We start from the raw sequence: 57,671 nt of genomic DNA, 5'->3' as shown, positions 1-57,671 counted from the left end.
AATTCCCTTCAAAGATAACACGCCAGTAATATTAAGGCTTCTCTGACTTAATAAATCGATATCAAAATTCTCAATTTCAACTGCGATCTCATTAAAGGACGAGATACGGTGAAGTGGTACAGTTATTTCAACTGGAATATAATGCTCCAGTCGTTGTGTACCTTCCTCTTCTCGCTCGCCTCTGTAAATCCCTGTTAGCAATAAGTGACCTCGGAGTAATGCTTGCTCCTCTTGGTTAATCACCTGGATATACGGTAACAGTTCAACCTCTTCAAGTTCAGAAATACCGACAACTTCTTCTGACAATTGAATGCGTTCGTAAACATCAAAGCGCAGACCGTAGGACTGATCAAACACAGGTAACGTCCTCCTTTTTAGCATATTCTAACCATGAGTAAACTCACGGCATGAGCCGATTATTTTTAACTCACTTTATCTATATGCATCAAATTAGAACGCATGCCTCTTTTTAGATCAATCCTCCCGCTTCATTTCGAAGATTCGTTCGTAACGCAATCATATCGTCAGGCCACGGATCTGCAATCTCCAAATATTCACCTGTCAGTGGATGTGTAAAGCAAAGTCTTTCCCCGTGAAGTGCTTGTCTTGCAAAAAGTTGATGACTTCCTCCATAAAGAATATCTCCTAACAAGGGATGCCCTGCATAACTTAAATGGACACGTATTTGGTGAGTACGGCCCGTTTCCAATTCCAGATAAATAAGGCTACTTCCTCGGTAGACCTCACCAACGCGTACGCGTGTACGTGCCTCTTGCCCCGTAGGTGATATACGTCGACGCTGAGCATGATGGCGATCTTTTCCTATAGGCAGATCGATCATCATAAGCGTTGGAGAAACCGTTCCTTCCACGAAGGCGATATACTTTCTCTCCATTTGTTTCAAACGCATGTCTTCATCTAACTTCAATTGTGCCCATTCATTCTTAGCATATAGGACCGGTCCAGACGTATCCTTATCCAATCGATGAATATGCCTAACAGCTACATCTTCACCTTTACTCTCATAGTGGAAAGCTACCAAGTGATCCAATGTCACCTCGTCAGGTCGCCCATCCGGATGTATAGTCATCCCAGCTGGCTTATGAACGACCAAACAGAAATCATCCTCATATAGGACATGAAGCTCCTGCCATTTGGATTCAATACCTAGAGCCCGAGATGGAAATATTGCTATTCTCAGCTTATCTCCATGCCATTGAATGCCCTTCTCATGCTGAAGACGGCGCAACAATTTCTCAGGCATGCCTACAACATTCAATAACCACTCTAGCGTTTGCATTTCACGATTGTCTGAGCGGGAGACATCCTTGCTCGCGTTAAGTTCCAACCACTCTCCACGGCGGCTCCAGTTACCGTTGTAACTCATAGACTTTTAAGTGCTTGATAATTAGCCTCAATACTATAATCAATGTCTTCCATTGTATGTGCAGCAGATACGAACATTCCCTCGTACTGTGACGGCGCTACACTCACACCCCGATGAAGCAATTCGCCGAAATACCGACGGAATAAATCGGAATCGCTACTCTTCGCTGTATCGAAATTGATCACCTGTTCACTCGTAAAGAATGGACATACCATGGAACCGACACGGTTGATCGTTACTGGAACTCCCAGCTCTTGAGCGTTACGCTCTAATCCCGCTTGCAGTCGTGCCGCACGTTCTTCTAGTTGGTTGTAGACTTGTGGAGTGAGCAACTTAAGTGTCGTGTATCCAGCTGCCATAGCCAATGGATTCCCACTTAATGTTCCTGCTTGATATATAGGTCCAGCAGGAGATACCTGCTCCATAATTTCACGTTTACCCCCATAGGCACCTACAGGAAGACCACCACCGATAATTTTACCTAGGCACGTTAGATCGGGTGTTATTCCGTATAATCCTTGCGCGCAGTTCAGATCTACGCGGAATCCCGTCATCACTTCATCAAAAATAAGTAAGCTTCCATATTGGTTCGTCACATCACGTAATCCTTGCAGAAACCCTGGGCATGGGGGAACAACACCCATATTTCCAGCGATAGGCTCAACAATGATACATGCAATCTCTTCCCCAAAACGTTCAAATGCTACCCTAACTGATTCAAGATCGTTGTATGGAACCGTAATTGTATTCATCGCAACAGCTTCAGGAACTCCAGGACTATCAGGCAGACCTAAAGTTGCGACACCAGAACCAGCTTTGATCAATAGGCTATCTGCATGCCCATGGTATGAACCTTCGAACTTCACAATTTTGGATCTACCTGTAACCCCACGTGCTAGACGAATAGCACTCATGGTTGCTTCTGTCCCAGAATTCACCATTCGTACAACATCTATGGATGGAACTCGCTCGCAGACCAACTTCGCCATCTCAGTCTCAATTAAAGTTGGTGCACCAAAACTCGTGCCATGCAAAGCTGTTTCTCGTATAGCTGATACTACCTCTGGATGGGCATGTCCCATAATCAATGGGCCCCACGAACATATATAATCAATAAATGAATTACCATCAATATCATACACACGAGATCCTTCTCCACGCTCAACATAAACCGGAGTTAATCCAACCCCTTTAAATGCACGGACTGGACTATTGACCCCACCAGGTAAATATTGTTTCGCTTCTTCAAAAGCAGATTTAGAAGCTTCTTCACTGCGTCTTCCTAAGAACTGAGTCATCCTTCAACACTCCTGTCGTTGTATTATTGTGCTAACCAACCTGCGATGTCCTTCGCAAAATAAGTAATGATAATATCTGCGCCTGCACGCTTCATTCCCGTAAGCATTTCTAGAACAATGACTTTCTCGTTAATCCATCCTTGTTGTGCAGCTGCTTTAACCATCGCATATTCACCACTAACGTTATATGCAACCAAAGGAAGATCGAATCGATCCTTCAACATACGTATAATATCTAAATAAGCTAATGCTGGTTTCACCATAAGCATGTCAGCACCTTCAAGAACATCTGCCTCCGCTTCTCTAAGCGCTTCACGTGCGTTTGCCGGATCCATTTGATATGTCTTGCGATCACCAAATTGAGGGGCAGAGTCTGCAGCTTCTCGGAATGGACCATAGAAAGCGGAAGCATACTTAACTGAATAGGACATAATAGGTATATTCTGAAATCCTGCCTCATCAAGACCTTGACGGATTGCACCTACAAACCCATCCATCATATTCGATGGTGCAATGATATCCGCACCTGCTTCAGCTTGAGATACTGCCGTCTGAACAAGCAAATCTAGTGATTCATCATTGAGAACATCGCCATGAATATGACCATCACGTTCAAAGGTATGTACCATCCCACAGTGCCCATGATCTGTAAACTCACATAAACAAGTATCTGCTACAACCAACAAGTCTGGATACCATTCTTTAATAAGACGTGTCGCCTCTTGAACGATGCCATCTTTTGCAAATCCTGATGATCCAATACTATCCTTTGTTTCTGGAATCCCAAATAATAACACTGCTGGTATCCCTAAGGTAGCAATCGTATCCACTTCATCCTTTAACATGTCTAATGAGAAATGATACACACCAGGCATCGAACTGATTTCTTGTTTAATCCCCACACCGTATGTAACAAAAATGGGTTGAATTAGATCTTCTACATGTAATACAGTCTCTCTTACCATACTGCGTATTCCCGCAGATTGACGTAACCGTCGATGCCTCACGATTGGAAAATTCATTGTTGTTGATAACCCTCCTAAAATTTTTTGAGCATAGACTTCATGAAAGTCTTCGAAAAAACTTACCTCGAAAGCATAGACTTCGTTTTGGGCATAGTCTTCATGAAAGTCTTCGAAAAAACTCACCTCGAAAGCATAGACTTCGTTTTGAGCATAGTCTTCCTTCACAAAAGAGTGAACTCAATCCTTCACTGCATTCCATTGGCAGAGCGATTGAACAAGACTGTCTATAGTCGCTTCTTCTGCAATCATACCCACACTTAACCCTTCAGATTTAGCGGTATTTGCTGTGATCTCTCCTATACAGAAGGTCTTAACACCTTTCAATTGTTTGATTGGGTCTTGAATCCCCATCCGTTTCACGATGGTTAAGAGATTGCTCACTGTTGATGAACTGGTGAATGTAATGGCATGAATGCGATCTTCTTCGAACATTCTTAACAATTCGATATCATCATCTTCTGTTATGACGGTATGATATGTAACGGTGTCAGTTACTTCAAGGCCTATTTCCGTTAACTTCTCAGGAAGCCACTTCCTACCTTTATCTCCCCGCGGTAACAGAACCTTCTGACCTGGTTGTAACTGATCTCCGAACATCTCCACCATTCCCTCAGCTTGGTACACTTCAGGCAAGTGTTCTGGTATGATGCCCCGGTGAATCAAAGCTTCTGCCGTAGCTGGACCAACAGCTACCACCTTTGCACCAAATAACGATCTTATATCTCGTCCTTGTTCTTTCAAATGTTGAAAGAAAAATTCCACGCCATTTACACTAGTGAAAAATACCCAGTCATATGCTTCCAATTCAGCGAACGATAACTGCAAATCATGTATTTCCTGAGGATCGGTTGGTTTCACCATGTTTATCACTGGGAATTCGTACGGTTCACCACCAAGTTCCTCAATTCTATTAGCCAACTCGCTAGATTGCGAACGTGCACGTGTCACTAAAATCCGCTTTCCAAAAAGAGGCATATCTTCAGCCCACATTAATGTTTCTCGTTGCGATACCACATCACCTACAACGATAACAGCTGGTGCTTGAAAATTCGCCTTTTTCACTTTGTCCGCAATATCGGCAAGTGTTCCTGTCAATGTCTCTTGCTCTGCACGTGTTCCCCAACGGACCAGAGCTACAGGTGTGCTTGGTAGTCGACCATGTATTATCAATTGTTCGCTAATATAACCAATTTTGGCAACACCCATCATGAAGATGAGTGTTCCCGTTGCATTCGCTAACTTATCCCATTGAATCACGAGATCCAGCTTATCAGGACTTTCATGTCCAGTAATAATGGATAAGGAAGAGGCTAGTTCTCGATGGGTGACCGGAATTCCTGCATATGCAGGTACACTGATAGCAGACGTAATCCCAGGAACAATCTCATATCGAATGCCATTGTCCCGTAACAACGCCGCCTCTTCACTCACACGGCCAAAAATAGTAGGGTCACCGCCCTTCAATCTAGTTACCGTTTTGCCTTCCAATGCAAGGTCTACTAATAGCTGATTAATGTCTTCTTGTTTCATGGTATGGCGATCTGGAAGTTTCCCAACGTATACCTTTGTAGCACCCGGTCTCATCGATTGTAGTAATCGTGGATTTGCCAAACGATCATATACAACGACGTCTGACTTTTTTATACATTGTAAGCCTTTGACCGTAATTAACCCGGCATCTCCCGGTCCAGCTCCTACTAAATATACTTTTCCAGCTGCGCTTGTCATACAATCATCCCCTTACTTGAGCCAATATATTCTCTGCGCCTTGTGCAATCAACTTGTTCGCTACTTCAAGGCCTAACTTGTTAGGGTCTTTACCAATACATGTTTCTTTTAGAATCACATCACCTTCAGGCGTACCAACCATACCCGTCAATTGTATAACTTTGGAATTAGGTTGAGAAGGATCTTCAATCCATATCGCATGAGCACCAATCGGTACCTGACACCCACCGTTCAATACACCTAGAAATTTACGCTCTGCCGCTACGGTCATTGATGTGTCTGTATCATTATATAAGTCTAGAAGTTCCCGAAGTTCCTTATCATTAACACGGCACTGAATGCCTAACGCTCCTTGACCAACAGCTGGTAGACAAAGTTCTACTGGGATATAAGATGTAATGCGATCTTCCCACGCCATACGTTCTAGTCCAGCAACCGCAAGAATAATGGCCTGAAATTCACCCGCTTCAAGCTTGCGAATTCTCGAATCAATATTTCCTCGTATCGGCTCCAACTGAAGATCAGGACGATATGCCTTGAGTTGACTTGAACGTCTCAAGCTACTTGTACCTACTTTCGCTCCTAAAGGCAATTCATCAATGCTCATCCCATTCAAGGAGATCAGACAGTCACGAGCATCGACACGTGTAGGTACAGCTCCATTCATTAATCCCTCCGGCAACTCTGAAGGCATGTCTTTCATACTATGCACAGCCATATCAATCTCTAAGTTGAGCATGGCTTCTTCAATTTCCTTTACGAATAAACCTTTACCACCTACTTTTGAAAGTGTAACGTCGAGAATACGATCCCCTTTGGTTATAATCTTCTTCACAGTGAATTCAAAATCAAACCCATGCTCATTATTAAGTTTCTGTAAAGCTTCAATAACTTGACCTGTTTGTGTTAAAGCGAGTGCGCTTTGTCTGCTACCCACCGTAATCGTCCGCATAGCTTATTCCTCCTCATTCTGACTAATCCATATCTGTATTTCCTCTTTGCTCCATTCGATATAAGTGCCCTGACGAATATCGTCAAGAATATGCAGTTCCGCTAATCTCTTCAACAATCTCCCCCGCCGTTCAAGGGATACAACACTATTCTTAATGGCAGAACGAATGCGATATATGACATCGAAATATGCCTCATATTCCACACCATATTGCGCAGCTAACGTATTACTTATACTAGTAGCCATACCTGGACTTGCTCCTAAAGTTGATACAGCTATCGTCAATCTTCCTCGCTTCACAACTGCTGGATGAATAAATGAACCCTGTTCTGCATCACTCACTAGATTAACGGGAATATCATTTTGGTGTGCTTCGTCTGCTATATTCTTATTAATAATTTCATTATTGGTAGCCGCATACACAATCCAATATCCTGAAGTATCACCTTCAACGAAATCTCTTTGCTCCCATTGAATTAACCCATCTTGATGCCAAGCCAATAACGCTTGCGTAAGCGAAGGGCTAATGATGGTTACATTTGCTTGCGCGTCAAGAAGTAGTCTAGCCTTCCTCTGTGCGATCGTACCGCCTCCAACAACGAGGCATTTGCGATCTTCACAAGCTAGTAGCATATGGATGAACCCTGACATAGTGAGCTCACACTCCTGACCACCAATGAAATTTAGACCATGAATTTAGCATTAGATTGATGAAGATCATAATATAACCAATCAATGCCCAAATGGAAATGACTGCACCTGAGTTTTTCTTAGAACTTCTTTTCATTAAATACAATATATAAATGCCAAATCCTATGAAGGTGGTCACCACTTTGAAATCTAAGAGCAGTTCCATCCTTCCTTTTGAGATAATGGAAAGAACAGCTACAATCATAGATATACACAGTAGTGGTAACCCCGATATTACACCGTAATAAGAGTACTTATCCATCATTTCAAGGCTCGGTAATCGTCTAACTGTATCATTCCACTTCTTGTCTTTTAATTTCTTATGCAAAAATAGATACATCGAAGCAAACACAGCCGCAACTGTAAAGGCGACGACACTTAGATTTGCCAATATGACATGGAATACTAACAATCGGTGTACACCTTGCCAATGCATCATGGGATCAGCACTTAGATCAAATAAGAAATAATTAAGGACAAGGATACAAAATCCGATCACACTTAACAATAACACTGCGAACTCAGACTTCTTCAATAAAGACAGGAGTAATGACGCAACCACCAGTATGAACCCTAACATCAATAAGAAATCATACAAGGTAAACACTGGAATCATACGTTCCTTCCACATTCGAATTCCTAGAAATGTGAATTGAACAATAAATACAACTACAAGAAGCCCCGTTCCTATCCATTTCGATCTAAGATTGCGTCGAATACAATCAGAGAACAGGAACAAAAGGCTCAGAGCATAAATATATAAACTAACATCATAGATCCCATTTAATAACATCATCATCTCTCACCCACCTTTATCGGCTAGCCGGCATCAAAGATACCTTAAGAGTTGATCTGTTCTCCGAAGATGAAGAACTGCCTGTCCCCTTTAAGGGATTCTTTGGCATAACCATCAAATCATCATCTGTTCGGTTATTCAGCTGATTCTCCAAACCAAAAATCTGTGTGAAAACGTCCAGGGATTCTTCTCCATTCTTCTCACCAGTCATTTCCTTTATTCTGTTGATAGGATCATGTAACATTTGATTTATGATACTTTTGGTATGGCGACGAATAACTTTTCTTTGATGTGCATCCAGGTCAGGTAATTTATTAAATAAACTTTCCATCGTTTCTTCATGGATGATATTGGACTTTTCCTGTAGTGCACGAATAACCGGTCTAACCCCAAGTGTTTTTAGCCATTGATTAAAAATCAACATTTCTTCCTCGATCATTATTTCAATCTTATCCGCCTCCACACGTCGCATCTCTAGATTACTTTGAACAATACCTTCTAAATCGTCGATATCATATAAAAAGACGTTATCAATATCACCTATGCTAGGGTCTATATCTCGTGGCACTGCAATATCAATAATAAATAATGGGCGAGATTGTCTTCGTTTCATACTATATTTCACTTGATTAGCATTTAATATATAATTCTCCGCCCCTGTAGAGCTAATTAGGATATCTACTTCATCCAATCGCTCGATCGCCGCTTGCAAGGTGCACGGTGTGCCGTTAAATCTCCGAGCTAGTTCCTCTGCACGTGCAAATGTTCGATTCGCAACGATCACTTCAGCTGCCCCGTTGGAATATAGATGTTTCACAGTTAGTTCGCTCATCTTACCCGCACCAAGAATTAACACCTTCTTATTAGTAAACAATCCAAATATCCGTTTGCCTAACTCAACAGCCGCATAGCTGATGGAAACAGCACTTTCACCGATATTCGTCTCTGAATGAACCCTTTTACCCAAGGTGACGGCCTGCTTGAAGAGCGTGTTGAACCACATACCTGTTGCCTGATTGCACTGTGACACTAGAAATGCATTGCGTACTTGACCTAGTATCTGCGTCTCTCCAAGAACCATGGAGTCTAGACTACACGTCACACGGAACAAATGAGCTAACGCCTGTTCATCTTCATAGATATATATATGTTGCGTGAACTCTTCACGAGGAATACCAAACCACTGTTCTATGAAACCACGAATGAAATAACCACACATATGTAGTCGATCGACGACCACATAGATCTCTGTGCGATTACAAGTTGCAACAATAACCCCTTCTAGCACGGTCTTGGTTCGTTTTAATTGATGCAAAGCATCCGGCAAATCCTGATCTGTAAATGCGAATTTCTCTCTCACCTCTACAGGCGCTGTTCGGTAATTTAACCCTACAACGACGATATGCATATATGAAGTCACCTACCTCAACTAATTTAGATATTCCCCAGATTTTATATAAATCAATACATGAATGAATTTTAATTTCGATAATGTTAATTATATCACATTCATTCAAGTCACTATTACGATAAATTGACATGTTTATGAACCTATCGTCATTGAAGATACTTACTTCGATAATAGCTCCAGCAATTGTTCATTTAGTTTGTTCAATTGTTTGCCTTGAACATCATCTATTTCATTCTTATTATTCACAAGTATACCAAATATGGGAACGACCTCACTGAATTTGGACGCAAATGTAAGTAAGATTTCACGTTCATCTTGACTGATTGGACGTTCTCCCCCAATTTGCCAACCTGTTATCATATTAACGAATTCAGAGATCGCTGACAATTCCTCTAAATTATCCTTACCGAAGGCGTTAACCAATCGTTCATGTCCAAATTTTGCTGAATAGGCAGTTAATTTCACGCGATCTAATTCTTTTGTATTATTTGCCTGGATTGCGTCACTTAATGAAGAGTTCATAATTTGAATTTGAAAATGAACAACCTCAAATAACATTTGTGAAGAATCACTTTTCGCAACATCAGGCTTAACCAATTGATAACTCTGATAGAACAGACTCCCCACTAATAATACCAACAAACAAGAGAATAATATATCCCTTTTCCCTTTTCCTCGCAATCACAACACCCCCCATATCACTTCAATAGCCTTGTATTATTGTATGGGATAAAGAAAAAACAAATAACCACGGAACACCGTGGTTATTTGTTAACAAGTATATGCTTATTCGGCTTCGTGTGACATCTCAACGATATCATCCTCAGTGGCTCTCATATTCGCTTTGATGATACCCCACAACTCGTCTTTTCCTAGTCCCGTCTCAGACGAGAATAATACGAGCGGATGATCAATTCTAAGACCTAAACATTGTTTCGTTTGTTTAATCTGCTTAGCCCAACGACTACGTGGAATCTTATCTGCTTTTGTTGCTACTACACATACAGGAATATCATAATGCGATACCCAATCATACATAATCATATCGTCTTTGGAAGGAGGATGTCGTAAATCTACGACGAGTAATAATAACTTTAACGTCTCTCTCTCCAACAAATAATTCTCGATCATATTTCCCCATGCTGATCGCTGCGTTTTAGATACTTTAGCAAACCCATATCCAGGAAAGTCCACTAAATACAAATCATCATTCACAACATAATAATTTAATTGCTGGGTCTTGCCAGGTGTTGAGCTTGTTCTAGCAAGATTCTTACGATTTATCATTTTGTTTATTAAAGATGACTTACCAACATTCGATCTTCCTGCCAGAGCAATCTCTGGCAAACCGTCCTCTGGATATTGAGCAGGTCCAACGGCACCAATCACAAACTCTGATTTGGTTACTTTCATAATTATAATCCCTCTCTAATGCACTCCCTAATGTTCCACAAGCGCATGTTGCAGAACCTGATCCATATGAGAAACAGGTACAAATTCCACTTCATTCTTTATGCTGTCCGGAATCTCACTTAAATCCCGTTCATTATCTTTTGGGAGCAAAATTTTCTTATAGCCTGCACGATGCGCAGCTAGTGACTTTTCTTTCAAACCTCCAATAGGAAGAACACGTCCACGCAGTGTAATCTCACCTGTCATCGCAATATCCTTGGAGACATACCTTTTAGTCAATGCCGAGATTAATGCCGTAGCAATTGTTATCCCTGCCGACGGGCCATCTTTGGGAATGGCACCTTCGGGAATATGGATATGAATATCATTCTTCTCATGAAAGTGTGCATCGATTCCTAAGACTTCGGATTGAGAGCGAGTGTAGCTAAAGGCCGCCTGTGCCGACTCCTTCATCACATCACCCAATTGACCTGTTAGTATTAGTTTACCTGAACCAGGCACAACTGTCACTTCAATCATTAATGTTTCTCCACCGACCTCCGTCCAAGCAAGCCCTGTCACTGTTCCTATTTGATCCTCAAGATCTGCAACACCGTAACGAAATTTAGCAACACCAAGATTCTCTTTAATATCATTAGGTGTTAACACAATATGTGATTGTTCATGCGCAACAATCCTTTTCGCCGCCTTACGACAAAGTGAAGCGATTTGTTGTTCTAGATTACGAACGCCTGACTCTCGCGTATATTCACGAATGATCTTTAGTAGGGCTTCGTGCTCTACCTGGAGTTGTTCTATCTCCAATCCATGCTCACGTTTTTGCTTCGGTAACAAATAACGATTAGCAATTTGAAGTTTCTCAAGTTCGGTATAACCTGGTATATGGAGTATTTCCATTCGATCCAACAGCGGTCTTGGAATATTATGAATAGCATTGGCTGTGGTCACAAACATAACTTTGGATAAGTCAAAAGGAACCTCGATGAAATGATCACTGAATGTATTATTTTGCTCTGGATCAAGTACCTCCAGTAATGCAGATGAGGGATCTCCCCTGAAATCAGATGCCATCTTGTCGATCTCATCTAATAGAAACACCGGATTCATCGATCCTGCTGTCTTCATTCCCTGAATGATGCGACCAGGCATTGCTCCTACATACGTACGGCGGTGTCCACGAATCTCCGCTTCATCGCGGACGCCACCAAGTGATATACGTACAAATTCCCTATCTAACGATCTAGCTATCGACCTTGCTAGTGATGTCTTACCAACACCGGGCGGACCAACAAGACATAGAATGGGTCCTTTCATTTGTTGTACAAGCTTCTGCACAGCCAAGTATTCCAACACACGTTCCTTGGGCTTCTCCAAGCCATAGTGATCTTCATTCAGAATATCTTCTGCTCTTTGGAGATCCAAATCGTATTCCGTCACATGATCCCATGGTAGACTTAATAACCATTCTACATAATTACGGATAACGCCACCCTCAGCTGAGCTTGTAGGCATCTTTTCAAGACGACTGATCTCTTTATCGATCTTTTCCTTTACCTGGTCAGGGAGATCTCTTCCCTCCATCTGCTCGCGAAGCTCATCAACTTCGTTAGCTCGACCTTCTTTCTCCCCTAATTCCTTTTGTATAGCCTTCATTTGTTCTCGAAGATAATATTCCTTTTGTGTTTTCTCCATTTGTTTCTTTACACGTTGACCTATCTTTCGTTCCAATTCAAGTACTTCACGTTCATTATTAAGGATATCAAGAAGTTTCTCCATCCGTTCTCGAACATCGATTGTTTCTAATATCTCTTGTTTATCTTTAATCTTCAAAGTCAGATGACTTGTAATCACATCGGTTAATCGTCCTGCTTCCTCAATATCGGAGACAGCCGCTAGTGTTTCTGGTGTAACTTTCTGCGACAAATTTATATAATTCTCAAATTGATTAAGAACGGTGCGCATTAAAGCATCCATGGAAGGATCATCAATCTCTACCTCAGGTAGCTCACGGGCATACACTTCGTAATACTCCTCATGATCTGTATATTCTAGAATTTCCGCACGTTCCATTCCTTCTACAAGAACACGGATAGTACCATTCGGCAATTTCAACATCTGTCTTATTTTAGCTACCGTCCCAACACGAAATATATCTTCTTGTGTTGGCTCCTCAATGTTCACTTCAGATTGAGAACAAAGGAGTATTAAATTATCTTCTATCATCGCTTTTTCCAGTGCTTTGACCGATTTCTCACGACCCACATCAAGATGTAGAACCATGCTTGGGTAGACAAGAAGCCCTCTTAACGGCAGCAAAGGAAAAAGACGACCTTTCGTTTTGATCGACCCCATCGCTTTCGCACCTCCAGTTGCTCTCTTTACACTTATACTTCTATATACTTTAACAAAAAAGGTTGTGAAACACCAATATGGACTCGCTACTAATAGTGGTTGGAATCAGTAATAGCGCTTGGTGTCACTGAATTTGCTTGTAGGAGTGAACTTGATAAACCTGGGAATACATCCGTCACCTCGGATACCATCGTTTCATACAAATGATTCGCTATTTCCTTACCAAACACATAATGAAACACTTCCTGAATAGACTCAACCGGTATTACATTTAATCCTTTAAGGTCCGCAAACAGGCTCTGCCAATTGTCTTTCGGTATAATAACGGTTGTCGCCCCCGCCTGAAAGGCAGCTTCGACTTTGGCTATAACTCCTCCGATAGGTTTAACTTTACCATGAATACTAATCTCACCTGTCATAGCGATGGTATGATCAATGGGTATGCGTTTGACTGCAGACAAGATGGCCGTTGCCATCGCAATTCCAGCAGATGGCCCATCGATTGGATTACCTCCTGGAAAGTTAATGTGCAGATGATATCTACTGGTATCAATACCTAATAGACGAAGAACGGTGAGAACATTATCCAATGAGCCCTTGGCCATACTCTTTCGCCGAATCGTACGAGATCCACTCCCAATTTCTTCTTCCTCTACTACACCCGTTACATGAATCTGCCCTTTCCCTTTTGTACAAGCCGTGGCTGTCACTTCAATCTCAAGTATTGCGCCTATGTTGGATCCGTATACTGCGAGTCCATTCACTACCCCAATCTGAGGAATTGTTGGTATTTTACGCTCTGAACGTGGTTGGAGCTGGCTGCTATTCGCTACCCACTCCACATCAGATGCAGACAACTCATCTCTCTTCTCCGTCAACGCTAATCCAACTGCAAGCTGGACGATATTCACAGCTTCTCTACCATTCGTCGCATATTGCTTCACCACTTCTACAGCAGCAGGGCATGGTTTGAAGCCTATTTTTTGAATAGCATCTTCGGTAATGATTCCGATCTCCTCAGGCAACAACGGTCTAAAGTATATTTCCATACATCTCGATCGAAGCGCCGCTGGTATCTCTTGCGCAGAACGAGTTGTCGCACCAACGAGGCGGAAATCAGCAGGTAACCCATGTTGGAAAATATCATGAATATATGCAGGTGTATTATTGTCCTCAGAGTTATAATATGCACTCTCTAAGATAACCTTGCGATCTTCAAGCACCTTTAATAGCTTATTTAATTGAATGGAATGCAACTCCCCAATCTCATCAATAAATAGAATGCCTCCATGTGCTTTAGTGACAGCCCCCGGTTTAGGTTGCGGAATGCCGGCAACTCCCATGGAACCTGCCCCTTGGTAAATCGGATCATGAACAGATCCAATTAAGGGGTCCGCTATTCCCCTTTCATCGAAACGAGCCGTTGTAGCATCTATTTCAGTAAACTTCGCTTCATTCTTAAAAGGTGAATGGGGATTCTTCTTCGCCTCCTGTAATACAACTCGTGCGGCAGCGGTTTTCCCTACACCTGGTGGCCCATAAATAATGACATGCTGAGGATTAGCACTACATAATGCCGCTTTTAACGCTCGTAATCCATCTTTCTGCCCTACAATATCATCCATTGATTGGGGTCTTGTCTTCTCCGAGAGTGGCTTGGTGAGCGATATGGATCGCATTCTTCTTAACTTATCAAGCTCTTTCCTTGATTCTCTATCAATGGATGTACGATTAGACTTCTGCCCTCGCAACAAATTGAGAAAGTACATTCCAATGACAACACCAAAAAACAGATTAATCACCATAATAATCATACTTACATTCATAGTTGTCCTCCCATTTCTATAACTGCCATTTGTCTAATACTTGGTAGTATAGCCCTTTCCACACCCAATAAACTCATCCGTGAAATTTACTGGTAAAAATGATAGCGCATAGAATGGTATAGGACCCGGTCCTATTACCGTGTGAGGATACAAAAAACACCCCTTACCATGGCATTGGATTTCCCTAAGGATCTACCAAGTCATTTCTAAGAGGTGCTACTATTAAATCATGTTATCTCGTTATTATAAATGTTGATGATTGCGACCTGGTATTTCTCCAGTAGCTTCATACACTTCAACAATATGGTCAATTTCTTTCTTCAATTCATTCACTAACTCTGCCTCAGGCACCTTACGAATCATCTCTCCATAACGAAAGAGCATTCCTTCTCCACGTGCACCAGCAATTCCAATATCAGCTTCTCTAGCTTCTCCCGGCCCATTCACAGCACAACCAAGAACAGATACTTTAATCGGTACCTTTAAGTTAGAAATATATTCTTCTACTTCATTTGCAATAGAAAATAAGTCGATATCTAATCGTCCACAAGTTGGACATGAGATTAGTGTTGGGGCATTCGATATTAGCCCAAATGATTTCAATATCTCACGTGCTACCTTAACTTCTTCAACAGGGTCAGCACTAAGGGAGATTCGCAACGTATTCCCGATGCCCATAGACAGAAGGGCTCCAATACCAGCGGAACTCTTAATCGTTCCTGAGAATAATGTTCCAGCTTCTGTGATACCTAAGTGCAATGGATATGGAATAACTTCAGCCGCTTTACGATAAGCCTCAAGTGCCATAGGAACATCAGACGCTTTGAGTGAAACGATAATGTCATGGAAGTCTAATTCTTCTAGAATACCTATATGAAAGAGTGCACTTTCCACCATTGCATCGGGTGTTGGATAACCATATTTCTCAAGCAAATGATTCTCAAGTGAACCTGCATTAACCCCAATACGAATAGGAATGCCACGTGCCTTACAAGCTTTAACGACCTCTTCTACTTTGCTACGCCGACCAATATTACCTGGATTAATCCGAACTTTATCAATTCCGTTCTCAATAGCTGCTAGTGCCAATCTATAATCGAAATGGATATCTGCTACCAACGGGATATGAATTTGTTTCTTAATTTCCTTAATTGCAGCAGCAGCTTCTTCATTATTCACGGTCACGCGGACCATTTGGCAACCTGCTTCTTCTAACCTTAATATTTCAGCAACCGTGGCTTCTACATCTGCTGTCTTCGTTGTACACATACTCTGAATAATGACATCGTTATTGCCACCAATCGTGAGATCCCCAACCTTGACTGAACGCGTATCTTTTCTTAGAAACATGACATATCCCCCTCTAACGCTAAAACTCCACCCCAACTCAACGTCAATAGCTGCACGTATAAGCTGGAAGTGGAACTTCGGCAATCTATTCAGATCATGCTTGTCGTGTATAAAGAACGTTTAAGCACTTTCTTCTTCTTTCTTAGCGTCATTATCTTTTTTATCCTTGGTATTCAACTCAGGGATAATCATCTTATCCTTTACGACCTGCTCTGTGATGACGCACTTCTCGATATCTTCCCTGGATGGGATTTCAAACATCATATCTAACATAATGCCTTCAATAATCGCTCTTAGACCACGAGCTCCTGTGTTGCGTTTAATCGCTTCTTTAGCAATGGCTACCAATGCTGTAGGCTCAAATTCAAGGTTGACGTTATCCATTTCAAGCAGTTTTTGATATTGCTTCGTTAATGCATTCTTCGGTTCAGTCAGAATGCGAACTAACGTATCCTCTTCCAATGGCTCCAAGCTTGAAATAATAGGTAAACGACCTACAAATTCAGGTATTAGACCGAATTTCAATAGATCTTCTGGCAGTACCATAGATAGGTACTGACCTGGATTCAAGTCCTTTTGGGCCTCTGCACCCGCATTAAATCCGATTACTTTCTTACCGATTCGACGTTTAATTAGTTGCTCCAATCCGTCAAATGCTCCACCACAGATGAACAATACATTTGTAGTATCAATTTGAATGAATTCTTGATGAGGATGCTTACGTCCACCCTGTGGTGGTACGGATGCAACAGTTCCTTCAAGTATCTTCAGAAGTGCTTGCTGTACACCTTCACCTGATACATCACGAGTAATGGATGGATTCTCAGATTTACGAGCTACTTTATCAATTTCATCGATATAAATAATGCCTCGTTCTGCTTTCTCCACATCATAATCTGCCGCTTGTATAAGCTTGAGCAGAATATTCTCAACATCCTCACCTACATAACCAGCTTCTGTCAAAGAAGTTGCATCAGCTATAGCAAAAGGAACATTGAGGATCCTTGCCATCGTCTGAGCCAGTAGCGTCTTCCCAGAACCTGTTGGACCCAACAAGAGAATGTTACTCTTAGAAAGTTCAACATCATCAATCTTACTTTGAGTATTGATTCGTTTATAATGATTGTATACGGCAACAGATAAAGACTTCTTAGCTTGATCTTGCCCAATAATATATTGGTCAAGAATGCTACAAATATCTTTAGGCTTCGGAATATCTTTGAGATCTACTTCTTCCTCATGACCTAGTTCTTCCTCTACTATTTCTGTACACAATTCGATACATTCATCACATATATAAACGCCAGGACCTGCAACTAATTTGCGTACTTGTTCCTGAGTCTTACCACAGAAAGAACATTTCAGTTGTCCCTTCTCATCATTAAACTTAAACATATTACCACCCCTTAAGATTTGTTCGGTGAGGAAAGGACTTTGTCTATAAGTCCGTATTCCAAAGCTTCTTCGGCACTCATGAAGTAATCACGATCCGTATCCTTCTCAATCTTATCAAGAGATTGACCGGTTCGCTCTATATATATTTGATTAAGCTTTTCTCTAGTCTTAATAATCCAATCTGCATGAATTAGAATATCAGATGCTTGACCTTGAATACCACCCAAAGGCTGATGTATCATCACTTCACTATTCGTCAGTGCAAATCTCTTTCCTTTGGCTCCTGCAGTCAATAGTAAAGATCCCATACTTGCTGCCATTCCTACACATATCGTAGACACATCCGGCTTAATGAATTGCATTGTATCGTATATACCCATACCTGCTGTAACGGAACCACCTGGTGAGTTAATATAAAGACTAATATCTTTCTCAGGGTCTTCAGCAGCTAGAAATAATAACTGTGCTATAACAAGATTGGCAACATCATCGTCAATAGCATTACTTAAAAAGATAATGCGATCCTTAAGCAATCTCGAGTAAATATCGTAAGAACGTTCCCCTCGACTGGTATGTTCAACAACCATAGGTATTAGACTCATTTAACCAACCTCTTTTCCTTTTGAAAACGCAATTTGAACTCTCATGAATATTTTAACATGTTAGAAGCACGATGTCATTTTTTCAATATATGTTACCCATACTAATCGCAAAAATATGTATTTCATCATTAAAACCCAAATACCTTATGTTTTACCCAAATTTTGGTAGTCGTTAGGTAAAAATAAGGCGCGTAAAAACACGCACCTTATCCATTACTATGCTAGATTCTTATTTGTCTTCTTGCGTTTCTTCAGTAGCTTCTTGTGTTTCCACAGGAGCAACTTCTTTGCTGTTATCTAACAAGAAATCGACGGTCTTGCGCAAAGCAATTTCTTCACGAAGGCTGTTCAATGATCCATTAGATTCTAGAACATTTCTCAACTCTTCTGCAGAACGTTTGTAGGATTCAGCTAATGTATCTAATTCATTAGACACATCTTCGTCGCTAGCTTCAATCTTCTCATCTTTAGCAACTTGCTCAAGCACAAGATTGTTACGCACGCGCTTCTGCGCATCCGTCTTCATCTGCTCTTGTAGATCAGCTGTTGATTGACCTGAGAAACTCAAGAACATTTCAAGATTCATACCTTGTGAACGAAGACGATTATCGAAATCGCTCATCATGTTCTTAACTTCACTATCGATCATAGATTCTGGAATCTCAACTTCTGCCAATTCAGCAACTTTATCCACAACTAGACCTTCGCGAACACCTTTTGCTTCTTGCTCTTTGCGAGATTCTAATTGCTTCGTCAAATCAGCTTTGTATTCATCTAATGTTTCAAATTCACTTACGTCCTTAGCGAATTCATCATCCAATTCTGGAAGTTGCTTACGCTTGATTTCGTGAACCTTCACTTTAAATACTGCAAGCTTACCAGCTAGAGTCTCCACTTGATAACTGTCAGGGAATGTTACTTCAACATCCTTCTGGTCACCCGTAGCTAATCCAACAACCTGTTCTTCAAATCCAGGGATAAAGGAATTACTTCCTAGTTCCAATGAATAAGCTTCGGCTTGTCCGCCTTCAAAAGCAACACCATCGACAGAACCGTCAAAATCAATGATTGTAATGTCGCCATTCTCAGCAGCACCATCTTCGATAACAACTAGCTCAGCATGACGACCTTGTAAACGAACCAATTCCTGATTCAGCTCATCTTCTGTTACTTCAACTTTTTGTACTGGCACTTCAACACCTTTATATTGACCAAGTGTTACTTCAGGCTTCACAGTAACTTTAGCTTTGAACTTAAATACTTCACCTTTAGCAAATTGATCAATATCGATCTCTGGACGATCTACTGGGAAGATATCAGTCTCATCTACCGCTTCTGTGTATGCTTCAGGAAGCAAGATGTCAATCGCATCTTGATAAAGGCTTTCTACACCATAACGAGCTTCAAAAACGGAACGTGGCACTTTACCTTTACGGAATCCAGGTACATGTGCTTTCTTAGAAACTTTTGTGAAGGCCTTGTCTAGCGCCTCAGTGACACGTTCAGTTTCTACTTCAACTTCAAGAACCCCAAGGTTCTTCTCTATTTTTTCCCATTTTGCTTTCATTTTATGCTTTCCCCTCCAAAAATAATTCGCTTTTTTTATCTTACAATATAAGAAGTCAAAAGCTAACACTTCATTCATTCTTATATTTCTCGCAGAGATGAGTATGTTCCATATACAAGCAAGACACAACCATCACTCGTTAAATAACATAAATTCACGCACAGAACAACCATTTTAGTATAAACAACATTGTACTTTTTTTCAAGGAAAGGTTCTAGAATCAATTGGAATGTAATGATTATAATTTAAAATGGCGGTGTGCTATAAGTCTATACTTCCCCTTCGGTCACAAATTGGTTCAGCACCCGGTAGGCTTGTTCGAACTGAAAACGGTAATTTTCTGTAATGCCATATATAGCCCTTGTATCCTCTTCATTTCGACTGCCGGTCAAGCTCTCCGACACATTCTGATGAAGGGCGGCTGCCCAGATATCCATCACTAAGTCCTCTTCGGTCAGCATCGATAGATATACATTGGTTCCATAGATTACCTTGATGAACTGAAACCACAACTCCTGTGCGAAGTAGTATAGCGTCGGTTCTTGGATCTCTGTATATTCAGCAACACGATCTACAATCTGTTGTATATTTACCGGGAAGCCACTATCTTGTATAGGAATAGCTTCAATGTCTATTTCTACCTGTTCTTGCCCTCTCGTAAAAGTAACCATTCCATGCATACCACGCTTATGTAGTGTTTGTAGCACTTGAAATTGGAGTAAAGGATGAAGTGTATTATGTTGTAGCCAATCCACTAATTCAAGATCAATGTCTTCGCCTTGTAGATAGGACAGTTGTCCCAAAGCAAGCATCGTTTGTTCGGACAAAACCTCGTCTTTCACAACACGCAACAGTTTGTTCGCATAATCCGCATCTTCTGCATGTTTAAACTGTGCATTACGCCGAGCTAGGTGTTCTTCATCCAGTTCACCTTCATGTTCTATTGAGGTTAAATCCAGATGATCATCATCGGACATATATTGTGGAAAAGCTGTCTCTAACCATTCAAGTAAAGCATGCCACTCATCCAAATGCCTCTCTTCTTGCCCTTGGCATTGCAGTAAGAAACGAAGTAAGTTCATAGCTTCTTTATATTGTTCACTTTCTAACATGACCGTTAATTGTATCTGATAGTAATCCAATGTCTTTGGAAATAGAAAGAGATTGTCTTTGTCAGAGGAATGCATGTTGTTCATTTGTACCCCTCCTCTCTTGATTAATTCTGTTAGTTGTAAATTATATCATACCCACTTACAAAACAAAAAAAACACTATGTAGTATAAACACTTGATTTCATAAACTATTCATGATATATTAATTAATGTCGTTTTTCGAGTCTCAGTAGCTCAGCTGGATAGAGCAACGCCCTTCTAAGGCGTCGGTCGGGGGTTCGAATCCCTCCTGGGACATAGTAAAGAAAGCCCTCCAACTTGGAGGGCTTTCTTTGTGTCACAGGGTGCGTGAGAACCCCCACAGGAAAACGCATACATAAGAAGAGTTACGAAAACTCTGTTTAGGATGCGTCAGTCTGATTCTGTGTTTTGTACACAATCAGAATAGTACTTCTTTGGCGCTCTGTTTTGGATACACTTGATTTCACTACAGATCCATAACAAATATTAATCACTTGCTCTTCTTTCAGTCCAGCCAAAAACTGATTAGCTTTATTCTCCGCATAAGAATTATCTGAATCCACGAACTCTTTAACCTGTATCATATTCATTCTCCTTCATATGTTATTCGCTTAAGCTCTATCCAAATCACCATAATTCATGTATTTCACTTCTTGTATGATTACTTCAATATGCCCTGAAGGTACAACGAATTCGTATGTTTCACCTTTTCTAGTCATTAATAATTGTAATCCGATAGGAGATAAGAATGAAATCCAGTTCTTACTTGGGTCTGCTCGATGTGGAAAAACAATCACATATTTCTCTTCATAACCATCATCCGCATAACGCAGAGTCACTTCGCTTCCAATAAGAACCATAGCATGTAAAGAATCTTCGTTTTGTTCAGAAATGATTCTCTCTAGTGAAGTTGTATAAATAGAAAGAATCTGATCTACTTTTTTCTTCTCTTTCAGATCATCCGGTATGTATTGCATCAAGAAGAACTTCTTCTCTTCGTCAAAAAAGACCAGCTGATTTACCAACTGTGTATTTGAATTTTGAAGGATCATACTAAGGTTCATAAGCGATTTCACCTCCAGTTAGAAGACTCTTCCTTCCATTTTCAACATTTAGAAACACCATCTATTATCCCTCCATAAACATACAGACCCCGTCTAGGAGATCTATATCATATCTTATCAAATATTTACTATTTTTCCAATGATAAAAGTGGATTGTAAAGCTTATTAAACAAAGCCTATAATATTGGAGTTCTCCTCCGTCCGAACACACAAAAAAAGCCCTCCATATAGGAGAGCTTCTTGTCTATGTCCCAGGAGGGATTCGAACCCCCGACCGACGCCTTAGAAGGGCGTTGCTCTATCCAGCTGAGCTACTGAGACATGTTAATTGAAATTGTACGTGGTGACCCATGTGAAAAGGGTGCGTTATTCATTATACCGCACCCTCATAATTAATCAACTGTTAATTTCCTAATACCTACAATTACAATACTTGTTCGTAATATTATTACTTATTACCACGACGCCAGTTCATCTTCTCTTCCACATGTTGGGCTGCGTTCTTAGCCATTACTTCTTCTGCAAACTCGTTGTTATGAGCGTATTTGTTGCCTTTGTTCTTCTTATATTTCTCCGCCATCCAGATCACCTCCTAATCATTATTATGGTGATATCAGCAGGCGGTTATTAGTTATATTATTTGGTTATTATCCGTCGTATGATTGTAGAAAGGCATTGATTCCAGATTCACGCATTTGTAATCTGGTACACTCAGAGCATAGATCATAAATCGATTTATAAATATCATCTAGTGCATGCTGATAAGCCATATTCATTTCTTCTTCTGGTGTATCAGGCCATGGAAATACATGATGTATAAACCCTCCTTGTTCTTCTTCCTCTAACTGCCTCATTAAATGGGCGATTTCCTGTGCTTGTTCAGATGTTGCTTCGATTTCCCATTCATAAGATGTTGCACCCTTATTCATTAATACACTTCTTCCATGAACGGATACATAATACTTATGTTTGTTCATCGCAAACTTCCTCCTTTTTTGACACTCATGTCATGTATGTTCATCTATAGCTTTCCTTAAAAGACATACATTTTATGCCTAACTTCGGCATATATTTGTATGAATTGCTGGATTGTCGTCCTAACCACGACAATCTGTCACTTTGGGAAGTGAATAGGCGTAAATATACAACAACGAAAGGATGGTCCGTCATGTGCGGAATTACAGGATTTATTCAGTGGGGCCGTGACTTAACGAAAGATTCAGAATTATTACTCCGTATGACCGATACCTTAACTCCTAGAGGTCCTGATGCATCTGGCACTTGGATATCCAATCCTTGTGCCTTTGGACATCGCAGGCTCAGTATCATAGATCCAAGCAATGGTGCACAACCCATGATCAGACATCGAAATGAGGATGTGTACGCTATTGTCTATAACGGTGAGCTATATAACGCCGCAGAACTTACGCGGGAACTGCAACAGCGTGGATATACGTTCACAACTAGCTGTGATACAGAAGTTCTGTTAGTTGCTTACATGGAGTGGGGCCCTGATTGTGTGGATCGTTTGAATGGTATCTTTGCATTTGGCATTTGGGACAGTGTGCAGCAACATGTCTTCTTCGCAAGAGACCGTGTAGGTGTAAAACCATTATTTTACAGCGTAATTGAGGGTACGTTTGTCTTTGGCTCAGAACCTAAGGCTTTGCTTCAACATCCAGATGTAGAGGCATCTATAGGTTGTGAAGGATTAGCCGAAATATTCATTATTGGACCAGCGCGGACGCCTGGGCATGCCATATATAACAATATGCACGAACTTCGTCCGGGGCATGCGATGATTTATTCCCGTAATGGGCTTCGATCTTATGCGTATTGGAAGCTGGAAAGCCATCCACATGAAGATGATGAGAATACCACCGCACATCAAGTAAAGGAACTCCTACAAGACACTGTAGAACGGCAGTTAATCTCTGACGTTCCAGTATGTACACTTTTATCAGGGGGGTTAGATTCAAGTGCTTTAACTGCTCTAGCTGTAGATTACTATCGACGCACAGGTCAAGGACAAGTACACACTTACTCTGTGGATTATCTAAATAATGATAAGCATTTCACATCACATGTATTTCAACCCGGTTCTGATGCTCCTTGGATCAAGCGTATGGTCGATGAACTTCAAACCTCTCATCATTACATCGAGGTGGATACTGCAGAATTAGTTGGCGCGTTAGAGGCTTCTACACAAGCACGTGACATGCCAGGCATGGCGGATGTCGATTCTTCTCTTTATTTATTCTGTAAAGAAGTTAAAAAAGAAGCGACAGTTGCTATATCCGGAGAAGCAGCAGATGAAATATTCGGAGGATATCCATGGTTTCATCGCGATGATATGCTTAATTCAGGAACTTTCCCGTGGGCAGTTGCCCCAGAAATGAGATCCAGTCTACTCTCGCCTGAAATACGAGAATTTATATCGCCGCTAGAATACTTAGGAGATCGATATGCGGATGCAGTACGTGAAGTTCCGAGACTTCATGGTGAGACCGGTCGACAAGCTCAAATGCGCATCATGTCTTATCTCAACATCACTCGCTTCATGCCAACGCTTTTAGATCGCAAAGATCGCATGAGTATGGGTGTTGGACTAGAAGTTCGGGTTCCATTCTGTGACCATCGGTTAATTCAATATGTATGGAATATCCCTTGGGATATGAAGATGACGGGCAACCGGGAGAAGGGCATCCTACGCAAATCACTGGAAGGTATACTCCCTGATGATGTTCTCTATCGTAAAAAGAGCCCCTATCCCAAAACACATAATCCAAATTATCTTCATGCTGTAAAACAACAATTACTCACGATATTAGATGATCCCACTTCACCTATTTTGCCCTTAATTGATTCTGTCAAGATTCGTCAAATCGCCTCCTCCGCGGATGCATCCTCTAATCTACCTTGGTTTGGTCAACTAATGTCCGGTCCCCAACTCTTCGCTTATTTAACACAAGTTAATTACTGGCTTCGGTCGTACCATGTGTCCATTCGTTAAATATACAAAAAAGAAGACTCCCTTTAGGGCAGTCTTCTTTCTGATATAATTGTACAGCAATCCTTATATTCAACCCTGTAATCTAACTATTAACTCTCGCAAGGCGATTCCACGATGGCTAATCGATTGCTTCTCCTCCAACGATAACTCAGCCATCGTTTTTTCAAACTGTGAGACATAGAAGAGGGGGTCATAACCAAATCCGCCAGCACCTGCCACATCGGATGTGATCCAACCAGACACAGAACCAGACGTCTCCACATGTTGACCTGTTGATGGATTATACAATACCAATGAGCAATTAAAGCTTGCTACACTTAATAATGTTTGTTCTGTATCTTCACCTTGTTTCAATCGTTCTAGTTCTTGTAATAACTTCTCGTTATTCTCTTGATCGGTAGCATGTTCGCCAGCATAACGTGCTGAGTACACACCAGGTCTTCCATCCAATGCATCCACACATAATCCTGAATCATCAGCTAACACAGGTAATCCAAGTGCATCTCCAACGGTTTTGGCCTTTTTAAGAGCATTCTGCGCAAAAGTCTGTCCGTCTTCAATCACTTCTGGCATATCTGGATAGTCAAACATACTTTTCACTTGTTTACCTAGAAGGCCAAAAGCATGCTGGAATTCTTTCACTTTGCCTTGATTCTTCGTCGCAACAATGATGATATCTTGATCTAGTTCCATGTTATACTCCTTTGCCAGCTATACCTGAACCGATCATCAGAGCAATTGGGCCTAACACTTCTTGTTGACGAGTAATGATATCCTTGATACCTTGTTCCCCTATCAGAAGCATTTCATCTAATTCCTGACGCGAGAAAGGACTCTCTTCCCCAGTTCCTTGCAATTCAACGAACTGACCTTTTCCGGTCATCACAAGATTCATATCTACCTTAGCCTTGGAGTCTTCTTCATAATTCAAATCCAACAACGTCTGCCCACCTACAACGCCTACACTAACCGAAGCTAAAAAGTCCTCAATCGGAAATACTGGCAATTTATGTTGTTGTGATATCTTATTTACTGCCAAACAAAGAGCGATAAAGGAACCTGTAATAGAAGTGGTTCTTGTTCCGCCATCCGCTTGGATCACATCGCAATCCAGTGTAATGGTTCGTTCACCTAGCGCATTCAGATTCACAACAGATCGCAGCGCTCTACCAATCAACCGCTGTATTTCCATCGTTCTACCCGTTAACTTGCCACGATTGGCTTCTCGTTGATTACGCGTATGTGTTGCTCTTGGCAACATGGAATACTCTGCTGTTACCCAACCCTTGCCTTGGCCTTTTAAGAATGGAGGAACTTTCTCGTCCACCGTGGCTGTACAGAGGATCTTAGTATCTCCCATTTCTATATAAACAGAACCTTCCGCATATTTATTGACATTTGTTGTGATGTTAATATTTCGTAATTGATCGTTATTTCTTCCGTTTGATCTCATGTATTGTTTGCCTCCTACATCATTAGCGTCCTATTTTGCCAACCTTATTTTATCAAAGTGCAGCAATAAAAGCATCTTTTGAAGTAGGAAGGTTCATTATATGGGTATCTCGTTAATAAATTGTGGTCTTGAGACTGGTTCACTGTAATTTTGATTATCAGAACCAATCACCTTTGTTTCACCATTCAATTGAATAATGACCTTGTGATTACCAGCATTCTCACTCACAGTTAATACAACAGATTGTAGAAGTTGTGAAGGAACCTTCTCTCCTTTATCGAACATATCTTCCATCAAAGAAACGGTCACTGTACCATCTTTTGCTGTTTTAACGGACTGTATCGTAGTGCCATCCGTCATCACATGTTCTAACCCTGACATGGACTGTGGACCACGAATAAGTTCGCTAAGCGCCGCGTGGACCGTTTCTTGTCCGGGTTCAATCAACCGTGTGACGGGAACATAATATGACGTGCCTGTTGGTGACTCCGAAGCGAAGTACATCGTCACTGAGCTGGATCTCGTGTAATTAGCACCATGACCCTTTTCTAAATTAATGCCCATACTTCGTCCAAGTGACTGATCAAGCGGTGTATGGTTAAGTGGCATTTCCGTCATTTTCTTGCCTTCTACCCAGAATTGCACTTGTTCCACATTAGGATCCTGAGTTAAGGTCCAAGTTACCGCCTCTAGCATTTTCCTTTCGTTTGAGGCATCATATTCTGTAAAGGATTTATTAAATTCCACCACAGCTAACTTGCTTTCCTTATCAATGGAGACCATCTTCACTTCTGTTCCCTCAGGTAATACTGAAGCGAAGCCTTGTGGTAAGTAGGTCGCATAAGGGCCACTCTTGACTAAAGCCTCAAGCGATTGCCGTAGAAGCATGTTATCTTTATTATCCGTAGGAGGAAGTCCCACAGATACAGGAACCAGAAATCCGTGTTGATCTGCTAAATAAATCGTTGACGTGGGCGTTAATTTCTCCTTCTGCGCTTGTGGAGAAGTGCCGTTCACAGCCCGAAGCATGTCAACTTCAACTTGAGCAGGAGGTGGGTCGATTTCCATCGATTGATTACCAAACCCACTACACCCAGATAATACGATGGGAACAAGGATCAATCCAGCCGCAGAAATATTTCTGATTTTCTTTTTTTTCAACATAAATATTAAACCTCCCTAACCAATTTTTACAGTTTGTACTAGTATGTATACGAGCTATTCTCAAAATAATAACTACTTTTTACGTTTCTAAAACGTATTAAAGAGTTAAATACATTAAAAAGGATGTTGTGAACCGTTATGCTAAACGAAAAGATTCCATATGCTCTAAACAGCAAAGTCGTATCAGATACAACTCATGAGTTACTCCAACAAAGAGGGGTCACTATCCCCGAAATTGCTGAACTTGTCTTGTTCTTGCAGAAGAAATACTACCCAGCGCTAAATATGGAAGAATGTATCCATAATGTCGAGATGGTGCTCAGTAAACGTGAAGTACAAAACGCGGTTCTAACCGGGATACAACTTGATATTTTGGCAGAGGAAGGTAAACTATTATCACCCTTGCAGGATATGCTTGTAAATGATGAAGGTCTTTACGGCGTAGATGAAATATTGGCATTCTCGATTGTCAACGTCTATGGAAGTATAGGATTTACGAATTATGGTTATGTAGATAAACTAAAACCTGGTATTTTGGATAGACTAAATGATAAGTCCAGTGGACAGGTGCATACATTCTTAGATGATATCGTTGGTGCAGTAGCTGCTGCAGCTAGTAGCCGTATTGCACACCGAAAACAAGCCGAGAAAGAAGTAGAACCCACGGAAACAGATCCTCTAAATGATGGAAGTTCTCCTGAATAACTTCATATTGTAAAGATTACTTTATTAGCTTATCCAGAACCTAACAAACACCGTACACTTCTAAAAGTGTGCGGTGTTTGTTATAAACGGATCATTTTATTTCAACCCAACGTAGCGAAGACAATATTCCCATCTAAAGAAGCGTCTACCGCCTTTATTTTACCTCGGCGTATTAATTCCTGTGTATGTGCAAGCACTTCACACATCGCAAACCGCATTTGGTGTATTGATATATCTTGTCCAAATAAAATGTTACATAAAGAAAATCCGCTTTGTGGGCATTCTAGGAGCTCATTGTAAATACGTAATAGGCGCTCTTCATGATGCTGTAACAGTTCTCCTATTCGTTGATGGAAATATGTGAATGGGTGTCTATGTCCTGGAAAAGCTTGACCGACTTCATAATTCTTAAATTGTTCTAAACTAGTAATAAACGTATACAATGGATTAGGATCACTTCCTGGAATAAGACTAACATTGGGAGAAATCCGAGGTAACACAGCGTCACCACATATCATGAATCCCGCTTCTTTATTGTATAGAGAAAGATGTCCTGGTGCATGACCACCACTCTCAATAATGAACCAATTGTACTTGCCTAATGTGATGTATGAACCATGCTCGACCCATGTAACTTCAGGCATTGGTGATACCTGTGGCAAGAAATCTAATAGATGTTGTTCCATTTGTACTGTCCATGCATGAGACAATCCATGTTGGGTTAAATGATGGATTAAGTCTTCATTTATAGTAGATGCATTGCCCCACATCAATAAAGACTCCTCGTATGCTCGTTGAGACATATATACTGGACAACCCACCTCGGATTGGAACCATCCTGCTAATCCATAATGATCCGGATGATGATGTGTTACGAAGATCTGCTTCACATCTTGTAAGACATATCCTAATTGAGCAAGCACTAACTTCCATTCCTCCACGCTTCCTTGCGTACGTGGCCCAGGGTCAATGATGGCAATTCCTTTCGCGCATGGTAGTACATAACTGTTCACCCATCGCAAAGGGTAAGACATGGATATTCGAACTTGAATGATTTCTTGATTCCATATGGTTATCTCGGGTATAGTTACGGCTTGTATATTGCTCTCCTCCAATACAACATCACATACTTCTCATCATATCACCCATAGATTACTATTGACATATGCCTGAAATAAATATATGATTTCAATGTTAAAACATGAATGTTCGTAATTGTTAATTTCATACCCGTAAAGGGGAGTAGCTACGCACAATACAGTCGTCAATACGAGATCATTCTCCGGCTATATTGCAATTGAGATAAATCAATTGTTAGCGAGACCTTTACCAATTTGGGACTACCTTTGTTAATTCAAAGGCAGCTCACCTTTTTGGTAAAGGTCTTTTTTGTTGCCTATCATTAGAAACACGTCAGATGACGTTTTCTTATAGATTTTTGAACATACTACACATATAAGGGGGAGAAGTAATGGATTTAAGTTTAATATTGGAGTATAGTTGGGTGCTTCTCGTACTCGTTGGATTGGAAGGTCTACTTGCCGCAGACAATGCGCTTGTTCTGGCCATAATGGTTAAACATCTTCCTGACAAAGAAAGAAAAAGAGCACTATTCTATGGACTCGCTGGTGCTTTTGTATTCCGATTCGGATCACTGTTTGTCATTTCTTACCTTGTTGATATTTGGCAGGTGCAAGCTATTGGTGCATTATACTTACTGTTTATAGCCACAAACAATATCATTCGAAGAGTAATCAACAAGAATAAGACATTAGAGGAACAAGAAGTCGTACAATCTGGTAGTGCGGGAACTTCCAAAGGCAACTTTTGGTTCACTGTTCTAAAGGTCGAAGTGGCTGACATTGCCTTTGCAGTGGATTCTATCTTAGCTGCCGTAGCACTTGCTGTTGCATTACCACCTAGTGGTATTGGTCATATTGGAGGTCTAGATGGTGGACAATTCCTAGTTGTTTTTGCCGGCGGATTAATCGGATTAATTATTATGCGTTTCGCTGCATCTTACTTCGTCAAATTGTTGCATTCACGTCCTGGTTTGGAAATTGCTGCATTTGTAATTGTCGGCTGGGTTGGTGTTAAGCTTGCCATCATTACGCTTGCACATCCATCCCTGCATGTTATTCCTGAAGCATTTGCGCATAGTACACCTTGGAAATTAACGTTCTATATTGTCCTTGTGACCATCGCTGCATTGGGTTGGTTTATGAGTGCAAAGGTAGATGATGTCGATACAAAGAAAACCGTAGAACTCGATAAATAGTGGATATATTGAAACATATAAAGGGGTTGCGTTACAGATCATGTTCCATGACTTGTAACGCAACCCCCTTTTTCGTACTCAATTCCGCCATTTCATGAATTTATGATCCAAATAATCTACAAACAAGAACAAAGAGAAACCAACGAAACTGAATAGCATAATACCGGCGTACATTTCAGCATAGTTCATCCTTAACCATGCATCCATTATGAAATAGCCCATTCCATGTTCAGTTCCATAGATCTCAGTGAAGAATAGCACTGAAATAGCGGTCCCCAGCGATATGCGAATGGTACTAAGAATAACGGACAATGCACCCGGTAACGTTACATGCCAAAACTTCTGTAAGTTACTAGCTCCAATGCTCGTCAACACATCATAGGTATGTTCTGGGATTGCTTTAACACCATCACGAACTGAAATGATAACCTGGAAAAGTAAAATCAACATGATCATCAGAATTTTGGAGCTTTCTCCAAGACCAAAAAATAGCATAACCACAGGTAATAAAGCGATCTTAGGGACTGGGTATGTCAAATAAACGACCGGATCTAAAATTTTATTCCACGTGTTTGATCGGCCCATCAATAACCCTATGAACAAACCAAAAATTAATCCTAGAAATACACCCGCAAAGATCCTACTCAGGCTGTAATATACATGAAGTCCGATCGCTTTGGCTCCGACTTGTGCCAAAGCGTTGTAAACAGCTATCGGATTCGGAAGAATCGGATGATTAATCAACCGGTAAGCGATATACCAAGCGATATTCATACCTATGAACACGAATAATACAGTAACAGCAGAACGTCTCTTTTGATTTTTTACCATGTGTTGAGCATTACCTTTCTAATTGTCTTCACCTGCTGATAGAACTCGTCACTGTTCCGCTTATCTTCATACGCCATGTGGAATATTGGATTATCAATGATTTCGTAAGGCTCTTCTTGATTAGCTGGCATCACGATGATCTTCTCGCCGAGTAGAATTGCTTCCTCCACATCATGTGTAACAAATAATGCCGTAGTTGGGTTACTCCTCCAATTGTCTAAGAATAGTTGCTGTATGGATTCACGCGTGATCGCATCTAATGCAGAGAAGGGCTCATCTAGCAACATAATTGTGGGTGAAATTGCAAAGGCTCTAGCAATCGCTACCCGTTGTTGTTGCCCCCCACTAAGGGAGAGCGGGTACCGATTAGCCAATGCACCAATTCCCATGGATTCAAGCCAGTGTTTGATTTGCTGTTGTTGAGCCTGTTTTAATTTTCGATCCGGATGACTTATTCTCATAGCCGTTCGGATATTGGATTCAACGGTTTTCCAAGGAAGCAGTCCGTAGCTTTGAGGGATGAGTCCAATCAATCTTGGATGATGATGTAACGTTTCATCATTATAGGATATTTCACCTTGATACGTCGGAATTAGACCAGCAATGGCACGTAATATCGTCGACTTTCCACAACCTGATGGTCCAATGATGGAATATATGCCATGCTCCGGAACGGTTAATTGAAGTCGATTTAGCACCGACTGCCCATTGGTATATTCAACACTAAGATTATTTATTCTAAGTCCATTATTTCTTGAATGCGACATTAGAAATCACATCTTCAGGTGTTAAGTTTTTGGTGAGTAATCCCTTGTCTCTTGCCCATGTAAATGCAGATTCCACATCCTTTACATCCACTTGATTTGCAAGTAAATAGTCAGGAACTTGAATGTCCTTCTTCAAGTCTTCTGGAAAGCCAACTACTTTGATGACAATATCTATATATTCTGATTGATCATGCGTCTTCAGATAGGTAACTGCATCATCATAAGCTGCGTACATAGCAAGAATAGCTTGTTCATTGGAACTGATCATTTCTTGAGGGAATGCCAATACAAATGGTTTCACACCCGCTGCTGTCGTAGAACTTAACACTTTAAGTCCAGATGCTTTACCCATGGTAACAAAAGGATCTGGTAAGATGGCAGCATCTGCCTTGTTGTTCTTCAGTAGCTCTAATCTAGTCGGTATTTGAGGCACTTCGGTTATGGTGATAACATCCTCTGCTAGACCTGCTTGTTTAAGCATCATAGCCACCGTGTATTGTGTGGATGTATTTTTAGACAGAATCACCGTTTTCCCTTTTAAATCTTTGACTTCATTTATTCCATCAACCCCTGTTAATAAATTAAATTCCCCAAAGGTTGTACTCGTAATCTTTACATCCATTCCTGCTTCATTATAGATTGAAATTGCGATTAGATCGGTACTGATCCCTTGTAATTGTCCCGCCTGAAATGCGGCATCACGGTCTTTTGCACTTTTGAAATTATGAATATCTAAGTTAACCCCATGCTCCTGATCAAAACCCATTTCATGTGCAATAATGAATGGAATAGCATCAATCGATGGCATAAGCCCTAGGGATAGTGAAGGTATATTCTCTTTCACTGCCCCTGTACTATTCGCATTCCCATTATTATTTACTGCACAACCAACAGTAAGAATACCCATCATGACTACCAACATCATGATTAGTGATCCCTTCTTAATCTTGTTACTCTTCATCATTTCTTCCATCCCCCATATTTCTTTTATGTCTTTGTCTGATAAGGATAGATGTCCGTTACATTTGTCATTCATTCGGTCATCAATTGTGTATAGATTCACATACATCCTTAAGCAGAACAATTCTACACGAATTGATGAATAATGTATATGCACACAAGAAGAAACCTTCGTTTATCCCTAAGGATAAACGAAGGTTCACCGCATGCACTTGGAAATGAACAGCAACTATATCTTTAGCTCCCCAAGCTTGATTAGCTCTACGACAGCTTGCGAACGGCCTTTGACATTTAGCTTTTGCATGACATTGGAAATGTGGTTACGCACCGTCTTCTCACTTATAAATAATAGACCGGCGATATCTCGTGTCGTTTTATCTTGAACGAGCAATTCAAAAACTTCTCGTTCACGATGGGTCAGTAAAAATTTACTATTGTGCTCATTTCCCTTCAATGTTGTCACCCCTCCTTGCCTAGGGATTTTATGGTATAACAAGGTTGAGGGATACAGTCAACTCATTCTATGGAATAAAGAGATTATTGGTGCTTTGTTGCTTGAAAAATAGGCTCTTTTTGTACGCTTATATTTTATGTAGATATAGCTAATGCCACGTCCCCCGTTTCTTCCAGGTTCGTGGCATTATTCTTCAAGCTATATATTTACTCGTTTTATCGTCCCATGGGATTCATCATCTTATGATCGTCTGTCATATTCAAATCCCCAGATGGTGTCGGAAATATTCGATTCACTAATGATTGAAATTCATCAGCCATACCTCGCATAGGGTGACCATTGGTCACATCCGTTGCATAATTACCTATACGTTCTACAAAATCAGGATTTGCCGACACATATACGTTCTTTATGCTCGTATCATTCTTCTTAATCATATCCGCAATCCTGTTCTTGATTTCACTCGTTATATTGGGTTCTTCTGTACTCATCATGCCATATCCTTGATTGTTATTCGTACTATAATAGGGTTGAGATGGTGTAGTCATATTCGAAGAAGATTGTGATCGTGTAGGAGCCCCGGTCATATCTCCTCCCATGCTTCCATCTCTTCCGGTGCTTCCAATAGGTGTAGTCCCATTGTTTACTTTTCCCATATTATTAGGTTTCGTTGACATCCCGTGCATATTCGTACTGTCTTTAATGGATACGGCTACATAAGCATTGTTATTCGTAATCATCACTTTAGCCATACCCACTTCTTTCATACTGGATATCTTATTGGATAGTTCCTCGCTGTACCTTAAATTGCCCATTCGATTGTCACTGCGTGTGATGAGATTATTGTCATCTTTAACGGAATTGACACCATACCGATTCATATGGTCTTTACCCATTGAATTGGTGTGGTTCCTCACACTTTTCGTTGTTACATTCTGATTATCTGCACTTTTTGTTCCACACCCCGTTAATCCCGTAACGGTCATTCCCATAATAAGAGCTGCAGATAACAATGATACACTGACTGTTTTTGTTCGCATACACTGAAGCCTCCTTTGGATAATGCTTTTCTTATTTAACACATTATAGAATGCTCTTTTGTCTTAATTGCTATGCTGGAAAGGTTTTGCACTCATTAAAGTACTTGTTTATTGAGCACTATATAATAAAAAATTAAAAAAGCGGATTCGCAGCATATCATCGCTGCGAACCCGCTTGGAATCATTAATGTTCCATTAGTAATTCTAATCTTTATCCTCCCTTCGAAGCAATCAACCTGCGAAGGGAAGACTGATATCTTATTTGCGTTTCGTGTAGTTCTTTTTCAATCGTTGTCTGATGTCTGATCGTTCCCATGTTTGGATGCCATCGATATGCCGTTTGACATTGATTCAAATAATGGAGAGAATATCCGCTTAGAATAACTCTGTACCATAAATCGATATCATGTGTATAACGTAACGCTTCATTAAATAGACCCACAGAACGAACAATATCTTTTTTAAACATGATTGTACAACCATTTATAGGATTAGCCCCTAGTAACGTTGTATACAGTTCAATCTCCGTATAGGGATGAATACCCGCTGTATGTTGGGTAATATGACTGGATCCATTAATGATATTAAAGTTCGTATGAGAAATAAATGACTGATTCTCATGCATGAACATTAACTGTTCTTTAATCTTATTTGGATATAACATATCATCTGAGCTCAACCACACAATGTAATCACCTGATGCATTTCTTATCCCATGATTCAAAGCGCTTGCGGTTCCACCGTTACTCTTACCAAGATAATATATATGAGAAAGATACGGCTTCAGCAATGGGGCATACTGCATTGAACCATCATCTACGACTATAATCTCTATATTATGATACGTTTGTGTGAGGGCACTCTCTACAGCTTGTGGAATGTATGGATCATTGAAGAACGGAATAACAATCGTCACTTTAGATGTCATGACTCTCCACTCCCTCATATCGATAATAATGAATAATATCTTGCATAGATTGTATGAAATCTTGGGTCACTGTCCAACCTAGCTGTTGTAGCGCATGAGATGATGATGTGACCGTAGATGGTTTGATGTCATTTCCATATTCCAAATGAATGGGCGTATCGGTCATACTCATCAATTGTTCCGTGATGCTACCTAATGATCTCTCAACACCCGAGCATACAGGGTATACCGTACCAGGTACTCCAGAAGTAAGAATCGTTGCATAAGCGCGGACGGCATCTCTAACATCTAAGAAGTCCCTCGTCTCCGATATGGAGCTTAGTCTGAACTTAGGTTCAACAAGTCCCTTTTCCACATTTACAATATATTTGGCAAATAATGAACATATACCAGCTGAAGGTCCCGGTCCGATGAGATTACTCGGTTCAGCCAGTACAATTGATTGTTTGAATAAAGACATCCAAGACTGCGTCGCCAACATTTGCATGGTCTTGCTGAGGCTATAAGGATGAGGGGGTTGCGGAGTAGAACTACCCTCAAATTGGAGTCTAGAACCTATAATAAGAATGCGGCTCTTCGGAAATAATCTCATAGCGTCCAACAGATATAATGTAGCCAACACATTCGTCTGCATATATAACATCGGTTGTTCCCAAGATTCCGCTACGGAGACTTTTCCTGCTAAATGTAATACTTCATCCGGATGAACTTCTGCTATTAATGATTGAACATCATTCGGATTCGTTAAATCACAGATTTTCACTTCAATAGAAGAATGGAATTTCACCATATCTTTATTCCGGACAACTGCAACGACATGGTAATCCGCTTCCGAGAAATAACGACATGCATGCCTTCCTGTAAATCCAGAAGCACCTGTAATCAGAATTGTTCTCTTCTTCATGTCATTTTGATCCAATATGCTAATTCCTTTAGCATTAAATCATAAGAAGCTGGCTCATATTCTAGATCTGTACGCGTACATAATAATGTTCTATCTTGAACCATGTCACTATTGGGTACAATTTGTACGACGGATGGATTCCAATGCGTACGAAATCGTTGTAAAAGATCATACTTACGAATAGGTTGCGACTGTGCAAGATGGATCAATCCTGAAATGTTCTTTTCAATAAATACATCTATTGCTTTAGCTAATTCTAATGTCGTCACACCGTTCCACATTACATTACAATAGCCTAATATGGCACCTTGTTGTAACATATACCAATTGTACAGACCTATTCCATTCCTACGTACTTCTGGACCTATTATCGATGTTCTGATCGTAAGATGACGCTCGGAATGAATTTCGCCTAATGCTTTAGATCTAGCATAGACACTGACCCCATCAGGTGGCTCCATTTCTGTATATCTACCTTTTGTTCCTAGGAATACACAATCCGTACTGATATGAATGAGTCTAGCCTCATATTGATCTGCTAGTTCGCGAAGTCGATGGGGGAAAATGCCATTCATATCGTACGCTTGAACAGGATCTTTCTCTGCATATTCATTTAGAATTCCTACTGCATTTATGATGACATGAGGTCGAAGCATCTGGATCAGGTGTTGTAACAAATGATTATCACTCAGATCAATCATAAGACCATTATTATCCATACTATCACGTGTGGTATAGAACACGTGATGACGTCCTTGCCTTTGGAAGTATTGCACAAGCATATGACCTGCCATGCCATTCCCACCTAGAATGAGGATTCTCATTCTAGAAATCCTCCTTGAATTAGAATCTCCTTTATCTCTTCTTTGTTCATCAAGTTATCTTCGGAACTGAAGCTACTAAATGGAACAGCTGGGTACTTCTTATAATGTAATTTCAATCGAGGGATATCTACCGTTGGCAGAATGACTAGGTATTGTTCATCATATACAACCGTTGTTTTACTCTCGAAATCACTCATTAGTATTTCATGAATCTTCTCGCCAGGTCGAATGCCTGCTTCGATAATTTGAACGTTCTGATGTCCTGAGGCTTCAATTAGAACCTCAGCTAGGTCGACAATACGACAGGTAGGCATCATCATCACAAACGTCTCACCACCAATACTCTCTTCACAAGCCTTGAACAACAGCGTTATCGCTTCTTTGAGCGTGAGGAAGAATCTCGTCATGTTTAGATCTGTAATTCGTACTTGCTTCTTCTTCTCAATCTGATCTGTGAACAAATGTACTACACTGCCATTCGTCCCGAGCACATTACCTCCTCTTACACACACGAATTCTGTCTGTGAGCGTAATAAGTTAGCATACACGATCAACTTCTCACCAATTGCCTTAGTTAACCCATAAAAGTTAGATGGATTCGCGGCCTTATCCGTTGAAATATAGATTACTTTCTTCACATGATTCTCAATAGCTACTTCAATAACATTTTGAGTGCCTACCACATTTGTCTTTAATGCTTCATACGGTTGTTCTTCGCAGACCGGAACATGCTTGAGCGCAGCCAAATGGAAGATATAGTCCACCTCTTGGCATGCCGCTGTTAAAGCATCCTTATCCCGAATATCCCCAATAAAGAATCTCAGCCGCTTATCCTCGAATGAACGATTCATAGCTACTTGCGTTGATTCATTTCGTGAGAATATGATAATTTCTTCAGGATTTTGCGGAAGGAGTTGACGAATTAATTCATATCCCCAAGAACCGGTTCCACCAGTTACCAAAACACGTTGATTATTGAACATCTGAATTCCCTCCTAATAGAAATTTAACAACCTTATAACTTACATCCTCAACTAAATATCCTTGCGGGCATACCCAACGATGAGGCAGATTCATCATCATTGTGACTGCATCAACAATTCCCTTGGCATGTACACCGGAGACAATGTTACTCCCACAATCAACCGTCTCAGGTCTTTCTGTCGAACGTCGTATCGTAACGGCAGGGACATGCATGATACAGCATTCTTCTTGCACGGTTCCACTATCTGTAATCGCACAACAGGCATTCTTCTCTAATGTGATGAAATCAAAGAATCCAAATGGTTCATGGAACTCTACAAGTGGATGCATCACCAATTGAAGGTCCTTAGATATACGTGATCGCGTGCGAGGATGAATGCTACAAATAATTCTCAATCCATACATTTGCGCTACACCATTTAATCCTTTCATAATTTCAAGGAGCTGTGGAGAACGATCGACATTCTCCGCCCGATGCATCGTTGCAATGAAGTATTGCTGTGGCTTCAAATTTAATCTATGGATGACATCACTCTTATTGATATCGTCCTCATAATATTTCATCACTTCATAGATGGGATTGCCTGTTAATATGATCCGATGATCTGGGAACCCTTCTTTTCTTAAATGTTGTTTACTCTGTTCTGTATAAGGCATATTGATGGAGGATATGGCATCGATCACCTTGCGATTCTTCTCTTCTGGCACATCAAGATCGAAGCAACGATTACCCGCTTCCATATGCACAACAGGAATACCTAATCTTTCAACTAGAATGGCACATAATGCACTGTTCGTATCTCCTAGCAACAACACTTTATCAGGCTTTTCTTGTATAAGAACTTCCTCAAGCCGTGCGAACATACCCGACAGTTGCCCACCTAGTGTGGTTTGCTGTGTATTCAACATATAATCAGGTGTACGAATGTTTAATTCTTTGAAGAACAAGTCACTTAGACTGGCAGTGAAATTCTGGCCAGTATGCACCAGTATATGATGTGTGGCATAACGATCTAACAACGATATAATGAGACTAAGGCGAATAATTTCAGGTCTCGTACCTAAGATCGTCATAATCTTCATATGCTCACTCCCTCGTGTTTCATTATTTCTTTTTTGTCTTTCTACGAGCACCAATCTTTCTTTTCCTTCTAACCTTCACTTTTTTAAGTTTGAATTTCTTTCGTACTCTGATCTGTTTTTTTCTACGCACTTTTCTATGAAGGCGTAATTTCTTTCGCTGGTTACGCTTCGTTCTCTTTTTCCTTGTAGGCTTCTTTTGTTCCAATGCATGATGCACAGTTATCTCTGTTTCTTCAGGTTGATGATGCGGTAAGAACCACCCTGGATACTGATGCATCCAAATCGCGATCATCTGCTGTAAACGTGCGTTGTATTGATCTTCACCGAAAAAAGATTGAACAAGTTCACGGCTCTTTCCACCCAGATTAACGCCCAAGTCATCCATAGCTAATAACTGACATACTTTACTGCTCAGTTGCTCCGTGTTCCCAGGCTCCACCAAATATTCTCTCATTTGTGCTATTTCTAGAATTTCACACAATCCACCAGATGAGAATGCAACAACAGGCTTTGCATATAACATTCCTTCCAGTGCAGTCAATCCAAACCCCTCTTTCACGATGCTTGGAACGACAACGATATCCATGGCACAATAAGCCGCCTGAACAGATTCTTCATACGCTATAAAGGCGAAATTCTTTTCTTTTTGCGAATCTCTAATGATGCTTTGACATTCATATAAATAAGCTTCATCCATGGGTGTTCCAATAATTAGGAATCTTGCCATTGGTTCTATATTTAACACTTCTAATGCCATTTCAATGAAATAATGCAGACCTTTTTCCTGACTTAGATAAGAAGATATATAACCTACCAATTTATGATTCTTGTTCAGATGGAGAGCTTTCCTCTTCTGCTCGCGGAGTTCTAAAAAGACATTTTTATGGAGCTTCTTTTCATCCAAGGAAGGATATAAAACAGTTAGCTTCGATTGAATTACTTCCTGTGGAAAACAAGAAGTTACCGCCTCAGAGATGCTAATTATCCAATCGCTATAACGATCAATTAAACTCACAGCTATAGGAGTGAATTCATTGGCAGCTATCATCTCCGTTACCTTCCATACGATTGGAATTCTAAGCTCTTTTGCAGCCATGGCTGGTAGAATGTGAACACATGTGTTCGTTAAGATCATATCTGGCGATTGACTTAGAATGAATTGTTTTAGTGATCCATACGCTTGCGTATCTTTTAGACTTTCCACTTGCTGCACCAGATTCCACGTAGGTGTATACATCTCATATACTAAAGGAAGTGGTAATTCCACTACGTTCACTCCTAATTTTCTTGCTTGCTGCGTTAACTTACCCTCATTGGGTACCACAAGTGTACAATCGAACATGGCTGACAGCTGTGTACAGAAGAATAGGAGTAGCTTCTCTGCGCCAGTAATACTATTTGCATTAGCTACATGTGAAAAGATTAGAACTGTTAATCTATGATGTGACACGGAACCTATTCACCTCCTATTCCCTAGCGATGACTAGCTAAAAATAATATTTAGCATCTCATTCAATCTATTCACGTAGGTATGATCCTTCACTGTACGCTTCAATGCGTTCAGGGCAATCTCGCATCGTTCTTTCTCATGCGTTAAGTAGAAATCTACTTTGTCTAGCAACTCCTGCTGACTTGAATACGTCTCAATTTCAACTCCCGGTGTATAATACCGAGTTAAATCGTCCCGCTGATCAACCAACTGTAAGGTAGCACAAGCAGATATTTCAAAAGTCCTCGGATTAGGCGATATGCCTGAAATCTTCAACATATTGTTATTCACCGAATCATCCAGGTGAGAGCGATGTAGATTCAATATGATCTTACTCCCACTGTATACCTGAGAAGTCTCTATCGGTTCCATCCACTTTCCTACCTCGATTTGAGAACTGTATTCTTGATACCTAGGTAGACGATCCCACCATATCCCATTAATCATCATATTTTTGGTCATCAACTGAGGTAATATGGGATGAAGATATTCGATTCGATTCCAATACGCTGAACCAATGAAACTAATATCTCTTCGAATGGGAGATAGCATTGTAGTGGGCCTATAATGTTCTAGATGAGCAGCAAAAGGAAGATGATGAACGCTTGGACAACCCATCTGACGATAATAGAATACGGTATTTAATTCTAACGTGAATACGTGGTCATAATGATGAACTAATCGCGTTGTGATGTCGGTATAATAGGGATCATCAGTAAGCCAAATGGCTGTCTGAATGCCATGTTGTCTAATCGCATCAACGTGTTCAACAGGAACATCCATGCCATCTAAGATCAACGTTAAATCTGGCATCATCGATGTAGCGATTTCTACAATGGGCTGTCTAGGATCAGTAATGGTTACTTCTGCCACCATACGCTGCAACGTATGAATGATAGCTTCATCTAATGGCGAGTATGGATATCCTTTGCCCGATGAAACATATAGAATTCGTAATGGGCGTTGCGGTACGGGTTCGAGTGGTATATTCATGATTGCGTTAGCTCTTCCACGCAAGTAACCCTCATCATGACCTTTTGTAAATCCCTCTTCTAATTCTCTGAATCTCGCTTCTTCCTCAGGATGGATGATTGCTTTTTTCTTTAGGCTCTTTCGACTTCTCACGACAACCCTCACTCCTTCTAATCCATCTATGATAAATGCAATATTCTACGGTCTGTATAGGTATATGCGAGAACAGTTAACGTATCATGGACAGCTACCCGCTTCGTATAAAATTGGCTTTTGTCCTTCTTGTATCTTGGCTTTCTTAGACGACAAAAAAGCCGCATAAATGCAGCTATCAAAGAAGTTACTCGTCTCTATTGAAGGTTATTGCGATTGATACTCTAATTGATTCCCATCTTCAAAACCTTTGGCAAATCCAGAATTGAATCCTTTGTTATACGCTTCCTCATAGTTATCTGTATGGACTATATTCGGCTCTGTCTGTTTGGATAAGGCTTTCACCGATCTACGATTAGATTTAGAATGGCCAGCTTTACGTCGTTTTCGTTTAACATATAATTGATGTTTCTTTTTTAATCGAATTAATTTCAATCGGTTATGACTTCTTTTACTCTTTAACTTTTTCCCTTTTATAACTTTAGATTTACGTGTAGTAAGCACCTTTTTTTGTTTTTTTCTAGATTTCACTGTGTGTTTAAGCATTCTAATATACCTCCTGTTCTCCTCGGGCTACAACGTTATCTATGATATAATCTGCATTCAACCAGGGTGATGTAGGAGTTCCGTATTGTTTACGGTGTATGGAGATGCCCGATAGCATCTCACACATTGCATGTTGAAGCTTGGTCATCATGACCATATTCTCAGAGAGGTGAGCAGCTACCTTCTCTGATTGGACTGGCACATCTGCCATACTAGCTAAGATACGTGCCAGAGATTCTTGACTATGTGCAATGGACATCATCATGGCAATCTTCGCTTCTTGCACGCCATGCGATGCACTCATTTATCGTAATCTCCCGCATCCAGTGATTCGTCACCACCACCGAACAAGTTGCCGAATCCATTCTCACTTGAGTCTTCACCACTCTCATCTATCAATATCGCTTTGAGGTTGCTAGATAAGCTGCTCTGCATCTTCGTTATGGCTTCTATTAATTCTACTAATTGATCATGTATGAGAATAGGTTCCTTTAACTGATCCTCGTGGTTCTTGAAATCTGCTGCATTCACATGATTGATCGTCCAGTTCCGCACTTTTTCGGATTCCACCGCTTTGGCTTCCAAGATCATCGCAATGTTCCACTGCATTTTGACGGCGGCATCCAAGATTTGCAGATAGGCTTCTTCCCTACTCTTCATCTGACGTACCCATTTCCTTCATGACTTGTGTTAAGCTCTCGGCTATGGATTCTTCCAATTCTGCAATACTGTTTAAGTAGGATATGATACTTTTATTGACACGACTAGAGCTTTCGATAATTCCATCTACACCTTGGAAATCAGGATTCGCATCTGGGAGACTATGAACAATTTGAGACATACGTACAGCGACATGTCGCTGAGAGTCTATGACACGAGCCATTTGTTGATGCGAATGGGATATATGCGTAACCATTTCCGTAATTTTATTCTGCATATTTAATCTCCCCTTTTATAGAAACATGCCGTATCGAGGGCTTACTAACACTAGCCTGCTATAACATATGCCACGGCGAACATGACAGTGCCGGGCTTATGCCTATCTATAGGAGATCCGATTGAATATGAGTTCTTGGAAGAATCGGTAACCCTTCTACCCATTGTTCCCATTGTGCCTCTGTAACTTGCTTAATGACCCGTCCTTCACAACCCCAACTAAGCAACGCATAATCCGTTAACCACTCTCTACGAATCCCGTTATCGATTTGAGCTAATGTCCCTTCGGGTGATCGTACATAATAAATATAATAGGGATATCCATCTGAAGTAGATAAATACTTCTCATTGAAGCAAATCTCATCTACACTCAAAGGTCTACCTTCAGGGATTTGTCTAATCTCAAGTTGAGAAATACGTATAACTGACGCTTCCACTTGGCCTGTAACCAGATGTTTGACACCACGATTTAGATAATATACGGCTTCGTTTAATCCTTTTATGAAAATATGTGTAGGATAGAACTGAGAATAACAAATTTCATGAAGACTGGAATCACTTCCTTGTAAATATGAGTTCACTTGTTCGATTCGCCCATCCAGTGAGCCCCACTTCTTATGAAACAAGGATTCATTCGCTATATTTACTTTATGAAACATGTCTTCACTAAGGCTTTTCATACTGACACTACCGTAATGATGGATAAAAGAGTCACCCGCAATGATCAATCTATACCCTAGTAATCTGACACGCACAATCCAATCCTCGTCCTCGAAATTACCGACTTGATAACCTTCATCCAAATAACCAACATGATGGAATAGTTCACGTCTAAATAATAGACAGAAGCCCACTAATCGCTTCGTTTCTATCCATTTGCTCGGGTCATGAACATTATGCTGTGTAGCAAATGCCCACATATGATCCACATGCTCATAAGGAACTTCTATTTGTTGTGGACCGCCGATATAATTCGTGACCGGTCCTACTACGCCTATCTTAGGGTCACTTAATAAGCAGGTAAGGAGAAGTTCTAACCACCCTTTTCCCACCAATATGTCGTTATTGAGCAATAGAATTGTTGTCCCCTTTGCCATCATTAATCCGGTATTGATTGCACCGGCAAATCCTAAGTTCTGCTTATGAATCCAGCACCTAATCGTCTTATTTCGTTGTTGCAAATATTCAGCAGTACCATCATCCGAAGCATTATCTACCACAATTAATTCATATGGAGTAGTCGTATTCTTTTCTATGCTGTCAATACATTGGATAAGATAATCCCTCTGATTATACGTTGGTATAATGATGCTAGTGCCTTCGAATACATTGTTGTACGACTGTTGACCTGCCTTCATTCCTTCTGCATATCCTTTGTTGTAACCTCGATTATAACGCTCCCATTTTTTTGAATACATGAGTTCTTAATCACCTGCCTTATTGAAAAGGAACTTCATTTGCAATTAATTTATTGGCTAGATGCCCACAATCTAACGCTACTCTTCCCATTTGCGTTGCAATTCTTTCGCAAATAATAACGGCGGGTATCCCCGCGGATACTAATGCAAGGTCGAAGTCATATGATCTGATCGAACACATCACTTCCTCAATATGAGAGATCCCATTCACTGGCGATACTACACCTACAATATGAATATTCTCTTGGGCAAGTCTATCGGCAAGAGACTGTGCTGAATTCCCCACGATAATCACTCTTCTATTACGAAGCAAAGGGGCAAATAGTTTACACTCATTCAACTCATAGTTCAATGTAGAACTCGTCATTCGTAGCATACGATATGGAATACTAAAATATTGAAGCACAGGAAACAATAGACCCTGGAAAGTTGGAAATCTTGATAATGGCACACCTATAATATTCGCTTGTCTAATAGACATGACCAGTTGTTGTCTTCCAGCAATATCCGTCATATTATAACCAGCTTGAGGTAGAAAAGGTCCCCATTTCATCGCTTCTTCCACAGATAGTACCGTACCCGCTGCCAGTGCAAGTAACTCGCCATCTCCTAATCGAACGATAGATAATGGTCTCTTTACATTCATAGCTTCTTGCATTTCTTCATATACAGCGTACGCTGTTAACAATGCCATGAATGAAGGTGATAGACTACGAACACCCGCTGCAATGACATCATCACATGTCAGTTCCGGAAGAATGGTGTGGGGAGGGATATGTGCAAGAACACGTGCCTCCCCACCCTCGTAATACCCTGTATGATATCCTGCCTGATAATCTTCTACGTTCGACTGCGCTTTCTCCACTTCCACCCCAACCTCAACCTCAGATGGGTCCGTTGAATACCCTAAGTTGGATGAATCTTCTATTACATGTGAAGGGATTCTTGATGGCTTAGAAGATTTCTTCTTGCGAAGAGATGGATACCGTTTTCTAGATACATGGCTTTTCATTTTCTTATGAAATAATTTCTTGGAGGATGTCGGCTTAATGTTACGCTGTTTATGTCTCTTTCTCTTATCATTTCCGTTTGCTAACCTTGGTAGGATTGATGGCATTCCATCTCCTCCTTACGAATAATCGAAGCATTCTTAACATTTCACGGTTTGATGTCCCGCATCTTTAACCCAGCTTCCCTCAAAGAATCAAACGTGCCTGCATCACTCCACCATTGTTGTAAAATATCATATTGAAGTGCTTGATTATTAGCATATATATTATTGACATCTGTGATCTCTAGTTCTCCTCTATCCGATGGTGTCACTTGGTCAATCAGATCAAATACAGCATCATCGTACATGTATATTCCTGTTACACAATAACTACTTTTCGGGTGTGTTGGCTTTTCTTCGATATGTGAGATCAATTTGGCGTTGTCCTTATCAAACACGGGTACACCATATCTTCGCGCATCCTGAACAGGTTTCAGTAGGACTCTAGCACTTCCCGTTGATTGTCGTTCAAATCGTTTCACATAAGGTGTCAAATCATCCATAAATAAGTTGTCCCCTAGCAAGACTACAAATCTCTCTCCTAGTGGGATGAACCCTTGAGCTAATTTCAATGCCTGCGCAATGCCTCCTGCTTTTTCTTGTATTTTATAGGTCAAGGTTACACCGTATCTCTCTCCACCACCCAAGAATTCCGTATACAGACCCGTCGATTGCTTGCCTAATATAATAAGGATATCTACGATGCCAGCCTGTCTAAGGCGCTCGATACCGTAACAGATCATGGGATGCTTACCTACAGGAAGTAGATGTTTGTTTAACAACTGCGTTAAGGGATACAATCGACTCCCCGTTCCACCTGCCAATATAATACCCTTCACGTCGATTCTCCTCCTTTAGGATTGAACTATAAATTGATGTGGATTAACATGCCATTTGTCGATAAAAAGTTGATGGTTACGCTGAATAAGTTCTTGCCATCCATCAGGATATAATAGCTTGAAGCTAGCACTTCCTACATGGTGTACTAGTACATCCCCGCAAGCGATGAGCTTGTAACCATGAGCCCTAGCTCGAAAACAGTAATCATCGTCTTCATAATGTCCTGGTGAAAATTGCTCATCCAATAGTCCAACTACATTCATGAGTTCTCTTCGCAATAAGAAGCATAATCCTACTATTCTTTCCGTCTTATGCCATATTAAAGGATCAGAAATATTCCATTTCCGTGCTAATGCATGAAATTGTTCTGAATTCTCGTATACATAATCCACTCGTTGTATGCCACTTACATACCTTGTCATAGGCCCTACAATTCCTATTTCGTCTTCACTGTATAGTGCAATCAACATATGATCCAACCAGTGATGTGAGACGATCACATCGTTGTTCAATAGAACCACTTGGTCCCCGCTTGCCACCGACATTCCTGTATTACAAGCTATAGGAAATCCCAAGTTCTCAGGTAGGGAGATGAATATCAACGATTCCTTTAGACAATATGCCAACGTCTCATCTGTCGAACCGTTATCCACCACGATAATCTCGTATGGCACAGCGGTATACTGTCGAATGGCATCGATGCATGGCGCTAACAAATGTAATCCATTGTATGTGGGAATAATAATGCTAGTTAAGCTCATGCACCGTTCCTCCTCTTCGCAAGATCAGACCTGGATTCATTGGGCATGTATAGTGTCTTCCCAATCAACTTAATTACCGTGTCCAGTGCCTCTAAGTGGTCACCAATAATGAGCTGTGTTACATCATTACCTACAGCTACGTTGTGTTGCCTGATGCGATTACGAGTAATGACATTAACTTGATGAACCGCAGCTACCTTAAGTCCTTTCACAATCGCTAACGCTTGAGCTTTAGGTGGCACCATCAACGATAGTACACCTACTGCTTGAATCGCTCTTCTAGAAAGAGCATGAGGAATCGCTGTCATAGAGTTCGCCATCAAATCTCGTCTTCCTAATACTTGGTTTAGAAATCTTTTACAATGCGTGACCTGATCTTGTCTGGCGAACGGCGGAAGCAGTGAGGTGATATCGTTCAACGCCACATCCACTCCTTGGTCTACAGCGATTAGAAATGGCATGAGTTCGCTTGCTGGAACGAGCATATCCCCATCGATATATAGGACAATATCAGCCTTTGTTAATTTAGTTCCTATCACCCGTCCAACATCATGCCCAATCGCTTCTGGATAATGGATAATGATAGCCTTTGGGTAACGCCTTGCTATTTCAAAACTCTGATCCGTACATCCGTTCAACACGACTATAACTTGGCATAGGGGAAGCTTATCCATTTCGGATAATATGGAACCGATGGTATCTTGTTCATTACACACGGATATCACTACGCTTGCTGAACGTGCTAATGTGGATACATCTTCACATGGTTCATCTTTATTTCCTCGTACTAGTCGAACAGATCTACGTTTTTGTGGTGCTGTGTAGTTATATTTTAATTTCTTTCTTAATCTCTTTCTCTTTGTATTTGCTCCTTTTCTTACTTTCGTTCGTTTCATCTTGACAAGTCTCTTCCTCATGTGTTCACCTCACCTTATGTCGCAATCGATGTAAGTCCGTGAAACCACCACGTGAACCTTTCTCTTGCAGTAACCAGGAGATAGCTTCCATATGATCCCCTGTGATCAGTCGTTCTAATGGATCGGGTATAGCTCTAGTTAGACGACGCGGATTCAGCTTGCCCACATGAATGTTATGAACGGCTTGGATCTTTAATCCTTTGGATTGCGCTATCGTTAGAGCAAGTGGTGGTATGGCGAGATGAGTTACACCGATCTCATGTAATGCTCTACGGCTTATAGCATGGGGAACGGTTGTCATAGATACGCCACTAAGATCTGCACGTCTTAACATAATATTCAGAATATGCTTGGACACAATGACACGATGCACTGGAGATCGATGAAGTGGGCCTAGGTATTCATTCAGTGCAACGTCTATTCCAGACAGAACAGCTTGAACGAATGGAGCTAGTTGTAAAGAGGGTATGACCATATCACCATCCACAAATAACAGTACCTCCCCCTTGGCTATTTGTGCACCGACATATCGTCCTACATCATGCCCTAAAGGATACTCATCATGAATAACGATAGCTCCACATTGTGCGGCGATTTTTTGCGTTCCATCTGTGGAACCACTGGCTACTACAATGACTTCTGTGCGTGGATGAACATGGAATGCTTCTTGAATAACTGCACCTATCGTTCGCCGTTCATTCAGAGCTGGAATGATAACAGATACGACAGGTTCATGATCATTTGTAAATACGCGTCTTCTCTGCTTGACAGTTCTTTGGGGTCGACTTCTAGAGTGGGATCTCCTTGTTATACTCATCGCTTAGCACCTCACACATTTCAAATGGGTTAGCATGACGCTCTTCATCTATTCACATTTTATGTTGCATCCATCCCACGGTAACGGCTTATGTACATTCGTGAAGTAAATAGCTTGCTGTTGCATGCAAATAAAGCGCGGAATCTATCATCCGCGCTCATACTAAATATATATAGTTCATGATGGTTCTTTGGTTACATGGTTGCACCTATAGCTATCCAAGAGACACAACCGATTCCAACCTCAGTAACCTGTTGCCTTGTCACTTCAATTATAGCTGAATCGTTCAGTTGAGATTTCAACGATGCATAGAAGTTTCGATCATTACACATCGCAACAATGACATAACCGGTATGCTCAAATGCTTGTTCAAACGAAACATTTACTTCCATGTCACGCTCTTCATCTATAAATTCGAAAGTGCATATTCCGAACTGTTGCATAGCAGGAACGCTGGTCGAGGTAACTACAGGTGTATATGCTAAATGTGATAAGCTGACGCTATGATCAGCAAGTTTCGAAGCGCTCACCGCACCATCAGATATACTCTCAGCGACTACGGACGCAGTCTGTATATGCTCTGTCGAAATAGCTCCTTTTTTCAAATGTGCCCCATCTATGCTCTCCAATCGAATGATACGTCCATCCACGGAATCCGAAGTTATCTTTTCTCCAGTCACTGCACCGTTTTGAATACTTTCCGTCGATACAGCGCCTTGAGCTAACTGCTCATAACCTACAGATTGTTGTGCAAGTTTACCCTGTGTAATACTGCCATCGGCTAGCTTGGATGTCGTTACTGCCGACTCACTTATCTTATCCGTTGATACACTCTCTGGGGAAAGCTTAAGGGATGTGACCACATGATCACCTAAGTGTTGAGAAAGAACAGACTTCGAACAAATATGCTGCCCTTTTATTGAAGATGATGCGATTTTTGTCGCCGTTATCGATTCATCTTGGATAAGAGACGATCCAATACTTAAAGGCTGGACATGTCGAGAAGAGATCGAACCATTCACTAGATGACTATCCTGAATGGACTCCTTTTGAATTGCAAGACCGTTTACACTATCTGCCGAAATGTGTTGTTCACGGATAGCGTCGTTGGCAATATTATGAGATTGTATGCCTTCTTTGGCTATTTTACTAGACGTGATTGTAGATTCTGCCAATTTATCATTCGTAATGTTTCCTTTAGCAAGTTTGTCAGTAGTCACACTATTCGTTGCCAACGTTCGTCCTGATACCACCTCGACACCTAAATGGAACTCTTTAATGATTTCATTACATAATTTATTAGCAGTGACTGAAGCGTCCTTGATATGTTGTTCGCAGATCGATTCTTCTGCAATATGCTGGGATGATACCACATGATGATCAAGGTGACTCGATTTAATCGCACGGGTAGCAATCTGATGCCCTTGAACTGCTAACTTTGCAAGATGTCTTGTCTGAATAGCTTCATCAACGATTTTGGCTCCGATAATACTTTGATCTGAAATCTTTGAAGTTGTAATGGCCTGATCGATCATTTGTGTGGTTCCTACAGATTGATCCGTTAGCTTTACAGAACTGATGCTATGATCCGCAATATGATGAGACCTTATCACGCCATCACTCATGTGCTTACTCTTGATCGCTTCATGTTCTATGTGCTCACTTCGAACGGAATTACTTGCTAGTTGAGCTGAGTCTACGGCACCCTCTACAATATGTCTAGCGTACACCGAGCCCTGAGCTAATTGCTCTGGACCAATGCTTTTACGTATAATCTGGTCTGTTCCTATACACTCTGGCACAAGATGATATGGCATAATGACAGATCTCTGTATATGCTTACCTTCGATGCTTCCTTCATGTATTTTATTTCCGATTACTGCACCATCACGAATCTTGGACGCGGTCACAGACAGATCAGCCATCTTTGAATTGTCCACTACCTCATTTGCTAGATGGGTTGTTTGAATGGCGCTGTTCTGAATTTTCTCACCCGAGATGGCTTGATCCTGTAACAGCGAACCTCCAATACTCATGTGACTTAAATGCCTGCTTTGAATCGAGGAATCCGCGATTTTGTTCGCATCGATTGTTCGGTCACTTAACTTCTCCGAGCTAATACTGCCATCCTTTAACTTAGCACCACTGATCGCCTGATCTCCGATATGATCTGACCCAATCGCTCCATGAAGAACATGTGCTGCATGTATGGAACCAGGCGCAATCTTAGTTGAGATAACAGCCCCTTCTGACAGATGAATGCTTTGGACCACATGATCCTGTAATAGATCGCTATTGATACTACTAATCTGTATCTTGGATGTGTCAATCGCTCGCTGAGCAATTTTATCCGATGTCACCGCACCTTGTGTTATATCATCTGAATATATAAATGCGTTTTTCTGCTTAGGATGTTGCTTATCCATAATTCTTTTTTCGATTGTATCCTTTTCAATATAAGATATATCCACAACTTCTTCTACCTGATGTACTAGTACTGGTTCTTGTGTGAAAGATTCAGTAATAACCGTTGGAATTTCCTTTGTACTTGGTGGTGTTAGCGTAGATGTTCCTGAATGGATTCTTAGTTCTAATTGATTCTGTTCGGAGACTGATTTGGATTTGTCAATTAGATTCAATTCATGTTTGTTCGGATCATCTACATAAAACAGAGGTCTTTTCCCTTTACTCATTGTTCTTTTTTTGGGCTTATTCAATGCATTAATCTCCTTCCTGCTATCTATCGTCATTAGCATCTTATGCACTAAGATAGGCCTTTGTCACAGGAGAACGAATATTATGCTATCTACTTAGAACAATCGTCCATACCAATTCCATGCTTCATAAGTACACTATATAAAGACATGTTTATGATTCGAATATCAGACAAGGAGGTGTGGTCATGCAACAGCAATATGTAGGTATTCTGCTTAATGCAAGCATGTACCGTGGTATACCTCGTCGTAAAACGGGTCAAGAATCTATAACTAATTATGAAGAGGGCGCTCAGTTATATGGATTGACTCCTTGTTTCCTAAGGTTAGAAGATATCCATTTAACAACAGGACGATGTGTCGCTTATGTACGAAATAAATATGATTATGTTCGAATGAATCTCCCCATTCCCAGAGTAATTCATAATAGGGCCATATACTTCACTCAGAACGCACATCTCAAAATAAATACATTAGTCGCTCAAGGATATATTCTGTTCAATTCTTGTAACCGTTATGGCAAAGATGATGTCCATCGTCTATTAGCTTCTAGTCCAGCATTATCTAGGTTGCTTCCCAATACTCATATTGCCACCCCAACCACTATTCGCAGCATGATGAAACAATATAACGATATTATTCTAAAACCATGCAGCGGAAGCATAGGTCAGGGTATCATGCGTCTTCATTACCTTCATTCCACATGGAGACTTACCTATTCCATATCGCCCGGTACTGGGGGTTGGGTTACGAAGAGTCTCACTCCAGAACAACTGCCTCCGATCGTGTTACGCCGTATATCCCGCGTCCCTTTTCTCATTCAACAGCGTATCTCTCTGGCAGAATACCAAGGAAATCCTTATGATCTACGTGTCACGGTGCAACGCGGTATACAAGGTCAGTGGGCTATAACAGGGATGTATGCAAAGGTAGCCTTATCAAATCTCTTCGTCTCCAACATTGCACAAGGGGGTGTCGCTTATCCTGTAGAATCCATTCTTCAGGATAGTATTACGACATATTCACCATTCTACTTGATCCGTAACATTGAACAGATTTGTTTACAAATGGCTTGGAGGTTGAGCATCCATCTTCCATGGCTTGCTGATGTAGGGATTGATATTGGATTAACTGCGGAGGGTGTTCCATATTTCATTGAATGTAATGGACGTGATCAGCGCTACGGGTTCCGAAAAGCGAATATGCTGTCTACATGGAAAGATTCATATTATCAGCCTATGGCTTATGCACGTTATTTAATAGATAAGCAATGATATGTCCCTTCGTGGGGTTCGCTATAAGAATCCATTGATTTAACATCTAATCTATGCCAGTATATTACAGAGCGAATATGAACCCCTGAAGGGAGAATAACAATGGCAAAAAAAATACTTCGATTGATGACGGAACTCTCTTCAAGAAAATCAATATCCCAAATGATGGGACGTTTTTCTCATAGCAGCGTAAGTAGATACGTCATCCCAACATTTATACGTAACTATCATATACCCGCATCTGAAGCGGAAAAAGACATTAGTGAATATCGAACTCTGAATGAATTCTTTACGCGTCGTCTGAAACCGGGTATGAGACCCATTGATTCTGGTGAACATTCTTTAACGAGTCCAGTAGATGCCACAATCACAGCAATGGGTGATATTTCGTCAGGTACGATACTAAATGTAAAGGGCCAGAATTATACAGTAGAGGAGATCCTTCATCATTCTCCTCATCTGGAACTCTATAAGAACGGTTATGTATTTGTTCTTTATCTAAGTCCAACGGATTATCATCGGATTCACTCTCCTGTGACAGGCGTTCAAACAGAGAGCGAGCATATTAAAGGACGAGTATACCCTGTAAATGATTTCGGCATGACACATATGCCGTCCGTATTAAGTCGTAACGAGAGACTGATTACGTACATAGCACATTCATGTGGAGAAGTGGCTGTTGTCAAAGTAGGTGCGATGAACGTCAGTAGCATTCAATATACAGATGCGACTGTGAATGCATGGCGTAAAGGTGATGATTTAGCTTATTTCGAATTCGGATCAACGATTGTCCTTCTGATGGAGAATGGTACATTTCATGCGCGAGAAGATCTTAAACCTGGAGATGCCGTTCGAATGGGACAAAGCCTTGGTGAACTGCATGCTACAACACAAGTCCATCATTCTTAAGATTTTTTGTTCAATAAATAGCGTATTATCGCCTGGAACCAACGATCTGGCAGCATTTGTTTCGTAAACATCGTTATTGTGGTTGCTTTTGGGATTCGATAACGAAAAGAAGGGGAAGACATTGTGGTGATTTTTGCGATAAGTCGAGCGACATCCAAAGGATCACCACTATCTTTCGCAGTTCGTTCTGTATATTGAAGAATACGATTCAGAAGCTGTTTATATGGTGAATCTGATGCATGGTGTAATTGAGAGAAGCTCTTTGACCAGATAGACGTTCCGTAAGCCCCAGGCTCTACCAACACAACATCAATACCGAACTGCTTCACTTCCATAGCAAGGCTCTCACTAAACCCTTCTACGGCAAATTTAGATGATGCATATGGAGCTAAGCCAGGAAATCCAACTACCCCACTTATGCTACTCATTTGAATGATACGTCCCTTTCTGCCTTTTCTCATTAATGGGAGTACCGCTTGAGTCACACAGACCATCCCTATGAAATTAACCTCGAACTGCTCCTTCCATACTGCAAGCGATACCTCTTCAATCATACCTCCAAAAGCTGCACCTGCATTGTTAACCAATATATCCAGCCGACCATATTGATCTTCTATTCTTTTCACAACAGCATGCACCTGTTCTTCATTTCTCACATCCAACGCGATGACTTCAATGAAGGCTTCCACACCTGCGATTTTAGCAGCCTCCATTAATGGATCTTGATCCTCTACGCTACGCATCCCCGCAACGACACTGAATCCTTTTCTTGCGAGTTCCAAACAGATCAGAAGGCCGAAGCCACTCGAACATCCTGTTATTAGTGCAACCTTTTCAAGTCTAATCTTAGTCATCTTTATTTCCTTCCCCACAATTATCTAATTTCTGACGGATTATGACCCGTATATTGTTTGAATTGTCTACTAAAAAAGAAGATATCCCGATAACCCAATGTGATAGCTACCTCTGTCACATTCATCCCTGCATATAGGAGTAAGTGCTGTGCACGCTCGATACGCGTCTTAATCATAAATGTTTGAACAGATATACCGATAATCTCTTTGAATTTGCTGGAGAAATAACGGGTGGATAACCCGGCACGCGCAGCTAGATCATCAACACGATGTGGAACACCTGGGTGTTGCTGTAGGTAGTTCGCGATCTCATGAATGACCTCTGACAAATGATTACTCACCTTTTTCTCCTTAGGCTCATCACGATCTTCACGCAATAAATGGATCATCAACTGCTTAAGAACGAGCTGACCTTCATCCTTTGCAGCATAAGTTGGCACCAGAAATAACCTTACGTATCGGGCTAACATATATTCAAAATCTACAGTGTCTCGAATGATGCGATAGGGATTAGGAATATCGGTTATTGGTTCCAATACGTCAAAATGTATATAACTTAAGATTAATGGTTTCTGTGGGTTATGAATTGCACGGGTATGATCCCCTGGTCGGAATAAAAAGCAACTTCCTTGTCCAATGTCATATGATTTATTATTTCTTACAAGTGTACCTTCACCGCTCCAGACATAGAACAAGTCATAATTGGGCAGTCCTTTCTCTCTATATTGCCATTTCCATGTAGGCTCACATACAATTTTGGCTAAAGATGGTTTAATCTCGAACGAAGATGGTGCGGCATATAGCATGTCCAATTCCCCCCCAATGTACAATCCAACTACTTCATACCTAACATTTTGGCATTCTCTCATTCTATTTGTTCATTCATTATACTATAATCCTAGAATTGATCGTGATTTAGTAATTGTCAGTGACTGTTCTCTCACTAGGTGGTATAATATGTCCAGCTAAATCGGAAGAATACTCATATTATACAAACTTGGAAGGATGGACGGTATGAACCAACTTGCTGGACAGTTAAATGAGAATATAAAGACTGGAAATAAGCATGTGTACGACATGTTATCAACACTTGGGAGGGAAATTTATTTCCCTAAGGAAGGTATTCTTAGCCAATCTGCTGAAGCATCTGCGCACGCTAAGAAATATAATGCGACGATTGGAATCGCCACAGAAGGCGGAATTCCTATGCATTTAAAGGTTATTCAAGACAAATTATCCGCATTCCAACCTAAGGATCTGTATACTTATGCCCCTCCAGCAGGTAAGCCGGAACTTCGAAGTGCATGGCGGAACAAGATGCTGCAAGAGAATCCTTCCTTGCATAATAAGTCATTCGGTCATCCTGTTGTTACGAATGCATTGACACACGGTCTTAGCATTGTAGCAGACTTATTCGTTAATGAAGGCGATGCGGTCATCTATCCAGATAAGAACTGGGAGAATTATGAGTTAACATTTGGCGTACGTCGCCATGGCAACATCGTTAATTATCCGTTGTTTACAGAGGATATGTCATTTAATAGTGCTGGACTGAAAGAAGCTATATTCGCTCAAAAAGACAAAGGTAAAGCCATTGTTCTACTCAATTTTCCTAACAATCCAACAGGTTACACGCCAGGACTTCAGGAAGGCGAAGAGATTGTGGCTGTCATCCAAGAAGCTGCAAATGCAGGAATCAATATTGTTGTCATAACCGATGATGCTTACTTCGCACTTTTCTTCGAAGATTCTATGAAGGAATCACTATTCGGTAAGCTATGCGATATTCATCCGCGCGTACTGCCGATCAAAATAGACGGAGCAACGAAAGAAGAATTCGTATGGGGGTTCCGTGTTGGATTCATCACTTTTGCTTCGGAGAATGCGAATGTACTCGCAGCTCTTGAACAAAAGACACTTGGTATTATCCGTGCAACGATATCCAGTGGACCACACCCTTCTCAGACCTTCGTGCTCGAAGCACTGAATGCACCTGAATTCACAGCACAAAAAGAAGAGAAATTCCAAATCATGAAGCGTCGTGCTAATCGTGTAAAGACATTGCTCGATAATGAAGATTACCGTAAGGTATGGGATTATTATCCGTTTAACTCAGGATATTTCATGTGCCTCAAATTAAAGACCGTCAAAGCTGAAGCCTTGCGTATCCATTTGATTCAACAATACGGTGTAGGAACGATCGCTTTGGGAGAGCATGATTTACGAATTGCCTTCTCATGCATTGACGAAGAATACTTGGAGGATTTATACGAATTAATTTATAAAGGTATTCTGGATCTACAATCCTAATCTAGCATAATCGCCTATCCATTCCTTCTTTTTTAATTTAATGGGGTAATACCCACGCATCGATTTCCCTTTTGACATAGAATACCGTGTAGTACAGAAACACAACATGTTGCGAAAGGGGAATGAATATGAGCGGAGTAGAAGAGGTAAGAGGCGGTTGTGGCGGATACGGAATGTTTACTAGCACTGGTGCAATCTTGGTATTATTCATCTTGTTGGTTATTATCACTAAATCCTTCTGGTAATAATTTAAATCTGTAGTCACTCGTGATTATTCAAAAAGGGGCTGTCCCATAAGTCATGAAAATGGCTAGGGGCCCCTTTTTTTGTATG

General features: G+C 40.8%; 58 protein-coding genes and 2 tRNA genes (1 of these 60 running past the window's edge). 8 read left to right on the top strand and 52 right to left on the bottom strand.

Annotation, left to right across the window (positions count from 1 at the left end):
• The 18 genes from ACH8E3_RS09230 to ACH8E3_RS09145 all read right to left on the bottom strand — a co-directional run.
• Positions 1-357: the beginning of a LysM peptidoglycan-binding domain-containing protein gene (locus tag ACH8E3_RS09230; protein ID WP_458632337.1), read on the bottom strand. It extends 777 nt beyond the left edge of the window; only the first 357 of its 1,134 coding nucleotides appear in the window; it begins with the start codon at positions 355-357; its stop codon lies off the left edge, out of view.
• Positions 358-469: 112 nt separating this feature from the next.
• On the bottom strand, positions 470-1,387 hold the full coding sequence (locus tag ACH8E3_RS09225; RefSeq protein ID WP_458632336.1) for an RluA family pseudouridine synthase: 918 nt from the start codon (positions 1,385-1,387) through the stop codon (positions 470-472).
• Positions 1,384-2,685, bottom strand: a complete 1,302-nt coding sequence (hemL, locus tag ACH8E3_RS09220) for a glutamate-1-semialdehyde 2,1-aminomutase (protein ID WP_458632335.1) — start codon at positions 2,683-2,685, stop codon at positions 1,384-1,386. The genes ACH8E3_RS09225 and hemL overlap by 4 nt, the downstream gene beginning before the upstream one ends.
• Before the next feature lie 23 nt (positions 2,686-2,708).
• Positions 2,709-3,707 (bottom strand): porphobilinogen synthase, encoded by a 999-nt coding sequence (gene hemB / locus ACH8E3_RS09215; protein ID WP_458632334.1) that lies wholly within the window; start codon positions 3,705-3,707, stop codon positions 2,709-2,711.
• Between the two features lie 180 nt (positions 3,708-3,887).
• A complete protein-coding gene (cobA, locus tag ACH8E3_RS09210) occupies positions 3,888-5,438 on the bottom strand; it encodes a uroporphyrinogen-III C-methyltransferase (protein ID WP_458632333.1) in 1,551 nt (516 codons plus the stop codon).
• Positions 5,439-5,442: 4 nt separating this feature from the next.
• Positions 5,443-6,390, bottom strand: coding sequence for a hydroxymethylbilane synthase (hemC, locus tag ACH8E3_RS09205; RefSeq protein ID WP_458632332.1), 948 nt, complete (start codon positions 6,388-6,390; stop codon positions 5,443-5,445).
• Positions 6,391-6,393: 3 nt separating this feature from the next.
• Positions 6,394-7,041, bottom strand: a complete 648-nt coding sequence (locus ACH8E3_RS09200; protein WP_458632331.1) for a precorrin-2 dehydrogenase/sirohydrochlorin ferrochelatase family protein — start codon at positions 7,039-7,041, stop codon at positions 6,394-6,396.
• 7 nt (positions 7,042-7,048) lie between these two features.
• Positions 7,049-7,879, bottom strand: coding sequence for a cytochrome c biogenesis protein CcsA (gene ccsA / locus ACH8E3_RS09195; protein ID WP_458632330.1), 831 nt, complete (start codon positions 7,877-7,879; stop codon positions 7,049-7,051).
• Positions 7,880-7,892: 13 nt separating this feature from the next.
• The gene (hemA, locus tag ACH8E3_RS09190; protein ID WP_458632329.1) at positions 7,893-9,284 is read right to left on the bottom strand and encodes a glutamyl-tRNA reductase; all 1,392 of its coding nucleotides are present in this window, start codon (positions 9,282-9,284) and stop codon (positions 7,893-7,895) included.
• 162 nt (positions 9,285-9,446) lie between these two features.
• A complete protein-coding gene (locus ACH8E3_RS09185) occupies positions 9,447-9,968 on the bottom strand; it encodes a hypothetical protein (RefSeq protein ID WP_458632328.1) in 522 nt (173 codons plus the stop codon).
• A gap of 105 nt (positions 9,969-10,073) precedes the next feature.
• The gene (gene yihA / locus ACH8E3_RS09180) at positions 10,074-10,700 is read right to left on the bottom strand and encodes a ribosome biogenesis GTP-binding protein YihA/YsxC (RefSeq protein WP_458632327.1); all 627 of its coding nucleotides are present in this window, start codon (positions 10,698-10,700) and stop codon (positions 10,074-10,076) included.
• Positions 10,701-10,727: 27 nt separating this feature from the next.
• Positions 10,728-13,052, bottom strand: a complete 2,325-nt coding sequence (lon, locus tag ACH8E3_RS09175) for an endopeptidase La (protein ID WP_458632326.1) — start codon at positions 13,050-13,052, stop codon at positions 10,728-10,730.
• A gap of 89 nt (positions 13,053-13,141) precedes the next feature.
• Positions 13,142-14,878: an ATP-dependent protease LonB gene (gene lonB / locus ACH8E3_RS09170; RefSeq protein WP_458632325.1), complete on the bottom strand. Its 1,737-nt coding sequence runs from the start codon at positions 14,876-14,878 to the stop codon at positions 13,142-13,144.
• A gap of 243 nt (positions 14,879-15,121) precedes the next feature.
• A complete protein-coding gene (ispG, locus tag ACH8E3_RS09165; RefSeq protein ID WP_458632324.1) occupies positions 15,122-16,228 on the bottom strand; it encodes a flavodoxin-dependent (E)-4-hydroxy-3-methylbut-2-enyl-diphosphate synthase in 1,107 nt (368 codons plus the stop codon).
• Positions 16,229-16,348: 120 nt separating this feature from the next.
• On the bottom strand, positions 16,349-17,623 hold the full coding sequence (gene clpX, locus ACH8E3_RS09160; RefSeq protein WP_458632323.1) for an ATP-dependent protease ATP-binding subunit ClpX: 1,275 nt from the start codon (positions 17,621-17,623) through the stop codon (positions 16,349-16,351).
• 11 nt (positions 17,624-17,634) lie between these two features.
• Positions 17,635-18,225, bottom strand: coding sequence for an ATP-dependent Clp endopeptidase proteolytic subunit ClpP (gene clpP, locus ACH8E3_RS09155; RefSeq protein ID WP_458632322.1), 591 nt, complete (start codon positions 18,223-18,225; stop codon positions 17,635-17,637).
• Between the two features lie 229 nt (positions 18,226-18,454).
• Entirely contained in the window at positions 18,455-19,792 is a 1,338-nt protein-coding gene (gene tig, locus ACH8E3_RS09150; RefSeq protein WP_458632321.1) for a trigger factor, read from the bottom strand.
• A gap of 269 nt (positions 19,793-20,061) precedes the next feature.
• Positions 20,062-20,988, bottom strand: a complete 927-nt coding sequence (locus ACH8E3_RS09145) for a hypothetical protein (protein ID WP_458632320.1) — start codon at positions 20,986-20,988, stop codon at positions 20,062-20,064.
• Between the two features lie 139 nt (positions 20,989-21,127).
• Here ACH8E3_RS09145 and ACH8E3_RS09140 point away from each other — a divergent pair.
• Positions 21,128-21,201: transfer RNA gene (locus ACH8E3_RS09140), tRNA-Arg, on the top strand.
• A 104-nt stretch (positions 21,202-21,305) separates the two neighbouring features.
• On the opposite strand, the gene ACH8E3_RS09135 is transcribed toward ACH8E3_RS09140, so the two are convergent.
• The 5 genes from ACH8E3_RS09135 to ACH8E3_RS09115 form a co-directional block, all read right to left on the bottom strand.
• The gene (locus tag ACH8E3_RS09135; RefSeq protein ID WP_458632319.1) at positions 21,306-21,509 is read right to left on the bottom strand and encodes a sporulation protein Cse60; all 204 of its coding nucleotides are present in this window, start codon (positions 21,507-21,509) and stop codon (positions 21,306-21,308) included.
• A 27-nt stretch (positions 21,510-21,536) separates the two neighbouring features.
• Positions 21,537-21,989: a GreA/GreB family elongation factor gene (locus tag ACH8E3_RS09130; RefSeq protein WP_458632318.1), complete on the bottom strand. Its 453-nt coding sequence runs from the start codon at positions 21,987-21,989 to the stop codon at positions 21,537-21,539.
• Positions 21,990-22,236: 247 nt separating this feature from the next.
• Positions 22,237-22,310: transfer RNA gene (locus ACH8E3_RS09125), tRNA-Arg, on the bottom strand.
• 127 nt (positions 22,311-22,437) lie between these two features.
• Positions 22,438-22,569 carry a hypothetical protein gene (locus ACH8E3_RS09120; protein ID WP_458632317.1) on the bottom strand — a complete coding sequence of 44 codons (132 nt, stop codon included), beginning with the start codon at positions 22,567-22,569 and terminating at the stop codon, positions 22,438-22,440.
• A gap of 67 nt (positions 22,570-22,636) precedes the next feature.
• A complete protein-coding gene (locus ACH8E3_RS09115) occupies positions 22,637-22,966 on the bottom strand; it encodes a hypothetical protein (RefSeq protein WP_458632316.1) in 330 nt (109 codons plus the stop codon).
• A gap of 191 nt (positions 22,967-23,157) precedes the next feature.
• Here ACH8E3_RS09115 and asnB point away from each other — a divergent pair, with 191 nt between their 5' ends.
• On the top strand, positions 23,158-25,002 hold the full coding sequence (gene asnB, locus ACH8E3_RS09110) for an asparagine synthase (glutamine-hydrolyzing) (protein WP_458632315.1): 1,845 nt from the start codon (positions 23,158-23,160) through the stop codon (positions 25,000-25,002).
• Positions 25,003-25,071: 69 nt separating this feature from the next.
• Here asnB and ACH8E3_RS09105 read toward each other — a convergent pair whose 3' ends face one another.
• The 3 genes from ACH8E3_RS09105 to ACH8E3_RS09095 all read right to left on the bottom strand — a co-directional run bounded on the left by ACH8E3_RS09105 (position 25,072) and on the right by ACH8E3_RS09095 (position 27,619).
• The gene (locus ACH8E3_RS09105) at positions 25,072-25,695 is read right to left on the bottom strand and encodes an XTP/dITP diphosphatase (RefSeq protein WP_458632314.1); all 624 of its coding nucleotides are present in this window, start codon (positions 25,693-25,695) and stop codon (positions 25,072-25,074) included.
• Position 25,696: 1 nt separating this feature from the next.
• Positions 25,697-26,455, bottom strand: coding sequence for a ribonuclease PH (gene rph, locus ACH8E3_RS09100; protein ID WP_458632313.1), 759 nt, complete (start codon positions 26,453-26,455; stop codon positions 25,697-25,699).
• A gap of 96 nt (positions 26,456-26,551) precedes the next feature.
• Positions 26,552-27,619, bottom strand: a complete 1,068-nt coding sequence (locus tag ACH8E3_RS09095; RefSeq protein ID WP_458632312.1) for a GerMN domain-containing protein — start codon at positions 27,617-27,619, stop codon at positions 26,552-26,554.
• 138 nt (positions 27,620-27,757) lie between these two features.
• On the opposite strand from ACH8E3_RS09095, the gene ACH8E3_RS09090 reads away from it, so the two are divergent.
• Positions 27,758-28,324: a phosphatidylglycerophosphatase A family protein gene (locus tag ACH8E3_RS09090; RefSeq protein WP_458632311.1), complete on the top strand. Its 567-nt coding sequence runs from the start codon at positions 27,758-27,760 to the stop codon at positions 28,322-28,324.
• Positions 28,325-28,425: 101 nt separating this feature from the next.
• Here ACH8E3_RS09090 and ACH8E3_RS09085 read toward each other — a convergent pair whose 3' ends face one another.
• On the bottom strand, positions 28,426-29,439 hold the full coding sequence (locus tag ACH8E3_RS09085; RefSeq protein WP_458632310.1) for an MBL fold metallo-hydrolase: 1,014 nt from the start codon (positions 29,437-29,439) through the stop codon (positions 28,426-28,428).
• Positions 29,440-29,795: 356 nt separating this feature from the next.
• Here ACH8E3_RS09085 and ACH8E3_RS09080 point away from each other — a divergent pair, with 356 nt between their 5' ends.
• The gene (locus ACH8E3_RS09080) at positions 29,796-30,602 is read left to right on the top strand and encodes a TerC family protein (RefSeq protein ID WP_458632309.1); all 807 of its coding nucleotides are present in this window, start codon (positions 29,796-29,798) and stop codon (positions 30,600-30,602) included.
• A 78-nt stretch (positions 30,603-30,680) separates the two neighbouring features.
• On the opposite strand, the gene ACH8E3_RS09075 is transcribed toward ACH8E3_RS09080, so the two are convergent.
• The 23 genes from ACH8E3_RS09075 to ACH8E3_RS08965 form a co-directional block, all read right to left on the bottom strand.
• On the bottom strand, positions 30,681-31,433 hold the full coding sequence (locus ACH8E3_RS09075; protein ID WP_458632308.1) for an ABC transporter permease: 753 nt from the start codon (positions 31,431-31,433) through the stop codon (positions 30,681-30,683).
• Positions 31,427-32,200 (bottom strand): ABC transporter ATP-binding protein, encoded by a 774-nt coding sequence (locus tag ACH8E3_RS09070; RefSeq protein ID WP_458632307.1) that lies wholly within the window; start codon positions 32,198-32,200, stop codon positions 31,427-31,429. The genes ACH8E3_RS09075 and ACH8E3_RS09070 overlap by 7 nt, the downstream gene beginning before the upstream one ends.
• Positions 32,181-33,164, bottom strand: coding sequence for an ABC transporter substrate-binding protein (locus tag ACH8E3_RS09065; protein ID WP_458632306.1), 984 nt, complete (start codon positions 33,162-33,164; stop codon positions 32,181-32,183). The genes ACH8E3_RS09070 and ACH8E3_RS09065 overlap by 20 nt, the downstream gene beginning before the upstream one ends.
• 225 nt (positions 33,165-33,389) lie before the next feature.
• Positions 33,390-33,614 (bottom strand): helix-turn-helix domain-containing protein, encoded by a 225-nt coding sequence (locus ACH8E3_RS09060; RefSeq protein WP_458632305.1) that lies wholly within the window; start codon positions 33,612-33,614, stop codon positions 33,390-33,392.
• Between the two features lie 215 nt (positions 33,615-33,829).
• Positions 33,830-34,654, bottom strand: a complete 825-nt coding sequence (locus ACH8E3_RS09055; protein ID WP_458632304.1) for a YhcN/YlaJ family sporulation lipoprotein — start codon at positions 34,652-34,654, stop codon at positions 33,830-33,832.
• Between the two features lie 211 nt (positions 34,655-34,865).
• Positions 34,866-35,582 (bottom strand): glycosyltransferase family 2 protein, encoded by a 717-nt coding sequence (locus tag ACH8E3_RS09050; protein WP_458632303.1) that lies wholly within the window; start codon positions 35,580-35,582, stop codon positions 34,866-34,868.
• A complete protein-coding gene (locus tag ACH8E3_RS09045) occupies positions 35,572-36,486 on the bottom strand; it encodes an NAD-dependent epimerase/dehydratase family protein (RefSeq protein ID WP_458632302.1) in 915 nt (304 codons plus the stop codon). The genes ACH8E3_RS09050 and ACH8E3_RS09045 overlap by 11 nt, the downstream gene beginning before the upstream one ends.
• Positions 36,483-37,310, bottom strand: coding sequence for a dTDP-4-dehydrorhamnose reductase family protein (locus ACH8E3_RS09040; RefSeq protein WP_458632301.1), 828 nt, complete (start codon positions 37,308-37,310; stop codon positions 36,483-36,485). Before ACH8E3_RS09040 ends, ACH8E3_RS09045 begins: the two co-directional genes overlap by 4 nt.
• A complete protein-coding gene (locus tag ACH8E3_RS09035; RefSeq protein ID WP_458632300.1) occupies positions 37,307-38,293 on the bottom strand; it encodes a polysaccharide biosynthesis protein in 987 nt (328 codons plus the stop codon). The genes ACH8E3_RS09040 and ACH8E3_RS09035 overlap by 4 nt, the downstream gene beginning before the upstream one ends.
• Entirely contained in the window at positions 38,283-39,377 is a 1,095-nt protein-coding gene (wecB, locus tag ACH8E3_RS09030) for a non-hydrolyzing UDP-N-acetylglucosamine 2-epimerase (protein WP_458632299.1), read from the bottom strand. The genes ACH8E3_RS09035 and wecB overlap by 11 nt, the downstream gene beginning before the upstream one ends.
• A 22-nt stretch (positions 39,378-39,399) precedes the next feature.
• Positions 39,400-40,827, bottom strand: a complete 1,428-nt coding sequence (locus ACH8E3_RS09025) for a glycosyltransferase family 4 protein (RefSeq protein WP_458632298.1) — start codon at positions 40,825-40,827, stop codon at positions 39,400-39,402.
• Positions 40,828-40,860: 33 nt separating this feature from the next.
• Positions 40,861-41,958, bottom strand: coding sequence for a CgeB family protein (locus tag ACH8E3_RS09020; RefSeq protein WP_458632365.1), 1,098 nt, complete (start codon positions 41,956-41,958; stop codon positions 40,861-40,863).
• A gap of 240 nt (positions 41,959-42,198) precedes the next feature.
• Positions 42,199-42,537 (bottom strand): hypothetical protein, encoded by a 339-nt coding sequence (locus ACH8E3_RS09015; RefSeq protein WP_458632297.1) that lies wholly within the window; start codon positions 42,535-42,537, stop codon positions 42,199-42,201.
• Between the two features lies 1 nt (position 42,538).
• The gene (locus tag ACH8E3_RS09010) at positions 42,539-42,841 is read right to left on the bottom strand and encodes a hypothetical protein (RefSeq protein ID WP_458632296.1); all 303 of its coding nucleotides are present in this window, start codon (positions 42,839-42,841) and stop codon (positions 42,539-42,541) included.
• A complete protein-coding gene (locus ACH8E3_RS09005; protein WP_458632295.1) occupies positions 42,838-43,197 on the bottom strand; it encodes a restriction endonuclease subunit S in 360 nt (119 codons plus the stop codon). Before ACH8E3_RS09005 ends, ACH8E3_RS09010 begins: the two co-directional genes overlap by 4 nt.
• On the bottom strand, positions 43,187-43,474 hold the full coding sequence (locus ACH8E3_RS09000; protein ID WP_458632294.1) for a nucleoside-diphosphate sugar epimerase: 288 nt from the start codon (positions 43,472-43,474) through the stop codon (positions 43,187-43,189). Before ACH8E3_RS09000 ends, ACH8E3_RS09005 begins: the two co-directional genes overlap by 11 nt.
• A gap of 106 nt (positions 43,475-43,580) precedes the next feature.
• The gene (locus ACH8E3_RS08995; protein ID WP_458632293.1) at positions 43,581-44,891 is read right to left on the bottom strand and encodes a glycosyltransferase family 2 protein; all 1,311 of its coding nucleotides are present in this window, start codon (positions 44,889-44,891) and stop codon (positions 43,581-43,583) included.
• A 19-nt stretch (positions 44,892-44,910) separates the two neighbouring features.
• Positions 44,911-46,008: a GT-D fold domain-containing protein gene (locus ACH8E3_RS08990; RefSeq protein ID WP_458632292.1), complete on the bottom strand. Its 1,098-nt coding sequence runs from the start codon at positions 46,006-46,008 to the stop codon at positions 44,911-44,913.
• 41 nt (positions 46,009-46,049) lie between these two features.
• A complete protein-coding gene (locus tag ACH8E3_RS08985; protein ID WP_458632291.1) occupies positions 46,050-46,781 on the bottom strand; it encodes a sugar phosphate nucleotidyltransferase in 732 nt (243 codons plus the stop codon).
• A gap of 15 nt (positions 46,782-46,796) precedes the next feature.
• Positions 46,797-47,543 carry a glycosyltransferase family 2 protein gene (locus ACH8E3_RS08980; RefSeq protein ID WP_458632290.1) on the bottom strand — a complete coding sequence of 249 codons (747 nt, stop codon included), beginning with the start codon at positions 47,541-47,543 and terminating at the stop codon, positions 46,797-46,799.
• Complete coding sequence (locus ACH8E3_RS08975) at positions 47,540-48,439, bottom strand: glycosyltransferase family 2 protein (RefSeq protein ID WP_458632289.1); 900 nt, start codon at positions 48,437-48,439, stop codon at positions 47,540-47,542. The genes ACH8E3_RS08980 and ACH8E3_RS08975 overlap by 4 nt, the downstream gene beginning before the upstream one ends.
• Before the next feature lie 25 nt (positions 48,440-48,464).
• Positions 48,465-49,277, bottom strand: a complete 813-nt coding sequence (locus tag ACH8E3_RS08970; protein ID WP_458632288.1) for a glycosyltransferase family 2 protein — start codon at positions 49,275-49,277, stop codon at positions 48,465-48,467.
• 194 nt (positions 49,278-49,471) lie between these two features.
• Positions 49,472-51,994, bottom strand: coding sequence for a WIAG-tail domain (locus tag ACH8E3_RS08965; RefSeq protein ID WP_458632287.1), 2,523 nt, complete (start codon positions 51,992-51,994; stop codon positions 49,472-49,474).
• A 185-nt stretch (positions 51,995-52,179) separates the two neighbouring features.
• Between ACH8E3_RS08965 and ACH8E3_RS08960 the strand changes: the two genes are divergently transcribed.
• Positions 52,180-53,265, top strand: a complete 1,086-nt coding sequence (locus ACH8E3_RS08960) for a YheC/YheD family endospore coat-associated protein (protein ID WP_458632286.1) — start codon at positions 52,180-52,182, stop codon at positions 53,263-53,265.
• Between the two features lie 102 nt (positions 53,266-53,367).
• Complete coding sequence (gene asd / locus ACH8E3_RS08955; RefSeq protein WP_458632285.1) at positions 53,368-54,174, top strand: archaetidylserine decarboxylase; 807 nt, start codon at positions 53,368-53,370, stop codon at positions 54,172-54,174.
• Here the strand turns inward: asd and ACH8E3_RS08950 are convergent.
• Positions 54,171-55,028, bottom strand: coding sequence for an SDR family oxidoreductase (locus ACH8E3_RS08950; protein ID WP_458632284.1), 858 nt, complete (start codon positions 55,026-55,028; stop codon positions 54,171-54,173). The two genes, asd and ACH8E3_RS08950, sit on opposite strands and share 4 nt — an antisense overlap.
• A 20-nt stretch (positions 55,029-55,048) precedes the next feature.
• On the bottom strand, positions 55,049-55,834 hold the full coding sequence (locus tag ACH8E3_RS08945; RefSeq protein ID WP_458632283.1) for a helix-turn-helix domain-containing protein: 786 nt from the start codon (positions 55,832-55,834) through the stop codon (positions 55,049-55,051).
• 208 nt (positions 55,835-56,042) lie between these two features.
• On the opposite strand from ACH8E3_RS08945, the gene ACH8E3_RS08940 reads away from it, so the two are divergent.
• The gene (locus tag ACH8E3_RS08940) at positions 56,043-57,338 is read left to right on the top strand and encodes an aminotransferase class I/II-fold pyridoxal phosphate-dependent enzyme (RefSeq protein ID WP_458632282.1); all 1,296 of its coding nucleotides are present in this window, start codon (positions 56,043-56,045) and stop codon (positions 57,336-57,338) included.
• A gap of 128 nt (positions 57,339-57,466) precedes the next feature.
• Positions 57,467-57,583, top strand: coding sequence for a YjcZ family sporulation protein (locus ACH8E3_RS08935; protein WP_458632281.1), 117 nt, complete (start codon positions 57,467-57,469; stop codon positions 57,581-57,583).
• Positions 57,584-57,671 lie beyond the last annotated feature (88 nt).

The sequence above is a fragment of the Paenibacillus sp. CMAA1364 genome (assembly GCF_054373195.1).
This window is presented reverse-complemented; position numbering and strand designations above follow the sequence as displayed.

Bases quoted from the DNA above. Each gene is read 5' to 3' on its own strand.
- ACH8E3_RS09225 (WP_458632336.1), bottom strand. From the start codon at position 1,387: ATGAGTTACAACGGTAACTGGAGCCGCCGTGGAGAGTGGTTGGAACTT.
- hemL (WP_458632335.1), bottom strand. From the start codon at position 2,685: ATGACTCAGTTCTTAGGAAGACGCAGTGAAGAAGCTTCTAAATCTGCT.
- hemB (WP_458632334.1), bottom strand. From the start codon at position 3,707: ATGAATTTTCCAATCGTGAGGCATCGACGGTTACGTCAATCTGCGGGA.
- cobA (WP_458632333.1), bottom strand. From the start codon at position 5,438: ATGACAAGCGCAGCTGGAAAAGTATATTTAGTAGGAGCTGGACCGGGA.
- hemC (WP_458632332.1), bottom strand. From the start codon at position 6,390: ATGCGGACGATTACGGTGGGTAGCAGACAAAGCGCACTCGCTTTAACA.
- ACH8E3_RS09200 (WP_458632331.1), bottom strand. From the start codon at position 7,041: ATGTCAGGGTTCATCCATATGCTACTAGCTTGTGAAGATCGCAAATGC.
- ccsA (WP_458632330.1), bottom strand. From the start codon at position 7,879: ATGATGATGTTATTAAATGGGATCTATGATGTTAGTTTATATATTTAT.
- hemA (WP_458632329.1), bottom strand. From the start codon at position 9,284: ATGCATATCGTCGTTGTAGGGTTAAATTACCGAACAGCGCCTGTAGAG.
- yihA (WP_458632327.1), bottom strand. From the start codon at position 10,700: ATGAAAGTAACCAAATCAGAGTTTGTGATTGGTGCCGTTGGACCTGCT.
- lon (WP_458632326.1), bottom strand. From the start codon at position 13,052: ATGGGGTCGATCAAAACGAAAGGTCGTCTTTTTCCTTTGCTGCCGTTA.
- lonB (WP_458632325.1), bottom strand. From the start codon at position 14,878: ATGAATGTAAGTATGATTATTATGGTGATTAATCTGTTTTTTGGTGTT.
- ispG (WP_458632324.1), bottom strand. From the start codon at position 16,228: ATGTTTCTAAGAAAAGATACGCGTTCAGTCAAGGTTGGGGATCTCACG.
- clpX (WP_458632323.1), bottom strand. From the start codon at position 17,623: ATGTTTAAGTTTAATGATGAGAAGGGACAACTGAAATGTTCTTTCTGT.
- clpP (WP_458632322.1), bottom strand. From the start codon at position 18,225: ATGAGTCTAATACCTATGGTTGTTGAACATACCAGTCGAGGGGAACGT.
- tig (WP_458632321.1), bottom strand. From the start codon at position 19,792: ATGAAAGCAAAATGGGAAAAAATAGAGAAGAACCTTGGGGTTCTTGAA.
- ACH8E3_RS09145 (WP_458632320.1), bottom strand. From the start codon at position 20,988: ATGAACAACATGCATTCCTCTGACAAAGACAATCTCTTTCTATTTCCA.
- ACH8E3_RS09135 (WP_458632319.1), bottom strand. From the start codon at position 21,509: ATGATACAGGTTAAAGAGTTCGTGGATTCAGATAATTCTTATGCGGAG.
- ACH8E3_RS09130 (WP_458632318.1), bottom strand. From the start codon at position 21,989: ATGAACCTTAGTATGATCCTTCAAAATTCAAATACACAGTTGGTAAAT.
- ACH8E3_RS09120 (WP_458632317.1), bottom strand. From the start codon at position 22,569: ATGGCGGAGAAATATAAGAAGAACAAAGGCAACAAATACGCTCATAAC.
- ACH8E3_RS09115 (WP_458632316.1), bottom strand. From the start codon at position 22,966: ATGAACAAACATAAGTATTATGTATCCGTTCATGGAAGAAGTGTATTA.
- asnB (WP_458632315.1), top strand. From the start codon at position 23,158: ATGTGCGGAATTACAGGATTTATTCAGTGGGGCCGTGACTTAACGAAA.
- ACH8E3_RS09105 (WP_458632314.1), bottom strand. From the start codon at position 25,695: ATGGAACTAGATCAAGATATCATCATTGTTGCGACGAAGAATCAAGGC.
- rph (WP_458632313.1), bottom strand. From the start codon at position 26,455: ATGAGATCAAACGGAAGAAATAACGATCAATTACGAAATATTAACATC.
- ACH8E3_RS09095 (WP_458632312.1), bottom strand. From the start codon at position 27,619: ATGTTGAAAAAAAAGAAAATCAGAAATATTTCTGCGGCTGGATTGATC.
- ACH8E3_RS09090 (WP_458632311.1), top strand. From the start codon at position 27,758: ATGCTAAACGAAAAGATTCCATATGCTCTAAACAGCAAAGTCGTATCA.
- ACH8E3_RS09080 (WP_458632309.1), top strand. From the start codon at position 29,796: ATGGATTTAAGTTTAATATTGGAGTATAGTTGGGTGCTTCTCGTACTC.
- ACH8E3_RS09075 (WP_458632308.1), bottom strand. From the start codon at position 31,433: ATGGTAAAAAATCAAAAGAGACGTTCTGCTGTTACTGTATTATTCGTG.
- ACH8E3_RS09070 (WP_458632307.1), bottom strand. From the start codon at position 32,200: ATGTCGCATTCAAGAAATAATGGACTTAGAATAAATAATCTTAGTGTT.
- ACH8E3_RS09065 (WP_458632306.1), bottom strand. From the start codon at position 33,164: ATGATGAAGAGTAACAAGATTAAGAAGGGATCACTAATCATGATGTTG.
- ACH8E3_RS09055 (WP_458632304.1), bottom strand. From the start codon at position 34,654: ATGCGAACAAAAACAGTCAGTGTATCATTGTTATCTGCAGCTCTTATT.
- ACH8E3_RS09050 (WP_458632303.1), bottom strand. From the start codon at position 35,582: ATGACATCTAAAGTGACGATTGTTATTCCGTTCTTCAATGATCCATAC.
- ACH8E3_RS09045 (WP_458632302.1), bottom strand. From the start codon at position 36,486: ATGAAGAAGAGAACAATTCTGATTACAGGTGCTTCTGGATTTACAGGA.
- ACH8E3_RS09040 (WP_458632301.1), bottom strand. From the start codon at position 37,310: ATGAGAATCCTCATTCTAGGTGGGAATGGCATGGCAGGTCATATGCTT.
- ACH8E3_RS09035 (WP_458632300.1), bottom strand. From the start codon at position 38,293: ATGTTCAATAATCAACGTGTTTTGGTAACTGGTGGAACCGGTTCTTGG.
- wecB (WP_458632299.1), bottom strand. From the start codon at position 39,377: ATGAAGATTATGACGATCTTAGGTACGAGACCTGAAATTATTCGCCTT.
- ACH8E3_RS09015 (WP_458632297.1), bottom strand. From the start codon at position 42,537: ATGCTTAAACACACAGTGAAATCTAGAAAAAAACAAAAAAAGGTGCTT.
- ACH8E3_RS09010 (WP_458632296.1), bottom strand. From the start codon at position 42,841: ATGAGTGCATCGCATGGCGTGCAAGAAGCGAAGATTGCCATGATGATG.
- ACH8E3_RS09005 (WP_458632295.1), bottom strand. From the start codon at position 43,197: ATGAAGAGTAGGGAAGAAGCCTATCTGCAAATCTTGGATGCCGCCGTC.
- ACH8E3_RS09000 (WP_458632294.1), bottom strand. From the start codon at position 43,474: ATGCAGAATAAAATTACGGAAATGGTTACGCATATATCCCATTCGCAT.
- ACH8E3_RS08995 (WP_458632293.1), bottom strand. From the start codon at position 44,891: ATGTATTCAAAAAAATGGGAGCGTTATAATCGAGGTTACAACAAAGGA.
- ACH8E3_RS08990 (WP_458632292.1), bottom strand. From the start codon at position 46,008: ATGCCATCAATCCTACCAAGGTTAGCAAACGGAAATGATAAGAGAAAG.
- ACH8E3_RS08980 (WP_458632290.1), bottom strand. From the start codon at position 47,543: ATGAGCTTAACTAGCATTATTATTCCCACATACAATGGATTACATTTG.
- ACH8E3_RS08975 (WP_458632289.1), bottom strand. From the start codon at position 48,439: ATGAAACGAACGAAAGTAAGAAAAGGAGCAAATACAAAGAGAAAGAGA.
- ACH8E3_RS08970 (WP_458632288.1), bottom strand. From the start codon at position 49,277: ATGAGTATAACAAGGAGATCCCACTCTAGAAGTCGACCCCAAAGAACT.
- ACH8E3_RS08960 (WP_458632286.1), top strand. From the start codon at position 52,180: ATGCAACAGCAATATGTAGGTATTCTGCTTAATGCAAGCATGTACCGT.
- asd (WP_458632285.1), top strand. From the start codon at position 53,368: ATGGCAAAAAAAATACTTCGATTGATGACGGAACTCTCTTCAAGAAAA.
- ACH8E3_RS08950 (WP_458632284.1), bottom strand. From the start codon at position 55,028: ATGACTAAGATTAGACTTGAAAAGGTTGCACTAATAACAGGATGTTCG.
- ACH8E3_RS08945 (WP_458632283.1), bottom strand. From the start codon at position 55,834: ATGCTATATGCCGCACCATCTTCGTTCGAGATTAAACCATCTTTAGCC.
- ACH8E3_RS08940 (WP_458632282.1), top strand. From the start codon at position 56,043: ATGAACCAACTTGCTGGACAGTTAAATGAGAATATAAAGACTGGAAAT.
- ACH8E3_RS08935 (WP_458632281.1), top strand. From the start codon at position 57,467: ATGAGCGGAGTAGAAGAGGTAAGAGGCGGTTGTGGCGGATACGGAATG.